47 protein-coding genes (1 of these 47 running past the window's edge) are annotated in these 57,671 nt (G+C 57.3%); 21 read left to right on the top strand and 26 right to left on the bottom strand.

The genetic code is table 11. From position 1 onward, the window contains the following. The 4 genes from ABD890_RS10625 to ABD890_RS10640 all read right to left on the bottom strand — a co-directional run. On the bottom strand, window positions 1-1,110 hold the 5' portion of the coding sequence (locus tag ABD890_RS10625) for an arylsulfatase (RefSeq protein WP_345088605.1). The gene continues 279 nt to the left of window position 1, outside the view; only the first 1,110 of its 1,389 coding nucleotides appear in the window; its start codon is at window positions 1,108-1,110; its stop codon lies off the left edge, out of view. A gap of 53 nt (window positions 1,111-1,163) precedes the next feature. Then, on the bottom strand, window positions 1,164-2,417 hold the full coding sequence (locus ABD890_RS10630; RefSeq protein WP_345088607.1) for a polysaccharide pyruvyl transferase family protein: 1,254 nt from the start codon (window positions 2,415-2,417) through the stop codon (window positions 1,164-1,166). Between the two features lie 48 nt (window positions 2,418-2,465). After that, window positions 2,466-3,464 (bottom strand): hypothetical protein, encoded by a 999-nt coding sequence (locus tag ABD890_RS10635; protein WP_345088609.1) that lies wholly within the window; start codon window positions 3,462-3,464, stop codon window positions 2,466-2,468. A gap of 140 nt (window positions 3,465-3,604) precedes the next feature. Next, on the bottom strand, window positions 3,605-4,057 hold the full coding sequence (locus ABD890_RS10640; protein WP_345088611.1) for a hypothetical protein: 453 nt from the start codon (window positions 4,055-4,057) through the stop codon (window positions 3,605-3,607). 252 nt (window positions 4,058-4,309) lie between these two features. On the opposite strand from ABD890_RS10640, the gene ABD890_RS10645 reads away from it, so the two are divergent. Both ABD890_RS10645 and ABD890_RS10650 read left to right on the top strand, forming a co-directional pair. Beyond that, window positions 4,310-5,113, top strand: coding sequence for a DUF3050 domain-containing protein (locus tag ABD890_RS10645; protein ID WP_345088612.1), 804 nt, complete (start codon window positions 4,310-4,312; stop codon window positions 5,111-5,113). 292 nt (window positions 5,114-5,405) lie between these two features. Next, window positions 5,406-6,728, top strand: coding sequence for a replication-associated recombination protein A (locus ABD890_RS10650; protein WP_345088614.1), 1,323 nt, complete (start codon window positions 5,406-5,408; stop codon window positions 6,726-6,728). A 141-nt stretch (window positions 6,729-6,869) separates the two neighbouring features. On the opposite strand, the gene ABD890_RS10655 is transcribed toward ABD890_RS10650, so the two are convergent. Next, window positions 6,870-7,121, bottom strand: a complete 252-nt coding sequence (locus tag ABD890_RS10655) for a hypothetical protein (protein WP_345088616.1) — start codon at window positions 7,119-7,121, stop codon at window positions 6,870-6,872. Window positions 7,122-7,224: 103 nt separating this feature from the next. Here ABD890_RS10655 and ABD890_RS10660 point away from each other — a divergent pair, with 103 nt between their 5' ends. The 5 genes from ABD890_RS10660 to ABD890_RS10680 all read left to right on the top strand — a co-directional run bounded on the left by ABD890_RS10660 (window position 7,225) and on the right by ABD890_RS10680 (window position 11,076). Then, on the top strand, window positions 7,225-8,490 hold the full coding sequence (locus ABD890_RS10660; RefSeq protein WP_345088618.1) for a LysM peptidoglycan-binding domain-containing protein: 1,266 nt from the start codon (window positions 7,225-7,227) through the stop codon (window positions 8,488-8,490). Between the two features lie 145 nt (window positions 8,491-8,635). Further along, window positions 8,636-9,358 (top strand): leucine-rich repeat domain-containing protein, encoded by a 723-nt coding sequence (locus tag ABD890_RS10665; RefSeq protein ID WP_345088620.1) that lies wholly within the window; start codon window positions 8,636-8,638, stop codon window positions 9,356-9,358. A gap of 31 nt (window positions 9,359-9,389) precedes the next feature. After that, a complete protein-coding gene (locus ABD890_RS10670; RefSeq protein WP_345088622.1) occupies window positions 9,390-10,259 on the top strand; it encodes a hypothetical protein in 870 nt (289 codons plus the stop codon). Between the two features lie 174 nt (window positions 10,260-10,433). Next, a complete protein-coding gene (locus ABD890_RS10675; protein ID WP_345088624.1) occupies window positions 10,434-10,814 on the top strand; it encodes a hypothetical protein in 381 nt (126 codons plus the stop codon). 43 nt (window positions 10,815-10,857) lie between these two features. Beyond that, window positions 10,858-11,076: a hypothetical protein gene (locus tag ABD890_RS10680; RefSeq protein ID WP_345088626.1), complete on the top strand. Its 219-nt coding sequence runs from the start codon at window positions 10,858-10,860 to the stop codon at window positions 11,074-11,076. 66 nt (window positions 11,077-11,142) lie between these two features. Here the strand turns inward: ABD890_RS10680 and ABD890_RS10685 are convergent, their stop codons facing one another. The 8 genes from ABD890_RS10685 to pdxA form a co-directional block, all read right to left on the bottom strand. Continuing rightward, a complete protein-coding gene (locus ABD890_RS10685) occupies window positions 11,143-11,958 on the bottom strand; it encodes an ABC transporter ATP-binding protein (RefSeq protein WP_345088628.1) in 816 nt (271 codons plus the stop codon). Beyond that, window positions 11,951-13,660, bottom strand: coding sequence for an ABC transporter permease (locus ABD890_RS10690; protein WP_345088630.1), 1,710 nt, complete (start codon window positions 13,658-13,660; stop codon window positions 11,951-11,953). The genes ABD890_RS10685 and ABD890_RS10690 overlap by 8 nt, the downstream gene beginning before the upstream one ends. 175 nt (window positions 13,661-13,835) lie before the next feature. Beyond that, window positions 13,836-15,365 carry a lysine--tRNA ligase gene (lysS, locus tag ABD890_RS10695; protein ID WP_345090885.1) on the bottom strand — a complete coding sequence of 510 codons (1,530 nt, stop codon included), beginning with the start codon at window positions 15,363-15,365 and terminating at the stop codon, window positions 13,836-13,838. 685 nt (window positions 15,366-16,050) lie between these two features. Continuing rightward, window positions 16,051-16,542: a hypothetical protein gene (locus ABD890_RS10700; RefSeq protein WP_345088632.1), complete on the bottom strand. Its 492-nt coding sequence runs from the start codon at window positions 16,540-16,542 to the stop codon at window positions 16,051-16,053. 729 nt (window positions 16,543-17,271) lie between these two features. Then, the gene (locus ABD890_RS10705; protein ID WP_345088634.1) at window positions 17,272-17,658 is read right to left on the bottom strand and encodes a DUF4870 domain-containing protein; all 387 of its coding nucleotides are present in this window, start codon (window positions 17,656-17,658) and stop codon (window positions 17,272-17,274) included. A 47-nt stretch (window positions 17,659-17,705) separates the two neighbouring features. Next, entirely contained in the window at window positions 17,706-18,248 is a 543-nt protein-coding gene (locus ABD890_RS10710; RefSeq protein ID WP_345088636.1) for a hypothetical protein, read from the bottom strand. Window positions 18,249-18,377: 129 nt separating this feature from the next. Further along, window positions 18,378-19,592: a PQQ-dependent sugar dehydrogenase gene (locus ABD890_RS10715; protein WP_345088638.1), complete on the bottom strand. Its 1,215-nt coding sequence runs from the start codon at window positions 19,590-19,592 to the stop codon at window positions 18,378-18,380. A gap of 60 nt (window positions 19,593-19,652) precedes the next feature. Continuing rightward, complete coding sequence (pdxA, locus tag ABD890_RS10720) at window positions 19,653-20,687, bottom strand: 4-hydroxythreonine-4-phosphate dehydrogenase PdxA (protein WP_345088640.1); 1,035 nt, start codon at window positions 20,685-20,687, stop codon at window positions 19,653-19,655. Between the two features lie 149 nt (window positions 20,688-20,836). Between pdxA and ABD890_RS10725 the strand changes: the two genes are divergently transcribed. Continuing rightward, the gene (locus tag ABD890_RS10725; protein WP_345088642.1) at window positions 20,837-21,631 is read left to right on the top strand and encodes a PhzF family phenazine biosynthesis protein; all 795 of its coding nucleotides are present in this window, start codon (window positions 20,837-20,839) and stop codon (window positions 21,629-21,631) included. Here the strand turns inward: ABD890_RS10725 and ABD890_RS10730 are convergent. After that, window positions 21,628-21,873: a hypothetical protein gene (locus ABD890_RS10730; protein WP_345088644.1), complete on the bottom strand. Its 246-nt coding sequence runs from the start codon at window positions 21,871-21,873 to the stop codon at window positions 21,628-21,630. The genes ABD890_RS10725 and ABD890_RS10730 overlap by 4 nt on opposite strands. A 235-nt stretch (window positions 21,874-22,108) precedes the next feature. Here ABD890_RS10730 and ABD890_RS10735 point away from each other — a divergent pair, with 235 nt between their 5' ends. After that, the gene (locus ABD890_RS10735; protein WP_345088645.1) at window positions 22,109-22,852 is read left to right on the top strand and encodes a leucine-rich repeat domain-containing protein; all 744 of its coding nucleotides are present in this window, start codon (window positions 22,109-22,111) and stop codon (window positions 22,850-22,852) included. A 95-nt stretch (window positions 22,853-22,947) separates the two neighbouring features. Further along, on the top strand, window positions 22,948-23,505 hold the full coding sequence (gene pyrE, locus ABD890_RS10740; protein ID WP_345088646.1) for an orotate phosphoribosyltransferase: 558 nt from the start codon (window positions 22,948-22,950) through the stop codon (window positions 23,503-23,505). Here pyrE and ABD890_RS10745 read toward each other — a convergent pair. Further along, window positions 23,486-24,976 carry an AEC family transporter gene (locus tag ABD890_RS10745; protein WP_345088647.1) on the bottom strand — a complete coding sequence of 497 codons (1,491 nt, stop codon included), beginning with the start codon at window positions 24,974-24,976 and terminating at the stop codon, window positions 23,486-23,488. The two genes, pyrE and ABD890_RS10745, sit on opposite strands and share 20 nt — an antisense overlap. 73 nt (window positions 24,977-25,049) lie before the next feature. Between ABD890_RS10745 and ABD890_RS10750 the strand changes: the two genes are divergently transcribed. Further along, window positions 25,050-25,511 carry a CbiX/SirB N-terminal domain-containing protein gene (locus tag ABD890_RS10750; RefSeq protein WP_345088648.1) on the top strand — a complete coding sequence of 154 codons (462 nt, stop codon included), beginning with the start codon at window positions 25,050-25,052 and terminating at the stop codon, window positions 25,509-25,511. Here the strand turns inward: ABD890_RS10750 and ABD890_RS10755 are convergent. Further along, window positions 25,508-25,873, bottom strand: a complete 366-nt coding sequence (locus tag ABD890_RS10755; RefSeq protein ID WP_345088650.1) for a cupin domain-containing protein — start codon at window positions 25,871-25,873, stop codon at window positions 25,508-25,510. The genes ABD890_RS10750 and ABD890_RS10755 overlap by 4 nt on opposite strands. Before the next feature lie 147 nt (window positions 25,874-26,020). On the opposite strand from ABD890_RS10755, the gene cysK reads away from it, so the two are divergent. Beyond that, window positions 26,021-26,962: a cysteine synthase A gene (gene cysK / locus ABD890_RS10760; protein ID WP_345088651.1), complete on the top strand. Its 942-nt coding sequence runs from the start codon at window positions 26,021-26,023 to the stop codon at window positions 26,960-26,962. An 87-nt stretch (window positions 26,963-27,049) separates the two neighbouring features. On the opposite strand, the gene ABD890_RS10765 is transcribed toward cysK, so the two are convergent. The 5 genes from ABD890_RS10765 to ABD890_RS10785 all read right to left on the bottom strand — a co-directional run bounded on the left by ABD890_RS10765 (window position 27,050) and on the right by ABD890_RS10785 (window position 38,233). After that, window positions 27,050-29,836 (bottom strand): c-type cytochrome domain-containing protein, encoded by a 2,787-nt coding sequence (locus ABD890_RS10765; RefSeq protein WP_345088653.1) that lies wholly within the window; start codon window positions 29,834-29,836, stop codon window positions 27,050-27,052. 175 nt (window positions 29,837-30,011) lie between these two features. Beyond that, window positions 30,012-32,405, bottom strand: coding sequence for a DUF1549 and DUF1553 domain-containing protein (locus ABD890_RS10770; RefSeq protein ID WP_345090888.1), 2,394 nt, complete (start codon window positions 32,403-32,405; stop codon window positions 30,012-30,014). A 121-nt stretch (window positions 32,406-32,526) separates the two neighbouring features. Next, entirely contained in the window at window positions 32,527-34,950 is a 2,424-nt protein-coding gene (locus tag ABD890_RS10775) for a serine protease (protein ID WP_345088655.1), read from the bottom strand. 202 nt (window positions 34,951-35,152) lie between these two features. Beyond that, window positions 35,153-36,457, bottom strand: coding sequence for a DUF1501 domain-containing protein (locus ABD890_RS10780; protein ID WP_345088657.1), 1,305 nt, complete (start codon window positions 36,455-36,457; stop codon window positions 35,153-35,155). A 480-nt stretch (window positions 36,458-36,937) separates the two neighbouring features. Continuing rightward, window positions 36,938-38,233: an outer membrane protein assembly factor BamB family protein gene (locus tag ABD890_RS10785; RefSeq protein ID WP_345088659.1), complete on the bottom strand. Its 1,296-nt coding sequence runs from the start codon at window positions 38,231-38,233 to the stop codon at window positions 36,938-36,940. 166 nt (window positions 38,234-38,399) lie between these two features. Here ABD890_RS10785 and ABD890_RS10790 point away from each other — a divergent pair, with 166 nt between their 5' ends. The 3 genes from ABD890_RS10790 to ABD890_RS10800 all read left to right on the top strand — a co-directional run bounded on the left by ABD890_RS10790 (window position 38,400) and on the right by ABD890_RS10800 (window position 41,109). Then, the gene (locus tag ABD890_RS10790) at window positions 38,400-40,160 is read left to right on the top strand and encodes a tetratricopeptide repeat protein (RefSeq protein ID WP_345088661.1); all 1,761 of its coding nucleotides are present in this window, start codon (window positions 38,400-38,402) and stop codon (window positions 40,158-40,160) included. 128 nt (window positions 40,161-40,288) lie between these two features. Next, window positions 40,289-40,648: a 4a-hydroxytetrahydrobiopterin dehydratase gene (locus tag ABD890_RS10795; RefSeq protein WP_345088662.1), complete on the top strand. Its 360-nt coding sequence runs from the start codon at window positions 40,289-40,291 to the stop codon at window positions 40,646-40,648. A 107-nt stretch (window positions 40,649-40,755) separates the two neighbouring features. Beyond that, on the top strand, window positions 40,756-41,109 hold the full coding sequence (locus ABD890_RS10800) for a hypothetical protein (RefSeq protein ID WP_345088663.1): 354 nt from the start codon (window positions 40,756-40,758) through the stop codon (window positions 41,107-41,109). Here the strand turns inward: ABD890_RS10800 and ABD890_RS10805 are convergent. Further along, a complete protein-coding gene (locus tag ABD890_RS10805) occupies window positions 41,106-41,648 on the bottom strand; it encodes a phosphatidylglycerophosphatase and protein-tyrosine phosphatase 1 family protein (protein ID WP_345088665.1) in 543 nt (180 codons plus the stop codon). The two genes, ABD890_RS10800 and ABD890_RS10805, sit on opposite strands and share 4 nt — an antisense overlap. Before the next feature lie 209 nt (window positions 41,649-41,857). Here ABD890_RS10805 and ABD890_RS10810 point away from each other — a divergent pair, with 209 nt between their 5' ends. From ABD890_RS10810 to ABD890_RS10830, 5 genes are all read left to right on the top strand, one after another. Beyond that, window positions 41,858-43,390 (top strand): ThuA domain-containing protein, encoded by a 1,533-nt coding sequence (locus ABD890_RS10810; protein WP_345088667.1) that lies wholly within the window; start codon window positions 41,858-41,860, stop codon window positions 43,388-43,390. 153 nt (window positions 43,391-43,543) lie between these two features. Further along, entirely contained in the window at window positions 43,544-44,401 is an 858-nt protein-coding gene (locus tag ABD890_RS10815; RefSeq protein WP_345088669.1) for a ThuA domain-containing protein, read from the top strand. Window positions 44,402-44,629: 228 nt separating this feature from the next. After that, entirely contained in the window at window positions 44,630-45,595 is a 966-nt protein-coding gene (locus tag ABD890_RS10820) for a DUF1559 family PulG-like putative transporter (protein ID WP_345088670.1), read from the top strand. Between the two features lie 19 nt (window positions 45,596-45,614). Continuing rightward, window positions 45,615-46,004, top strand: coding sequence for a hypothetical protein (locus ABD890_RS10825; protein ID WP_345088671.1), 390 nt, complete (start codon window positions 45,615-45,617; stop codon window positions 46,002-46,004). A gap of 114 nt (window positions 46,005-46,118) precedes the next feature. Next, entirely contained in the window at window positions 46,119-47,567 is a 1,449-nt protein-coding gene (locus ABD890_RS10830; protein WP_345088673.1) for a tetratricopeptide repeat protein, read from the top strand. 18 nt (window positions 47,568-47,585) lie between these two features. Here ABD890_RS10830 and ABD890_RS10835 read toward each other — a convergent pair whose 3' ends face one another. Next, the gene (locus ABD890_RS10835; protein WP_345088675.1) at window positions 47,586-48,554 is read right to left on the bottom strand and encodes an SPASM domain-containing protein; all 969 of its coding nucleotides are present in this window, start codon (window positions 48,552-48,554) and stop codon (window positions 47,586-47,588) included. Window positions 48,555-48,902: 348 nt separating this feature from the next. On the opposite strand from ABD890_RS10835, the gene ABD890_RS10840 reads away from it, so the two are divergent. Further along, complete coding sequence (locus tag ABD890_RS10840; protein WP_345088677.1) at window positions 48,903-49,244, top strand: DUF4339 domain-containing protein; 342 nt, start codon at window positions 48,903-48,905, stop codon at window positions 49,242-49,244. Window positions 49,245-49,258: 14 nt separating this feature from the next. Here the strand turns inward: ABD890_RS10840 and ABD890_RS10845 are convergent, their stop codons facing one another. The 3 genes from ABD890_RS10845 to ABD890_RS10855 all read right to left on the bottom strand — a co-directional run bounded on the left by ABD890_RS10845 (window position 49,259) and on the right by ABD890_RS10855 (window position 57,585). Further along, window positions 49,259-50,710: a DUF1501 domain-containing protein gene (locus tag ABD890_RS10845; protein WP_345088679.1), complete on the bottom strand. Its 1,452-nt coding sequence runs from the start codon at window positions 50,708-50,710 to the stop codon at window positions 49,259-49,261. Window positions 50,711-50,768: 58 nt separating this feature from the next. Beyond that, window positions 50,769-53,630, bottom strand: a complete 2,862-nt coding sequence (locus ABD890_RS10850; protein ID WP_345088681.1) for a DUF1553 domain-containing protein — start codon at window positions 53,628-53,630, stop codon at window positions 50,769-50,771. 160 nt (window positions 53,631-53,790) lie between these two features. After that, on the bottom strand, window positions 53,791-57,585 hold the full coding sequence (locus tag ABD890_RS10855) for a S8 family serine peptidase (RefSeq protein WP_345088683.1): 3,795 nt from the start codon (window positions 57,583-57,585) through the stop codon (window positions 53,791-53,793). Between the last annotated feature and the right edge of the window lie 86 nt (window positions 57,586-57,671).

Raw genomic sequence — 57,671 nt, forward strand, 5'->3', positions numbered from 1 at the left:
CAGCGTGGGCACCATGCTGATGCCATCGAGACCTGCGGGAACCTCGACGCCGGCCAGTTCGCACAACGTGGGCAACACGTCCCAGTGGGCGCTGATCATGTCGCTCTCGGTGCCGGCTTTCACGTGGCCTGGCCAACGCACCATGAACGGAGCGCGGATGCCGCCATCGGTCAGATCACGCTTGTGACCGCGGAAGGGTCCGTTGCTGTTGAAGAACACCGGATCGTGGCCACCCTCTTGATGCGCGCCGTTGTCGCTCGAGAAGAGAATGATCGTATTGTCGTCCAGCCCCAGTTCCTTCACCAGATGCATCACGCGGCCGACATCGTCATCCATCTTGGTGCACATGCCCGCGAACGCCGCGATTGGGTTCTTAACCGGTGGGCCAGCGTACTTGCCGACCTTGTCTTCAAACTCCGAGAACTTCTCGCGGAAGGGCTTCACGTACTCTTCCGGCACATGCATGGCCGCGTGCGGAATAGTGATCGGCAAGTAGCAGAAGAACGGCTTGTCTTTGTTGTCGCGGATGAACTGCAACGCATGGTCCATGATCAGATCGTGCGAGTAGGTCTTACCGTCGAGTTCAATCTTCTTCTGGTTGTCGTACATCCAGGTCGGGTAATAGGTGTGGGCGTTACGCTGGCAGTTGTAGCCATAGAACACGTCGAAGCCTTGATGATTCGGATCCCCTTCCGAGCCTGGATACCCCAGGCCCCACTTACCGAAAGCCCCGGTCGCGTAACCAGCCGTCTTCAGCAGTTCCGGCAAGGTCACCGTGTCGCCTGGCAAGGGCTCTTGCCCGACCGGCTTCACCTCGGCATTGCCACGCACCGGGGTGTGCCCTGTGTGCAGTCCGGTCATCAGCACGCTTCGCGTCGGAGCACACACGGTACTGCCCGAATAGTGCTGAGTGAACTTCATCCCTTCGGCGGCCAGACGATCGAGGTTAGGGGTCTCGAACTTTTCCTGACCGTAGCACCCCAGGTCGCCGATCCCCAGATCGTCCGCCAGGATGTAGATGATGTTGGGCTTTTTGGTCTCGGCCTGGGAAGTGCTGACGAAGCAGCACCCGAGGATCGCGAGCAACGTGAATGATAGAACTCGGTTCATGATCGGTTTCGTGGAGGAAAGGACTGGTTAGTTGAACGTTCGATCGGTGGCAACTAGACGCCGACGCACTGTCGAACCATTTTCATCGTTTTCTGTTGGCGGTCAGCCACCACGGCTTGTGCCTTGGCGACCCTGGCTTGGGCTTGTTCTGGCTTCTGCACCATCTCGAGCACCGTGGCAGGATAGTTGGCAACCTGCTTCGGCTGATCGATATCGAACAACCAATCGCCCAGGCCGATATCCTTCCACATGAATCCCTTCGAGGTCTGCTCTTCAAAGCGACCGACGATCGCCGGCACGCCGTTGCCAATACACATGATAGGGGAATGCATCTCGAGCCCGAAGAAGCCTGCCGAGCGGATGTACGTGCTCAGGGCCTGGTCGGTCAGCCAGAACTTCTCGCGCCAGACAACCTTCTGCTTGATGTCGTCCGGCAACTTGTCGTAAATATTGTCTTTGCCGACCTGCATCTGGGTCATGTCTTCCGGGCAGAGCAACACCTTGTAGTCGGTTTCGGTCACAATTTTGGCGATCGCTTCTCGCAGCGGGGCATGATCGTGATCTTTCATTGCCTCGTTTCGTTCGTGCCGCTTCTCGTCGAGCGTCCGCCCTTTCTTCACCAGCCAATAAGGCGTGTAGCGAAGTCGCGGGATGCAGCAGACGAACTTGCCTTCCTCCAAACCGCTTTCTTTCAGGTACGCTTCCGCCGCAGCGTCGTCACGCAGATCGCATGCGAACGCGCCATCGGGACCGAACTCCATGACGGGGCTCTTGATGCCATCCTTCTTCCCCTTGGCCAGCGAGACCGTATCGCGGAAGTAGACAAACTTGGCCTGGCTCATCAGGTCGATCGTTTCCGCATCGGAACCACCGTAAGTGATGCCGTAGATGCCAAACGGTTTGCCAGTGGCGGCGACGTACTGACCGACATCGCGGCGAGCCACGAACGACGGGCCAGAGCCATGCAGCAGAAACTCGCTGGCATCGATCGCTTCCTGCAGATCGGCATTGGAAGCCCTTCCACTCTTGCCGATCGAACCTTTCACCACCTTCAAGTTCGGGAACCGCTTTTGTTCCATGTGGTGGACTTCGTCCGAGAAATCGCCGGAAGCCCACAGCGTGACGTCTGCCTCAGGCACATGCTTCTCCAGCAGTGCCATCACGCCCGGTGTGTGGGCGATGTCGCCGATGTTCACGACCTGCCACGAGGACCGAAGGATGATTCGAGGCCGCTTGGCCGGGGCGGCATAAACGTTGGTGGCGATCGCCGCGGCCATCGATGCTTGCAGGAAAGTACGTCGTTTCATGGGGGCAAAACCTGAAGGGGCAAGTGGGTGAGAAAGTGCGTCAAGCAACTACGGCTGCGACTTTTTGTTCAAGGCATCGACATTCGCCGAAGCGTGTAGCTGGGCGATTTCTTCGTCGGTGAGTGCTCGATCAAAGACCGCCAATCCACCGAACTTCCCTTTGGTGGCCTCTCGCAGAAACGAACCGACCGCATAGCGTGCCCCCACGGTAAAGTCGGCCCCGCCATCTGGCTTTGTTTCGGAATGCTTGGCAGGGTCGTAAGCAAAGATACCTCGGCCGTGATAGTAAGGATTCATCCCGCGATCCTTACCTTCGGGACCTTCCTGGGTGAAGTAGCGATCGTCGCGACGATCCTTCTTCGCGTCGAGCTTACGCTCTTCAAAGGTTCCGTTGATGTATGCCTTGATGTACTCGCCATCGTAAGTGAACGCGAGCGTGCACCACTCTTCTTCCGGGACTGGCTGCTTGGTAGCGGCATAGTCAGCACACCACGGGAAGGCGGAGCCATCCGCGCGACGCGTGACGCCACCTTCGCTGCTGATGTGCGGGACCAACTGATTCGGTCCGCCGTAGGTTGGCATGTTCATCAGCATCGCATACTGACGCGTGCCGCTATCGTCGTCGCGTCCCTTTCCTTCGCTCCACATCCCAGCGATCGTTCGGCTTTGGCGAAGATCGATAATCCGCACGACGGCGAACATGCTGACATGAGCTTTCGGACCGCTGATGTTCAGCTTACCGGTCTTCGCGTAGTCGAGCTCCAGATACTGCTTGCCGTTGAGCTGCAGGCTATGCCCGGAGTAAGGTCCTTCGTCAGCACGGGGGATCGGGCCGTTCACTTCCTGGAGCGGATAGGTTCCTTCCGGAGCGATCGACTTCCGCGCTTCGCCTGCCTCTTCGCCGAAGGTCCAGAACGCGACGAGGTTGGGAGTCTTCAAGACGACCGATGGATCGCCGGTCGGTTCGTCCGCCAGCAGCGTTGTAGTCGGAGCAGCGAGCAGCATCACGCCCAGCAGCAGCGCTGGGGTCAGAATGGTTCGGAACATGGGGCAGGTTCTCGGACAGGTTGGTCAGGGGAAGTCGAAATCGACGAGAACGGCCGCCAAATGGGGCGCGGCCGCAGTCCCGATATTAATCGATCTCAATCCACCATGGAACCTTTGCGAGGCGGTCTGCCGGAAGTCCCCTACGGCGAAGCGGCTGGGGCAGCGTCGACGCCGGCCAGCATTTCGTCGAGCGAGAGCTGCATGAAGTCGGCTCCCGTTGCCGTCATCGGCATGTCCATCGGGCAGCACGAATCGGCCGGGCAAGTTCCTTCGCCCAAGCTGCAACTCGCCCCGGTCGAGACCGGCACGGTGCGATTGGTCCGCGGCCCCTTGCCACAGCAGCGATGATTGGTCGACGTGGCGGCAAAGAACGACTGCTGGACGTTCTCTGGCAGATAACGCGAAACCGCAACGGCGGTCTCAGGCGAGACGACCGTGATGATCAAGGCGAGCATTACGAGCCCGGCGATGCCATAAGCAGACTTCATCATCCAATTTGTGGCAGAGCGATGTTGGCAGCCTGTCGAGGCGTTGTCGGCCAAATTGTCAGGCTTTTCCGCAGAGGAACTCGGGAAATCATTCGAACTTTGCATCTTTCACTCCTGTCAAAGCGACGGGAAATACTTTCAATTATGATGTGTAATAACACCATTTTGTGAAGTCCCTCCACGCTACTTCTGTATGCCAGAACACGCAAGTGAGATCTTCCCTAAGGAAACCCTACGGGTAGCCAGCCCCCCCAGGCGAGCCTTCGCATCTGCATTTGCGCCCGGTAGCATTTTTGATAGCCTCGAGCTCAACACGGACCTGGTAATTTCAGGCCCGTTCAACCCCCACGACCCAAAATGCAAAGTCCCATGATTGTCATGCCTCCTTCCGCGCAAGAGCGTCTGGATCGGATTGAACAGGTACTGCAGCCCCAACGCCAGGCGCTGCTGGAACACGATGTCTATCAGAAGATTCGCGACGCAGCCTCGTTGCGGACTTTCATGCAATATCATGTCTTCGCCGTCTGGGACTTCATGTCCCTGCTAAAGGCTCTGCAGCAGAAGCTGACCTGCGTCGCGGTTCCTTGGCTTCCGACCGAGAACAATCTGGGGCGCCGCCTGGTGAACGAGATCGTCCTCGGCGAAGAGAGCGACGAGGATGGCGAAGGGGGTTTCTGCAGTCACTACGAACTGTACCAGGCCTCGATGCGTCAAATGGGAGCCGATGGCTACCTGATCGATCGTTTCATCTCGCGCCTGGGCCAAGGTCGCGACGTGACGGCCGCGTTGTACGAATCGGATCTGCCCCGGTCGATCGTGCAGTTCGTGACCAACACGTTCGATTTGATCGCCAGCGATAACCTGTGTGCGATCGCCTCCGGCTTTACCTACGGTCGCGAAGACCTGCTGCCAGGCGTCTTTCAGAAGATCGTCGAACAGGTCAATTCCGAACTGTCGGGCTCGGCCTCGAAGTTTGTCTTTTATCTGGAACGCCATATCGAGCTCGATGGCGATCATCACGGCCCGATGGCCCATCGTCTGCTTTCGCATCTTTGTGGCGACGACGACGACAAATGGCAAGCCGCTGAAGACGCCGCTCTGCGCAGCCTGGAAGCCCGGCAATTGCTATGGAACGGGATGCTAGAAGCTTTGGCGTATTAATCGCCCAAGGCATCGCCGAGACGGACAAGAAATAAAAAAACCCGGCGTACGTTTGTTAAGCATCAACGTACGTCGGGCTCACACCACGGGGGTTGCTTAACGCTCCGTGTGGTGTCCTTGTCCGAACGCAGATGATTGGAGCAACCATCCAGAAGGGCCCATTCGCCCGGACAATTGAACTATAGGATGGTTTCCGGAGGAGTGCAAACTTTTTCTTGCCAGGTTTTGTTGGGGCCGATTTGCGTACAATGAAGCAATATTGCTTCAATCTCCATAAGTCCCCTGCACTTCGATGTCTCTGTTTGAACAAGCGGAAGCGAAGAACTTCGACAAAGCCAAGCCGCTGGCGGCCCGGATGCGGCCACGCAACCTGGGCGAGTTCGTCGGCCAGAAGCACTTCCTGGCGGAAGGCAAGCTCCTGTGGCGGCTGATCAAATCGAACCGGCTGACCTCGGTGCTGTTCTATGGTCCGCCCGGCTGCGGCAAGACCACGCTGGCCCAACTGTTGGCTTCCGAAACGAAGTCTCGCTTTCGTCAGCTCAACGCGGTGACCTCTGGCGTGAAAGAACTTCGCGAAGTCTTGCAGGAAGCGCAAAGCGAAGTCGCCACCGGCGGCCGCAAGACGTTGCTCTTCGTCGACGAGATCCATCGTTTCAACAAGTCGCAGCAAGATGCCCTGCTGCCCGATGTCGAGAACGGGATCGTGATCCTGGTGGGTGCGACCACCAGCAATCCTTTCTTCGCGGTGAACAGCGCGCTGGTTAGCCGCAGCCAGATCTTTCAATTTGAACCACTCACGCCGGAAGAGATCCACGACGTCCTGAAGAACGCGCTCGGCGATCCTTACCGGGGCCTCGGCAAGTTCGACGTCAAGCTCGACGAGGACGCCGCGCAGTTTCTGGGAGAGGTTTGCGATGGCGACGCCCGCCGGGCCTTGAACGCGCTGGAGATCGGCGTCCTGTCGACCGAAGCGAGTCCGATCCATTTCACGCGGCAACTGGCCGAAGAGTCGATCCAGAAGAAAGCGGTCCAGTACGATCGCGATGGCGACACCCATTACGACACCGCCAGCGCGTTGATCAAAAGCATTCGCGGTAGCGATGTCGACGCGGCCATCTATTGGCTGGCCAAGATGCTGGAAGGTGGCGAAGACATTCGCTTCATCACGCGGCGACTGATTATCTCGGCCAGCGAAGACATCGGCAACGCCGACCCGCACGCGTTGACGATCGCTGTCTCAGCGATGCAAGCCTGTGAGATGATTGGCCTGCCGGAGTGTCAGCTTACCCTTTCGCAAACGGTGGCGTACCTGGCGTGTGCTCCCAAGAGCAATGCCGCGACGCTCGCGATTGGCGAGGCCCGGGCCGACATTCGCGAGGGACGCGTCGAGCCGGTTCCGATGCACCTGCGCGACGCCCACTATGGCGGAGCGAAAGATCTTGGACACGGGGCTGGTTATCAATACGCCCACAACGCCCCCGATGGAATCGCGGCCCAAAGTTATCTGGGAATCGATCGCGAGTATTATCGCCCGGTTCCGCGCGGCTTCGAGGCGACGCTACAGAAACGCGTCGAGGTCTATCGCAAGCGATTGCGGGGGGAAGAGGAAGGCTAAAGCCCTTCCACAAAACGCTCTTTCTCAGGCCTCCCCCAAGATTGCCGGGAATCAGGCTACAGCTAGCAGCCTGGAAAAACCGGCCTTTGTTCAAATTGCACGTTTCGGTAGTATCGCAGAACGCTTGCCGAACCAGGCAAGCTACGGAGTTAGCATGACCATCGCCACAATCATGGCGATGATGCCCAACATGCCTAAAACGACCCATCCGAGCGACTTCCCTGCCCAGGGACTGGTGTCTCGAATGATCGCGTGCAGGCAGATCGGGCAGACGTCGGCGTCCTCGTAGACTTCCGCTCCGCACTCGGGGCACGTGATCGTGTAGTCCTGATCGTCATCTTCAGGCTCGTCATCGATCCAGTCTTCGTCGTCGTACTCGTCGCTGTCGTGCATGCATTTAAGATGGATTAAGAAACGTCAGAGCGCACCAGGGCATCATCACTTATCGGCAAAAGGATTTGCCGCGGATGAGCCGAATTCGTCAGGGAGGACGAAGGTGGAAACGATTAAAACCGCTTGCATGGTCATTGTACTCATGGCCATTGGCTACGGCGTCTATACCGTGTTGAACAAGCCGGAAGAAGTTCCGCCCGAAGTGGCCGACGCTGCCGACAACATGGATCTGACTCTCCCCGACTTCTCGACGTTGCCGATGCCGACCGGCGCTCCTGCGGCTTCGCCTGGCACCTCGGTCGCGATGCCGGCCCCCGCCAGTGACGACAACGCCCCAGGCTTTGCCAGCGGCCGTCTGACCGCTCCTCAGCTGAACAACACCGGCGGCGGTGCTCCGTCGTTCACGCCAACCTTGTCACCCCAGCGTGAAACGGCTCAGCACGACGACCACGATCACGCTTCACATGGCAGTTCCGATGCGGCTCCCAAGTTCGCCGGTGCGTCCGACTTCCCTCCCATGGACAATCCGACCGCGACGAAGCCAGCCGGCACGATGCCCACGCCAGAATCGCACATCCCAGCTACCCCCGATGCTTCGCGCAACCAGTTGGCCTCGGTCTATAGCCATGGCGACATGGGAGCCATGCCCAGCGGGATGGGTGGCAACCCGAACTCGCCTCCTTCCGGACAGTTTCAAGCCGATTGGGACGAAGCCCAGCTATATTTGACGCAAGGCGACCTGGTCGAAGCGATGCGCCGTTTGACACCTTGGCGAAATAGCCTCGAACTGAATCCTTCGCAGAAAGAAAAGCTGAACCTGCTGCTGAGCCAGTTGGCGGGTACCGTCGTCTACTCGACGCAGCACACCCTGGAAGAACCGTACACGGTCGGCAGCAGTGAAACGCTCGAAAGCATTGCCCAGCAGTTCCAGATCCCTTCGATCTTGCTGCAGCGAATCAATGGCATCGACAACCCGAACGCCCTGACGCCTGGCAAGAAGATCAAAGTCATGCGGGGTCCGTTCGCCGCCAAGGTCGATCTGACCCACAACGAACTGATCCTGGAAGTTGATGGCTGCTACGCAGGCCGCTTCCCGATCACCATCGAGAATGGCGCGATCATTCCTGCCGGCGAGCATGAAGTGCTGCGAAAGGAAACCAATCCGCAGTTCTACGACGACTCGACCCAACGAATCCTGACCTCGGACGATCCCGAAAATCCTTACGGCGGCTTTGCCGTGCATCTGGATGGCGGCGTCGTGCTGCATGGCTCTGGCGGTGCTGGCGGTTCGATCAGCATGAGCCAGCGTGATGCCGAAGACATTTACGGTATCTTGTCGGTCGGCTCGAAGGTGACCGTCCGCCGATAATTTGACAACGTCACGCCGGAGCGATAGCCTGCCTTGAGAGGACTTTCTTCCTTGTCCCCCTCAAGACTAAAGGCAACCATTGTCGCAGCCTGACGCATCTTCTGAACCTCGCCCCCAAACTGCGCGGCGAGGCCCTTTCCGCCGTGTGCTGATCACCACACTGATTGTGGTGATCGTCTTGCTGACGGCAGCAGGTCTGACGCTTCGTCACTGGATGGCGGAAGGCAATCTGCATATGCAAGCCGCCCAGCAAATGCGCGAGATGGGTGCCCGTGTGCAGATGAAGCTGATTCAGGATGTCTCGCTCACGTCCAAAGGAGCTTACTCGGAAGGTTCACGAATCGGCCGCGACTATGTCCGCGTCGAAGGGGGACCGACCTGGATGGCTGCCTGGGACATCGAACCGGCCTTCCAGCGAGTCGACTTGGTCTTCTATCATGAACGATCGCTGGAGAAGCTCGAAGCATTTCTTGAGTTGTTCGGCCAGCTTGGCCAGGTCGACATCCTCAGCATCGTCAGCCCTGAAGTCACCAACGATCATGTCGAGCGATTGCTGCAACAGGTCCGTCTCAAGACGTTATTGCTGCAAGGCGAGCAGATCGGTGGCGAGCCGATGCCGTTCCTAAAGAGCAGCCAGTTGGAAGACCTGGCCTTCGCCCATACTTCGCTCCGCGACGAAGGGCTCGATGACTTGCCGGAGTCGCTAACGCAACTCACCCTCACCGGAAATCACCTTACCGAAGGGGGCCTGAAAAAGCTGATCCGGCTGAAGAAATTGAAGCAACTGGAAATCGATCAGGCCGGAATCTCTCGCCAGACACTCAAAGAACTGCAAAAGGAGATGCCTTGGTGCTGGGTGGTTACCTGATCCAACGCACCGCAGTGGCTCAAAGCAACCGATGTCCGAAACCTCTCCCACGAACGATTCTCCTGCGAAGGCAACCTGGCGATTGCCGCTGCGTATTTCGTTGCGGCTGTTGATCGTCGTGTTCACGCTGCTGTGTGGCCTGCTGGCTTGGGGCAGCTATCTGCATCGCGTCGGCCAGCTTCATAGCATGGCGAGCGATAAGCTGGTCGAAATCGGTGGCCGTCGATCGTATTCATATCGTCATGCCAGGATTCACCTGGGCTGGAATTACGAAGGGAACTTTTCCTCGCAATCGATCAGTCCGTCGAACTATAACCGTTTCACATCCCGGGCAACGAACCTGGAGATCTATCAGTTGAAGGAGCGCAGCGATCCCCGCTGGATGACCCAACTCGGCATCGCCCCGATCTTTCAGCGCGTCCGAAGCGTCAAGATTACGACGCCGCTGAAACCAGAAGAATATGATGAAGTGGTGGCAGCCGTGGCACTGCTTGACCAACTCGATTCGCTAGAACTAGACACCTATAGGGAAGGCCCGCGTTTCACCCAGGCCCAGTTGGCCAAGGCACTAGGTACGACGCGCATCGGCCACCTGGTTGCTCCGCGCAGTCACTTGACGGCCGGTCCTTTCCCAGAGCTTCGCCGTACGGGGCTCGTGGAACTTGACCTATCGCATACCTGGTTTTCTGATGCGGCGATCGCCGATCTGCCGATTTCGCTGCAACGTCTAGCCCTTGAACGAACGGCAGTCACCGACGCCGGGCTAGATTCATTCCGCCGGCTAAGAAATTTGCGAAGCCTCGACTTGGAACGAACTCCGACCAGTCAACTAGCTGTCGACCGACTGCGGGCCGAGATGCCCTGGTGCAAAATCTATTGGTCACCGCTCGTCGATCGCTGACGGTCTGTTTTCCACAAAATTGGCGACAACAGGCCTTCACCTTTCTAGAATCAGACCAGAGCCTGCTTTTCTTTCCAGTCGCTTAACCACTCTTTTCTACCGTAAGGCCTGAACCCTCAGGCAACGACCTGGTCCTATTCTTCAAATCTCATCCTATCCCCAGGAGACCAGAAGATGACGATGGCACTCTGTTTCAATTGTGGTGAAATCAAGTTCGGGGCGATCTGCCCCTGCCCCCAGTGCGAAACAGCATCGACCGGTGACATGTCGCTCGACATTGCCTTCAGCGATCATCACCTCGATATCGACACCCTGCGGCAATTCGGCGAAGTGGTTCGTACGATTGCGGAAACCGGAGCGGAGCCGCCACAGCGGTTCTGGGCGTTCATCCATTACGTCTCTCAGAATCATCCACAGATCCTGCGGGTCGAATTGAATCCCGATGCAGAACGCGAGATCGAGTACCTGCTCAGCGGGCTCGATCTGCCGGAGGTGACCGTCGTCGACCGGACGCTGTTGCCGGCGCAGGATGATGAAGCGGACGAGCGGGACTGATACAATTTCGGTGCCCACTCCATCCCTCCGCGAGCACCGGAACATGTCCGATCCCACTCAACTGCTTGGCTTCGCCGCGATTTGCTTCGGTACGATCACCTTCGTGCTGCGGCTGACGACCCCTTCGGTCTTTCGCAAGCTGAAGGCGATGCAGCAGGTCTACGGACCGGTCGGTGGTTACGTGGTCCATACGATGTCGTACTCGATCATTCCGATCGCCATCGGCATCGCGATGATCATTGGCGGATCGGTCATGCGATAAGAGTTCGCAGACGAAAGAGAACGCCCCTCTCCGATTTGATGGAGAGGGGATTTTGTCGGCAATATGTTAGACGTGCTCGACGCATCCTTCGACCAGCCGCACGATCGAATCGGCTTCGTCGGCGATGCTTTGGTCGTGCGTGACCATCACGATGGTCAGCCCCTGCTCTTCGTTCAGCTTGCGAAGAATGTTCAGCACTTCTCGGCCGGTCTGGCGATCGAGATTGCCGGTCGGTTCGTCCGCCAGCAGAACCTTCGGATTGCTGATCAATGCCCGGGCAATCGCCGTGCGCTGCATCTCGCCACCGGAAAGCTCACGCGGCTTGTGATTCAAACGATGCCCCAGACCGACCAGTTCCAGCAATTGCCGGGCTCGGTCTTTGAGCTGTTTGCGGTTGGCCCAATACTTGAACAAACCGTGGGAAATCATTGCCGGCGTCAGGACGTTCTCGAGCATCGTCAGTTCTGGCAGCAAGTGATAGAACTGAAAGATCAGCCCGAACTGGCCATTCCGCAGACGATCGCGTTGGCGGGTCGGCAGGTTGTCGGTCCGTTGATCCTCGAAATAGATCTCGCCCTGATCAGGGACATCCAGCGTTCCGAGCAGATGCAACAGCGTGCTCTTGCCGCTACCGCTCTGACCGATAATCGAGGTGATGCGTCCTTCGTTGGCTACGAAGTCGACCCCTCGCAGCACCGGAATGATGTGCTGACCTTTGCGGTAGCTTTTGTACAGTCCAGTGGTTTTCAGGATGGGACGATCCACTTCAATCGGCGTATCGAAACGATCGGTGTTGATGTGAGGGGCTGGCCGCTTGGCTTGAGGCGTCACGGCAGGAACTGGCGTGGTGGTCAGGTAACTGTCGCTCATCGTGTTACTCATATCGAAGGGCCTCCACCGGGTGAAGTCGCGCGGCACGAATCGCCGGCAGAACACTTGCCATCACGGCGATTAACATCGCCCCAGTTACCACCATGACGATTGCCATCGGTTCCACAATCGTCGGTATTTCCTGGAAGTAATAGATTGTCGGATCGAAGACTTCCTGACCAGTTATGATCTCGATCAAGCGGGCAACGTGGTTAATGTTCCACACAAACAACAGCCCCAGGATACAACCGACGCCAGAGCCAACGATCCCCAGCGAAAGGCCATAACCGACAAAGATGCTCATGATCCCGCCGCCGCTGGCCCCCAGCGATTTGAGGATCCCGATGTCCTTGGTCTTCTCGACGACGATCATGTAGAAGGTCGCCAGAATGCCGAAGCCTGCCACGCCGATGATCAGGAACAACAAGATGTTCAGGATCGTCTTTTCCATTTGCACGGCAGCCAATAGCGGTCCCTGCATGTCTTTCCACGACTGAATCCGGAACGGATAAACTTCGGCCGGAAACTCTGACCGGAGGCGATTGGTGAACTCTTGCAGGTTGGCCCCTGGCTTCAAGCGAATCTGAATAGTCGAGATCGCCGAGCCAAGTTCTGGGTGGGTCATGTAGCGCAGCGACTGCAGTTTGCTAAGCGGTACGAACGCGAAGCCGGCGTCGTATTCGTTCATCTTGCTTTCATAGAAGTCGACCACGGTGAACGTTTCACTGATGGCCTTGGGTGGGCTTTCGGCCGAGGGAAAAGTCAAGCGAACGTCGTCGCCAGGAACCGCCAGGAAGATGTCTTTTACGTTACCATCGGCATCGCGTTGGCGAATGCTGGCGACGGCCATTCCCAGAATGATCCCCGGGGCCTGGTGCTTCATCGGATCGAAGGTGTTGCTCTCTGGCTGCTTGTATCGCTGGGCGAAAGGATCGCCACCGGCGGCCGCCAAAGCATTGACGGCTTGGGTTGCCTTCTTCGCCATGCGATCCGCCAGATCGGCAGGCGGAGGCCCTGGCAACGGTGGGGCGCTCGGGTCGTCGGCAAACTTCGGAGTTACCACGTCGACATCGGCAGCGCCGTTCTCGCCCAGCGGACTTGGCATCGCGGCGAACTCGTTCGGATTCGTGCGCCGGGCTTCCGGCATGCGACCGGTTTGATGCAGCGTTTCAAAACGTCGCATCTCGTCTTCCAGCTCGCGCTGATATTTGATTTTGTCGCGGCGATACTCCCAGCCTGATTCGACCAGCTTCGAGTCGTCGGGGCCGTCGTAGCCGTTCTCTTTCAGGTTGAAGTCAACCTGCTGACGATTGGCCGGGTGCTTCAGATATTTCGAGAAGTCGCTGACCTTGTTGTAGGTTTCGTCGTCGATCCCAATGACGGTGACCTGGCGAGGATACCACTGATCGCGAACTCGCAGGTTCAACATCGCGGGGACGTGGACGGTGACGGTCATGTCTTCGATGTCGTCGCCCGCCACTGCTTTGACGGCATCCATGTGCTTCTGCCATTGGTAGAAGCCATCGAGACTGTGGCTTTCCATGACCACGTCCGACAGAATGCCGTGCAGGCGAATGTGCATCTCGTGCGAGAAGCCAGACATCACGGCGTTCACGACCACCATGGTCGCCACGCCCAGCGTCACACTGATAATCGACGCCAGCGCGATGTAGCGCGTGCGGAGATAACGCAGACAGAGCATCAACTTGTACATTGCCAATCCTTCGGCAAACGCGGCACCGCAGGACTGCCCCCGGGGGAGAGGGTGGCCGTACGAATGGGTCGAGGTGCGTGACTGCCTGCCGGTCGATCCAGCAGGCAGAAGCTTGCAATGGGTGAAAGCGAACGCTTCCAAGTCTGCCGAACCAGGTCAGCAGAGGCACCTCGAACTAGGCTTCATGCCGCAACAGCGGGAACAAAATGATTTCGCGAATCGTCGCGCTGTTAGTTAGTAACATGACAAGCCGGTCGATGCCAATACCAAGTCCGCCAGCTGGCGGCATTCCGTTGCGTAAAGCACGCACGAAATCGTTGTCCATCTTGGCCATCGAGTCCTCTTCCGACATCCCTTCCAACTGCGTGCGGAACAGCTGTTCCTGCAGATCGGGATCGTTCAGCTCGGTATAGGCGTTGGCCAGTTCCATCCCTTGGATGAACAGCTCGAAACGTTCGGCAATTTCCGGCTCGCCCGTCTTTCGCTTGGTCAGCGGGCAGATGCTAGCAGGATAGTCGATCACGAAGATCGGGCCGACCAGCTTGTCTTCGACCGTCTCTTCGAAGATCTCGTTTCGCAGCACGTCGGGATGCTTGCCATCGGTTTCAAGACCCAGCTTCTTGGCACAAGCGATCACTTCCGCTTCGTTGGCCGGATCGATACCGGCATGTTCTGCTAGCAGATCGCGATAGCAGCGACGCTGGAATGGCGGCGTGAAGTCGATTTCTTTGTCGCCGAACGGAACCTTGTAGCCCGAGCCGATCGCATCGAGGGCGTTGACGATGATCTTCTGCGTCAGGTCCATCATCGTCTCGTAGTTACCAAAGGCCTGGTAACATTCGAGCATGGTGAACTCTGGATTGTGACGTGGGCTGATTCCTTCGTTGCGATAAACGCGTCCCAGCTCGAAGACCCGTTCCATGCCACCAACCAGCAGACGCTTCAGGTGCAGCTCGAGGGCGATACGCATCACCAGCGGCATGCCGAGCGCGTTGTGGAAGGTTTCAAATGGGCGAGCGGCAGCACCACCAGCGATGGTGTGCAGCGTCGGGCCTTCGATCTCGAAGTAGCCTTCTTCAACCAGCGTATCGCGAACCGAACGCACGATCTGCGTCCGCTGAACGAAACGTTCCAGTACGCCGTCGCCATAGGCCAGGTCGAGGTACCGCATCCGCTGACGCAGTTCGGGATCGGTCAGACCCTTGTGCTTTTCCGGCGGAGCTTCCAGCGTCTTGGTCAGGAAGTGCAGCTCTTCGACGAAGATCGTCAGTTCGCCGGTCTTGGTCTTCTTCAGTTCGCCATCGACACCGATGATGTCCCCCAGATCGAGACACTGAGCGATCTCCCAGTTGCGTTCGCCGACTTGCGCCTGGCCGAGGAACAACTGGATGGTGCCGGTACGATCGACCAGGTTGATGAAGATCAGCTTGCCGGTCGGACGCATCAGCACGATACGACCTGCGACGCGAACCTTGGGACCGCTGTAGGTAGTTTGCTCGCGACCATTTTCGTTGCTGGTCGTCTCGGTGATTTCCCCTTCCAGGGCACGCACCTCGGAGACGGGCTGCTGATTGTCGAAGCGCTGACCCCACGGATCGATGCCCATCGCGACCAGCTTGTCCATCTTCTGACGACGGGCCGCTTCGATGGCATGCACGGCGGCGTTCTCGTCTTCGATCCACGGACGATCATCTGCCGACAGCATCTTGGTCAGGTTATCGGCCAGCACATCGGCAAAGGTATCGTTCTCGCCAAAGAGGCAAAGCTTGTTCGGCTTCAAACCTTCTGGCAATCGAAGCAGATCGTGGACTTCGCCAGCGACTTCTTCGCGCTGATCGCCGCCATCGTTACGCTGCGATAGAACGAACCAGATCGCCTGGTGGAACTTGTTGTTCTGAGCACTTTCCAGCACCAGATCGAGCTGCTTCTGAGCTTTCTCTTCGGTGTAAGGATTGAGCGATGTCTCGTCGTCGGTGCACAAACCGATGGTCAAAGCGAGCGTGTCCTTCGACTTCACCAACAGCTCTTCGGCTGGAATGGCGCCAGGGTGTCCCTTGTCGTCGGTATCGAAGCAATGATCGATGATCTCGAAGGTGACGCCAAACTCAGGCTTGGCGGTCTTCTTGTTGAACTCTTTGAAGAACTTGCGGACGTCGCGACACTGGCTGACGGTGTCATTCGACCAGAGTAGAAAGACTTGGTACTTGGACGGTCGATTGGTTGGCTTGGCGGACATGGCCCCTTCCAAAGTTCGTGTCGCTGAAGTCGCGTAACGACGCTTGGGGCCGATTTGCCTGCCCACAGCGGGCATAAATAGCGTAACCCCAGTTACCGCAAGATTTTACTGGGGTTACCACGTGGGTCAATCGGTAGTTGCAGCCGGCGAGGGGCTACTTGGTGATCGCAGCACCTGGCTGTGGCTTGTACTGATAGGCTTGCAGCACGCCCATGTGCAGGCAAAGGTGCTCGCAAACCAGAGCTCGCTTCGAGGCGTCGTGACGGACGATCTCGAGGACTGGTGGCGAGGTGTGCTCCATAAAACCAACGTTCAACAGCTTCTCGTCCCGGTCCGCGTTCCACGAAGAAGTAACGTGGTAGTTCTCGTCGGTCACCACAACACGGCAAGTGTTCTTGTCGTCGCTCGAGGCCGACTCGAAGACGAACAGACGGTGGACCATGCCCCCTTCGTCTTCAAACTTGTTTTCCGAGACCAGCTTGTCGCGGTGCAGCAGATTGAGCGTCGGGAACGACTCAATCGCCAGGAATGTCATGTAGTTGGCTTTGCGGTACAGAGACTCGCCAAAGGCGACTCCCAGAACCCCAACCATAATGATCACGGTCAAACTCGACTTCAAAAACTGAGCAGTAGACATGTTGCCCATCTGCGTTCTCCTCTGGTTCCGGTAGGTAGGTTTTTTTGAAGGTGGGAGTGGGTTCGAGCCAGGGTTGTTCAGGCCGTTGGCTCTGCCTCGTCTCGATGGAAATCAAATCTTCTCTAAACAGTGATTCGCATCGGTCTGTGACTGATATTCCACCATTACGCAATTTTGTGCAATGGTTTTTCGAAGAACACTTTTTAGCCATCTTGCTTACGCAAAAATGGGCTCCTTCAAGCGCCTAGTGGGGCCCCGTCGACGCCTTATCAGTCCGATGCACTCGAAAAATTAATTGGCAGGATTTTTCCCTTGAGGCCTTTGGGGGGTTACGGCCTTCCGCAGCATGACAGGTGGGCAATTCATGCTGGCAAGAGAGTAAAAAAGGCGACTCGGGCCGGCAGGGGCAAACGTCGGGGGAAACGGGCCAACCAGAGTCGCCATAGGATCTCACTAACCTACAGACCATTCTCAGGGCCAAGGTCAGTTACTTAGCTATCTACATTTTCGCTTGCCCGAGAGCCGATGCGATGTGGCAAGCCGAGAATGCGGCAAGCGCAGCGAGCAAACTTGCTGCTCCCAACAGCCATGCTGCCGCATGAGATTATGGCGGCAGTGCCAGAAGTGTCTGCGTAGACAGGGGTTACGATACCGACAACCCTCTTGAGAAGTACATCGAACCCCAAGCACAATTGGAATACGTCTTCCCGAAGCGATCGAAGCCTCGGACCGAGACACTTATCGCAAGATGGGGATCGCCACAGGGATGTTGTAGTAATCCCCTTCATATGCCTTCATGCAGGCCAGCACCGTGAACACGATCTGCAGCACGAAGGTCGCCAGGAAGGTAAGAATCCCGATGTAAACACAAAACAGCACGCCTGACCCGATGTAGAAGATCGAAAGCGTGATCTGGAAGTTGATTGCCTGCTTGCCGTGGAAATCGATGAACGACGACTTCTCCTTCATCAACAGCCACAGCACAACCGGTCCCACAATCCACGTAAAGAAGCCAAGGATGTGGCACAACAATGCGATGTTGCGATCGTCCTGGCTTGGCTCTTCCATGCTGCTGGTGAAATCGCCATGGGGAGGCTCTTGAGAAAATGAAGATTGCGTCGACATGTTAATTTCCTATCGGCAAATGAGGGTCTCGATTCCGGCACACTCTATCACGTTGCGAGAGCCGTTTCATCTATTGGCGAGTGCGTTTTCCGATATCGCACCACCATCGAACGAATCATCAGCACCACGCCTCCGACGAATCCGCCGGCATAGCTCGCCCCATGGATCCACAAGTCAGCTAGAAACGCGACATGCTTCTCCGGCGGAACGCGCTCGGCCATTGCTCCCAACAACGTGACCGATCCGTTGGATGCTAACACGTAACCAACAACACCGGCCACGGCTGCCAGTCCGCCGGTCACGGCCATCAGCACGAGCATCGGTTTGATCAAGTCGCGAACCGAGAGCTTCACCAACGAACCGACGCGACAAATGAACGCCAACGGAATCCCCAGCATCACGCCAACCCACCAGGTCGCCAGTACGCCCCACACCAAACCCAACACGGTCGGATTCGTGGTGCCTCCGAGCACCGGGATATGTCCGATGGTGAAGTACTCGACACAGATCCGCGCGGTGACCTGATCGTGGAGAATGCCATAGGTCACGCAAGCCACGACCGACAGCAGAATGATCCCTAACGCTTGCATCGTGCAAACTTTCTTAAGCCAACAAAAAAGGCCGACGCTCGAAGACGCAGCTAACAAGCTGTTCGTCGAACGTCGGCCAATATCGGAAATCGCCGAACGAGTTTCTACTCCATTCGGTCGAATTCTTAACTATTCCGCCGGGGCGAACTCGTAAATCGCCCCATATTCCCCGAAGATTGCGCTCATCAGCACTTCACCATCTTCCGTTTCACCAAAGCAAACCACTGGCGGGTTGGATGGTTCTTCGATTCGATAGTTCTTGCCAACCTTCTTGGTGTCGTAGTCGTATTCCAGAGCCCACACCTTGCCGGTCACGTAATCGGCATAGAGGAACTTGCCCTGCAGCTGCGGCACCTTCTTGCCACGATAAACGTAGCCGCTGGTGATCGACTTACCGACGTTGTGGTGATACTCGAAGATCGGATCGATGTACTTGGCACCCGACTTGGCGAACTCTTCCGAGAAAGGATGCAGACCTTCGCGAACGTTCCAGCCGTAGTTACCACCCTTGGTGATGATGTCGATTTCTTCCCACAGGTTCTGACCGACGTCACCAACCCAGCAGGCACCTGTTTCGCGATCGAAGGTCAGTCGCCAGACGTTCCGCAAGCCGTAAGCGTAGATCTCTGGCTTGGCGCCTTCGGTGTTGACGAAAGGATTGTCGGCAGGGATGCCGTAGTTCTGACCGTTCTCTTTCTTGTCGACGTCGATACGCAGGATCGAACCCAACCAGGTCGAGAGGTTCTGACCGTTGCCAAATGGATCGTTGGCCTTGCCACCGTCACCCAGTCCCACGTACAAGTAACCATCGGGACCGAACTCGATGCTACCGCCGTTGTGATTCCAGAAAGGCTGTTCGATCGTCAGCAAGACTTCTTCGGAGTTCGGATCACCCTTGGTCGGATCGTCCTTCATGGTCTTGAATCGCGAGACGTGCGAGACGAGACCTTTCTTGATCGTGTAATACAGGAAGAACTCGCCGTTCTCTTTGAAGTTCGGATGGAAGGCGAGGCCCAGGAAGCCTTCTTCGTTCTGGCGTGGGTTGAAGCGAACCGAGTCTTCGATATCGAGGAACACTTCTGGTTCTTCCACTTCGGGATCGTTCGGCACGGCCAGGATCACGCCTTGCTGTTCGGCGAAGAAGATCCGATTCGAGCCATCGCCAGCATGGGTGATGGTGACCGGGCGACGGATACGTAGATTGGTGAAGGTCTTCTTCAGCTTGACCGGCAACACAGGATCGTTCGGGATCGGTGGCCCTTCTTCTGGCTTCTGAGCCGCAACCGGCAGAACCAGTAAGGCGATCATCGGGAGGGCGAACAACATACGAAGCAGGCGATTCATAGGGGAGATGCTCTCTCTGGGGAGGTAATCGAAATACGGGTTGGCTGCCGCAAAGTTTTCCTATTCTAGCTTGGCGGCAGGGGCGGTTCCATGCTCCGATTCGTCGGAAGCCAGATCGCGGGCGAGTCGTACGGCGTGGATCATGCTCGACACCTTGGCCTTACCCTGCCAGGCAATATCGAAGGCGGTACCGTGATCGACCGAGGTCCGCACCAGCGACAGGCCGAGGGTCGTATTCACCGCCACGTCGAACGCCAAGGCTTTCAAAGGGATATGTCCCTGGTCGTGGTACATGCAAACTACGCAGTCGTACAGCGGACGACGTTCCGCCAGAAACGCGGTGTCGGGGGGGACTGGGCCATCGATCGAAACGCCACGCTGACGAGCCGCCGCAATGGCAGGCTCGATGATGCGTTCTTCTTCGCGATTGCCAAACAAACCATGTTCCCCCGCATGCGGATTTAGCCCGCAAACCAAGAGGCGTGGCTCGCGCTGGCGAATCTTCCGCATGGCGGCCACGGTCAGATCGATGACTTCGCCGATCCGTTCGATCGTCAACAGCTCGGGCACATCGCGATAGCCGACGTGGGTGGTCACAAAGCTGCAAGTCAGTTCCTGGCTGGTCAGCATCATGCAGCCCGGCTGATTGCCGCAGCGTTCGATGAAGATCTCGGTATGGCCAGGATAAAAATGCTTCGCAGCGTGCAGGGCTTCTTTGTTGATTGGCCCGGTCGTGATGCCATCCGCCTTGCCGGCCAAAGCAAAATCGATCGCCATCATGATGTACTGGTAACAGGCCTCGCCCCCTTCGGCGGTGACCTTGCCCGGCTCGAAGCGGGCCGCATCGATCATCCCGAAATCGACCACCGTCGCCTGATCGATCGCCTGAAGATCGAGATCATCCTGGAACGGAACGACATGGATCGCCGGTGGCAGCTGACACGTTTCGGCCACACGCTGCAGGATCGCCGCGTCGCCAAAGACCACCGGCACGCAACCGGCATAGTGGGTAGGATCGGACAGCAATCGCAGACAGACCTCGGGCCCGACCCCGCCGGGGTCTCCCATGGTTACGATGATTCGCGGAAGCGACACGCCTTCAACTCTCTTCTTGGGTGGCGATTGAAATGGATCCGTTCTATTGTAACTTCCAGCGACCTTCCGCCGAGGTGGGCGAACCTCGGCCCCAGTTCGCCGTGTCCGACAGGCCTCGCTACCGTCTCTCTCGTAAGGTTACCACTGCCATGACTCACTTGCTGTACCAGGTCGACTCGTTCACCCAGGTTCCCTTCTCCGGCAATCCGGCCGCGGTCTGTTGGCTCGATCAGCCCGAAGACGACCATTGGATGCAGCAAGTCGCAGCGGAAATGAATCTTTCAGAGACCGCATTCGTCTATCCTGAACAAGACTCGCTACGGCTACGCTGGTTCACGCCAGCAGTCGAAGTCGAGCTGTGCGGTCACGCAACGTTAGCAACAGCTCACATGCTATGGCAAACCAAACGTATGCCTGACGGCAAGCCGATTGAGTTTGAAAGCCTCAGCGGAACGCTCACCGCCACGCCGGTCGGTCAGGCGATCGAGCTCGACTTCCCCATCGCCCCGGCACACGAAACAGTCCCGGTGGATGGATTGCTGGAAAGCCTCGGGCTGGGTGAGGTTCTGTTTTGCGGGAAGAATCAATACGACTGGCTGATTGAAATTGCCTCGCCACAAGCAATTCGCCAGCTCCAACCAAACTTCTCGTTGCTGCGGCCCTTAGATGCTCGCGGGGTGATGGTGACCGCCCAGAGTTACGACACGAAATACGATTTCATCTCCCGCTTCTTCGCGCCGGCGGCTGGAATCGATGAAGACCCGGTGACCGGATCGGCTCACTGCGTGCTCGGAGCGTATTGGAGCCAGAAGCTAGGCAAGTCGAAGCTCGCGGCCTATCAAGCATCGGCGCGTGGCGGCGAGTTGGAAGTCGAGATTCGAAACGACCGTGCCCTCCTGAGAGGGCACGCGGTTACGGTGGCTAAGTTGGAATTGCTGGTCTAGTCTGGCTTGTTCACCAGACCGACCTTCGCCAGCAGCGTGTGCAGGCTATGATCGATGACCGAAGGCTGGGCATCGAGACACGAGAATCTGCCTTGGTTCTGCGTGAGAATTGGATAACCAATCACCCCTGCGAGTAGCAAGATCCCTGCCCCTTCCAGGACAACCGCACGCAGCAGACTCACTCCCTGACCAGTGAGAGTCTTGCGTTTGCTGCGACCGGTGTGCCGTTTCTTCGTTGCCATGATTCCTCCGTGTGCTATCGATTCGGTGTTGCCAGGGCCGAAGTTGCTCTCCGTCTTGAACCTCGCCTGGGAACGAACTTTGTTACGGCCCGACCCGGAGCTCAGTTCGCGATTTCTTCGTAATTTGTCGGGGTAGACTGATAGCACAACCCCTGTCGATTGAACCGTGGCAGATAGGGGGTAATTGATGTTATTCTGAAGCGTCGCCGAAAACTCCTCTTCTGACAGCCCTGGCATGCCACTCCCTGAATCGCCTTCCGAACCGAAACGCCCAGAGCGCGAGCCTTGGCGTATCGAGCTTTTGATTGTCTTCCTGGCAATCCTGATGCCGGCCACCGTGATCGTGGCGGGAGGGTTGATCTTGAATTGGGCCGTTCGCCCAACGGTGCCGGTGGTGCATGACGAGCAGAACCCGCTGGTTCGCAAGTTTCGGCATGTCGGCTTCGAGATCGGGCGCGATCACGAGGACAACATCCAGGTCATCACCACGCCGAATCCTTTGCTGGTGACCGATCGCGACCTGGCCTTGGTGACGGGGCTGCCGGAACTGCGGGTGCTTGACTTGCGGGGAACTCAGATCACCGACGCGGCGCTGGAACACCTGAAAGACCTGCCGCAGATTCAAGAGCTTTACGTTGGAGGCTCGGTGGTGACCGATACCGAGCCGACATTGTTTCACGCGCGGTTCACCGACCACGCGGTCGATCCGCTGGTGAAGCTGACGACGCTGAAGGTATTGAGCCTGGCCAAGACCGACATCGGCGACCCGGCGGTCGCCCAGTTGCCGGCCCTGCCCCAGCTGGAAGTTCTGTTTCTGCTGGGGACCAAGGTCACCGACGACTGCGTCGAATCGCTGGCCCAGATGAAGTCGCTGAGAGAGCTTTACCTGCAAGAGACCGCCGTGACGCCGGCCGCCCTCGAGAAACTTCGGGCCGAACTCCCAGATACGAAGATCTTGCCGCTGGACGAATCGATGTAGTGGGCGGCCCCATTTGCCCCCCTGCGCGGCCCATGGCCGATGCGGTACGATGGCATTTCTACGGCAAAATGTCCCTGCGATCGAGGAAATTCCTAATGCAATACAGCAAAGAACGGCTGATTGAAATTGTTCGAGACAAAGGTCTGAAGTTCGGCGACTTCACCCTCGCTTCCGGCAAGAAGGCAAGTTATTACCTCGATTGCCGCAAGGTGACCCTCTCTAGTGAAGGTGCTTTGCAGGTCGGCCTTGGCATTCTGGAAATGCTAGGCGACAACCTTCCCGACGCGGTCGGTGGGATGGCAATCGGTGCCGATCCGATTTCGGCTTCGGTCATCACCATGGCTGCCGTTCAAGGCAAGTCGCTGGCCGGGTTCATCGTTCGGAAAGAAGCCAAAGCCCATGGCACCGGCCAGGATGTCGAAGGCCCAGTGGTCGCTGGCAACGAATGCGTAATCGTGGAAGACGTGGTCACCACCGGTGGCAGCTCGCTGAAAGCGATCGAGAAAGTCGAAGCGGCCGGGCTGAAGGTGCTGGGCGTGATCGCGATTGTCGATCGTCTGGAAGGTGGCAAAGAAGCCTTTGCCGCAGCAGGATACGAACTGCGCACCCTGCTGACGATCGAAGACTTCGGAATCACTCCTCCACAGCGATAAAGATATCGACGCGGTTTGGGCTGGCTTCGTCATAGATCTCGAAGTCAGCCTCGAACGATCGACTGTAGGTCGAGTCTTCTTCAAAGTGGCGCCAGATCTTCTGCCACGTTTCGAGTACGACCTGGGGCATCTCCCCTTCTCCGACGAAGTGCAGATAATTGCCCCGATGAATGCGGACCTTGTCCAAAGCTTCGGGCACATCGGCATCGGCGCCGATCTGCTTGCCCAGCAAGATCGTGAACTCGCCAGACTGGTCCGACTCGTAGTCGCCATAAACGGCGATCCGTTGGCCAGGCGAAACAGGGTCGACGATTAACGAATCGATCTGATCTTGATCGTACTTGTCGTACAGCAGTGGAATCTGCGCCGTCTCGGGATTCATTTCACTGCGGTTATTGGTCCGAACCGAAATCCCGACGATTTTCATCGCTTCGACCGGCTCTAGCTGCGGTGCCACGATTATCTCCTCCGGAGTTTGCTGAAGCACTGTGGTCTCGAGTCCGAGCCACGCAATGCCCGTTGAGATCCAGATAGGAATTGTAACAAATCCGACCACCGTCGAGGCAATCACCACGCGTAAAGCGGTCCGGGCATCCCCTCCGTAATGCTTCGTCAGCACCACCGGAAACACAGCCGCTGGCATCGCTGCTTGGATGGCTGCCACTTGCTTCAGTTCCAGCGAAATCGGCAGGTAGATCGCTGCCAGCAAGAACAAGAATGGCAAGAAAGCCAATCGCAGCATGACGGCTGAAATATAGGTCGGCCAGGCACTGCTGGCATCGGCTTCGACTTTCGCGTGAAAGATCTGATCGTAGAACGTCGCCCCGATCAAAAGCATCATCAGCGGAATCGCTCCGGTCGACAAGATGCTGGTGATCTGGGTGATGAACGTCGGCACCATATCGGCCCATCCCATTTCGTTGATCAATAACGAAATCACGATGGTCACGCTGGGCGGGTTCAGGACATTTTTCCACCAACCCTTCGTCAGCCCACCACTGGCGAGACTGACACCGATCGTCCAGATGCCCAGCTCGACGCCGACATTGTGCAGAAACAGCACACCCAGGGCCCGCTCTCCGAAGATCTCTTGAATCAGCGGAATCGGAATGAACCCATAGTTAAAGATGCCGATACAGACGGCAAACGAGTGGATCTTGTCCGGCGTATCGAAACCGAGCCGCGCACCGCTACCTCGGGCATAGAAGTACGCCACAAAGCATCCCAAGGCGACCGCGAGAAAACCCCACACCGGAGGCAAGTAGACATTGGCCGCCGTCTCGAAGGCGGGATTGCCGACCACCTTCACAAAAATGAAACATGGCATCAAGATACGAATACCAAGTTTCAGCAGACCTGCGTCCGCTTCACGCGAGAGCCACTGCAGCGAACGAGCAACGCCGCCAATTCCCATCACGGTGAAAACTGCGGCCGTTATGCTTACAATCGTAATGACTTGCGTAAGATTCATCGCCCCAACTTAGTCGTTAGCTTCCTAGCGAACAATTAGGCCCTGCTACTCTTCTTCGGGAAGTGTTCCTCGGATGCAGCAAACCACATCAGGCTCGGACAAACTAGGCATCATCATCGTCGATCATGGTTCGCGGCGGGCCGAAAGTAACGAACTCCTGCTGCAGGTGGCCGAGCTATTCCGTCGATCGAGCGGCTATGCGATTGTAGAGCCTGCCCATATGGAGCTGGCCGAGCCTTCGATTGCTGCGGCCTTCCAGAAATGCGTTGAGCAAGGAGCCGAGACGATCGTCGTCCATCCGTACTTTCTCTCGCCCGGTCGGCACTGGCACGAAGACATCCCGCGTCTCGCCCAAGAGGCCGCCCAGAACTATCCTGGGCTGAAGCACCTGGTGACCGCTCCGCTGGGGCTGCATCCGCTGATGGCGGAAGTCATGCAGCAGCGAATCGCCACCTGCCTGGCCCATTGCGAGCAAGACGCTCCGCGATGCGATGTCTGCACCCCGGAAAGCAGTTGCCAGTTTCGCCAGGCTTAGGATTCGACCAGCACGGTGTCTTCGTGTTCGTACGCCGGAGCGCAGCAGCAAAGCAAGCGGAGCGTATCGGTCCCGGTATTGGTGATTTGATGGACCTGCCCTGGCGGGATCGCGACGGCATCGCCGACCTTCACATCGCGGAATTCGTCCCCGATCTGCATCCGCCCTTCACCGTGCGTAATGTAATAGATCTCTTCCGTTTTCGGATGATAGTGAGCCGTGGTGCTCGCTCCGACCGGCAACCGAGCCTCAGCCAGGCTTTGCTTCTGGATGCACGAATTGCGATGAGCCAGCAGCTCGCGGATCTCGGATCCATCTTTGGTGGTAAACGGCGGTGCCTCACTCAAATTAACGACGTCCATAGTCCCCTTGGTCCTGTCGGTTGTGTTCTGGCAGAGCAGCGACAGCTATGCGAGAATCTTCATTGACACATTTGCGTGCCTATTGCTAACTTGCGAAAATTTTCACCTAAGCTTCGCACTTTCACGGACATCACGAAGGAACCGATCATGCCCCGTATGAAGACCTTTAACGACGCGTGCCACGCAATCGGCGATACCCCGATGATACATATCAATCGGATGATCCCCCAGGGTGGAGGCGAGGTTTTCGCGAAGTGCGAGTGGTTCAATCCGGTCAATAGCGTGAAGGACCGCATCGGTTATGCCATGATCGCCGACGGAGAGAAGCGGGGCGTGGTGACCAAAGACACGCACATCATCGAACCCACTTCGGGCAACACCGGCATCGCGTTGGCGTTCGTCTGTGCGGCGAAGGGTTATAAGCTGACCCTGACCATGCCAGAATCAATGTCGCTGGAACGTCGTGCTCTGCTGCGTGCGATGGGTGCCAATCTCGTTCTGACCCCAGCCGCGGAAGGTATGAAGGGCGCCATCAACACGGCTGCCCAGATGGTTGAGAAGGAAGAGAACGGCTGGATGCCTGGTCAGTTCGATAACCCAGCCAACCCAGCAATTCACGAAGCCACCACCGGCCCAGAAATCTGGGAAGACATGGAAGGCAAAGTCGATGTCCTGATCTCTGGTGTCGGGACCGGCGGTACGATCACCGGTTGCACTCGCTTCTTAAAGTCGAAGAACCCGAACTTCAAAGCGATTGCCGTAGAACCGAAGAACTCGCCCGTGATCAGTGGTGGCCAGCCTGGCAAGCATCGCATCCAAGGGATCGGTGCTGGCTTCATCCCGGGCAACCTCGACACGTCGCTGATCGACGAAGTCATTCAGGTCGATGACGAAGACGCCTTTGAATATGGCCGCTTGCTGGCCAAGGAAGAAGGCCTGGTCGCTGGTATCAGCAGTGGTGCCGCCATTTGGGCCGCGAAGCAAGTTGCCGCTCGTCCTGAAATGAAGGGCAAGCGAATCGCGGTGATTCTGTGCAGCCTGGGCGAACGCTATCTGTCGACGCCTCTGTTCGGTGGTCTGGAAGGCTAGTCCTTACCGCCCATCAAGAAACAAAAAAGGGACGACCTGCAGTGCGGGTCGTCCCTTTCTTTTTGGCGATAGTTTGCCAATGCCCTTTTATTGGTAAACGTTCTGCAGCATTTCCTGCTGGCGTTTGAGATCTTGCAGCTTGGCCTGGGCGGTGGCCATCTCTTCCGACCCTGCTTCCACCTTCTGCTTCGAGTCACGCAGCTTGGCGTAAACGGCCGACTTCTCTTCCATGGTCTTATCGAGCTGAGCTTGCAGCTTTGCGATTTCCGCCAGCTTGGCTTCCATCTGCTGTTCCAGTTCGGCCATCTGAGCCGCGGCTTCTGCCATGGCCTGTTCCTTGGTTTGAATGCCGGTCAGCATGGCGGCCTGTTCTGCTTGAAGCTTGGCGGGGAAGGCTGCGAAATCGGCTTTCTCTTTCTTCAAAGCTTCCAGGTCCTGCTTGGCGGCAGCGGCACGTTCGGCTGCAGCTTTCGCGGCAGCGGCCTTGTCGTTCATGTCCTTCTCGACGTTCGGCTTGCCTTCTTCCAGCTTCTTGAGTTGCTCGGCATGCTTGTTGATTTCATCGCCGTACTTCTTGGCCAGGTTCTGCTGACTGCCCATCTCCTTGGATGCGTCATTCTTCGCTTTCTTGGCCGCTTCGATTTCACCCTTCGCCGAGGCAAGCTGGGTGTCGGCGGTTTGCTTGTTCTGCTTCGCGGAAGCGATGCTCTTTTCAGCGGCGGCCTTCTCTTCGTTGGCCTTGCCTGCTTCGGCTTGCAGCTTCTTGGCCTCGGCGTCGGCAGCAGCGATCGCTGCGGCATCTTTCTTCAGCTCGGCATCTTTACCACCAACCGCATCGGTCGACTTCTTCACTTCGGAGGCCAGCTTGTCGACTTCGGCTTGAGCGGCCGTCTTTTCCTGCGTCAGCGAATCGATTTCCTTCTGCTTCGATTCTTTCTGATCGTCGGGCGTCGATTCCTTTTGCTTGGTGGCTTCGGCGATCTTGGCATCCAGGTCAGCCACTTTCTTCTGGGCTGCTTCGTGAGCCTGCTGTTGAGCGGCAAGCTGCTTCTTCAGATCTTCCAACTGCTTCTGATGCTCGGCCTGAGTACCCTTGGCACCGTTGAGTGCGTTCGTCTTGTCCTGAACCTTCTTGCCGTAGTCGGCGATCTTGGCGTTGGCCTGGTTCAAGGATTGTTCCGCCTTCGCGATTTCACCGGCCCACTTCTTGGCGTCGGCATCTTTCGCTGCGGCTTCTTGTTCTTTCTGCTTTTGGGTCGCCTCCGATTGAGCAATCGCCTTCTTCAGCTCTTCCACTTTGGCGTTGGCGGCATCCATGGCGGTCTTCGCGTCGGCGCTGGCCTTCTTGGTGTTCTCAATCGCGGCCAGATGGTTGTCCCAGGCCTGCTTCGCAGCAGCCGCGGCACCACCTTGATCGGCAGCCGCTTTATCGAGCGTGCCAATTTCGGACTGGAGACTGGCGATCATCTGGTCGTAGGTTGGCGTGACAGCCTTCAGCTTGCCCAGCTCTTGCATGCCTTCGAGCTGATAGACGCGGATCTCACCGGTCCAGTCGCCAACCACAATTTTGGTGCTGTCGTGATTGAAACAAGCACGCAGGGTCAAGTCGGCGAAGCCAGCGGTCTTGGCGAGTTCTTTGCCGTCGCCAGCCCAAACCTTGGCCACCTTATCGCGACCCGCCGTGACCATGCGGCCATCATGCGTGTAACTGACCCACTCGGCGCCGCCGCCATGGGCGTTAAACGACTTGATATTCTTCCCTTCGACCATTTCCCACAGCTTGACGGTCACGTCGGTGCTGGCCGATGCCAAGACGTTCGAATCAGGCTGCCAGCTCACCGAGTTGATCGCTTCTTTGTGTCCCTGCAGGTTCAAATACTCGCGAGCCGTATCGGCTTCCCAGACGAACAAGCCATTCGAGCGATCGCCCGAAGCGAGCAGCACGCCATCCGGACTGTAAGCGATAGTGGTCACCCAGTCGGTATGCTTCTTCACTTCGTGCAGCAGCGAACCATCGTCGGTCGAATAAATTCGGAGCAAACGCTGCGGACCACCAAGGGCCACCCGCGAAAGATCCGGGCTGACATCAGCCGCCAGCACGACATCGTATTCATCACCCACCGTCACCAGCGGCTTGCCGGTGCGGACGTTGAACAACGTCACGCTTCCCGAATAACCACCTCGGCCACCACCAGCCATCAGCACTTCGCCGTTGCGGCTAAAGCGGAGGATGTAAGGGACCCCTTGTGGATAAGGAATCACGCCGAGTAACTTCAACGTGTCGGTGTTGTAGAGAGCGATTTGCTTTTGACCGGCAATCGCCACCAGCGGAGCCCACGGGCTGTGTGCCATGGCGGTGATCGCACCGGTGCTTTGCAGTTCCATGACCGGAGCTTTCCACAGACCTTCTGGCATCGCCGCTGGCCCTTCTGGCTTGCCGGTGGTCACAGGGCCGCTCATCGCCAGGCCGCTCTTCTTCTTGGCCTTCACTTTCGAGCCGCTGTTTTCCAGGGCTCCCAGCTCGATCCACTTCTTGATGATGTCTTGCTTTTCCTGGGCGATCAGATCTTGGCCCGGGGGCATCTTCGGAGTTTCGGCACCACTGATCAGCGCGAACAACCGCGAGCTCTCGACATCCTGGGCGATGACCACTTCACCACCGGCACCACCTTCCAAGGTGGCGCCGAAGTTCTCGAGGTTCAAGCCACCTTTGGCGTCGTTCTGGTTGTGACAGGTGAAGCAATGTTCGCGGAAGATGGCCCGGACGTGATCGTCGTAGGTGATCTTCTCGACATCGCCGGCCGGTTTGGCGTCGTCAGCGACGGCGACCGTAGTCAAACCGAACAGAACCAGAAATGAGAGGGTATAGCGCATCGCTCAATCTCTGTGCGAAAAAAGGCAGGCAAACAAAGGTGGGTCGCAAGGCAGCATGGCGGAAACCGCCGCGGGCCTGGGATGTCTGCCCGAGGGATGCGTCGTTGGACACACACTCGGGCGTTCATCAATCCTAGGCCACTTCTACCGATCAGGCCGAAATTAGTGGGCCTGGTTAGTGGTTAAACATGAACTCACGCGAGTTCAGGACCGCCCAGAAGACGTCCTCGAATCCTCGCTGCTTGTTCTCTTCTTCCTTCATCACCGCTACCAGCTTTTCCTTTTCTTCACTGGTTGGCTTACGGCTCAGGCAGCGGACGAAGATCTTGTCGATGATCTGATCTTCGGTCAAACCTTCCTTCACCCAGCCTTCGACCAGCTTGCCGCGGGCGATCTTGTCTTGCGTGGCCGAGCCATTAAGCATGTGCAAGGCCTGGGACAAGGTAGGCGAAGTCGAAGCTTCACAGCTGCAAACCGTTTCACGTTGGCTACGGCCGAACGTTGTCAGGAAGTAGCTCGAAGTCTTGCCGTCGGCAATCTGCACCGCTCGGGAACCGAGAGGCAAACCACCGAACTTCTCATCATGATTGGTCGCCAGGCTGATGCAATCCAAAAGCTGTTCGGCTGGAATGCGACGAACCTGAGCGTAGGCAAAGTTCTTGGTGTCGGTCTTGTTGCTGTCGTTCGGCACCGTGGTTCGCTGATAGGCCTGCGAAGCACAGATGTCTCGGACGAGCTTCTTAAAGTCGTAGTTGTACTCAATCAGCTTGTCGCCCAGCTTCTGGTAGAGCTCGGGGTTGCTGGCAGGATTACTCACCCGGACGTCGTCGACAGGATCGACGATCCCCACGCCAAAGAAGCTGGCCCAAACCCGGTTGGCAACACTCGTGGCGAAGTATGGGTTCTCAGGTGCGGTCAGCCACTCGGCCAACACTTCTCGGCGATCGCGATTTTCCAGGTTCGGCTCGACACCACCGAGGAACTTCGGAGGCATCACGCGGTTGTCGACCAGGTGACGGACGTCGCCGCCGCGGCGATCGTAGACGATTCGTTCGCGGTAGTCTTCGGTGTTCTTACGTCCGATCTGGGCGAAGAAGGCAGCGAAGCCGTAGTAGTCGTCCATCGTCCAGCGATCGAACGGATGGTTATGACACTGGGCACACTGCGTTCGCAGACCCATGAAGACCTGGGCCACATTTTCGGCCGTCTTCAGCGTATCGCGTTCGATTTCGTAGTAGTTGGTCGCTGGGTTGCTGAAGGTACCGCCGGAAGCGGATAGCAGTTCGCGAACCATTTGATCGAGCGGAACGTCGTTCGAGATCTGATCGGTCAACCAACTGTTGTAGAGGAATGCCGACTTCTCGCTGACGTTGTTGGTGCTCTTGATCATGAGCAGTTCAGCCCAACGCATCGCCCAGATTTCTGAGAACTCTTTGCGTTCCAGCAGACGATCAACCAACTTGGCTCGCTTGTCACCTGAGGTGTCGGCCATGAAGGTGGTGTACTCTTCTTCGGTTGGCAGCAGGCCGGTGATATCGACCGTCGCACGACGCAGGAACTCTTCGTCGGTGCACATTTCACTTGGCACGATACGCAGCTTGTGCAGCTTGGCACCGACCAACTCGTCGATGTAATTACCGGCGACTTGAGGCTTCTCGTACTGCAAGTCTTTCGGCAGCACGATTACCTGGCTCCCGACGGTATGCGTGTCGAAACGAGCCATCACGAATGCTTCGCCACGCTTCGAGGCAGTGCAAAGACCATTCTGGTCGATCGGGGCCGAGTTATCGTTGTTCGATTGGAAGACCGTCAGGTCGGTCACATCGCGGGTCGTGCCGTCGGCGTAGAACGCTTTGACGATAAACGCCTGCTGAGCCCCTTCTCCTTCGAGAACGGCTTTGGGTGGATAGATCTCGATCTTGTTACAACGTGGCACTTCGCCTTGGTCTGGCTGAGCACCCGTTTCCAACCAACGCAGCAGCGTGGCGTAGTAGTCGGAGTCCTTTTCAAACAACTTACCACCGGTGTGCGGCACGCTGCCGATTGCCTTCTCGATCAGGAGGCTCGATTCAGGATCGGCCAGATTCACGCGGCGAGTGGCCTGCTCGCGTGTCACGCGGAAGTAGTCGCCAGCTGGATCGAAACCGAACAGCGACAAGCGGAAGCCATCTTTACCGCGAGCGGCACCATGGCAGCTACCGGTATTACAGCCCGCTCGCATGAAGACCGACATGACATCCAAGTGGAAGCTGACGGGTCGTTCTTCAGTGGCCTTTTCTACCTTCACAGGCACCTCGACTTTGTGCCCGGCGTATTCCACCTTGAGCATCGTTTCGCCGTCGGCGACTGGCAAAAGCAGATTGCCTTCACGCTTGACCTTGCCTTCTTCGGCCAAGGCAACGGTGGCCTGGGCGGTGACATCGAGCGTGACGTCATCGTCGCGGGTAGCGACCACGACGTAGTGCTGCGAGTCACGCTTTGTGAGCAATTCGATCGAGGAAGGATAGACATCAATCTTGCGGATTGCGGTCTCGGCCTGGGCGGTCGATGCCACCAGGCAAAGCAGCATTCCGCTAATCGTCCAACGAGCGATTCCGTTACGTGTCACGGGTGGCTCTCCTTCGGCTTTCGCCGTGTATCCTGAGGGGGGATGAAATCTAAGTGTGGCGGGAAAGGCAGCAGAGAAACAATTACTCGCCCTGCTCTTTGGCCAGACGCAACTGTTCCAAGCGAGTCAATGGGCGTTCTGGTTTTGGCTTGGGAGCCTCGGCCTTCTTGCCTTCATCTTTCGGCTTGGCGGTTGCAACTTTCGGTGGCAGCGGCTTGTCGACGCGAAGTTCGATGTTGCCGTTGGTCTGAATGATTGGCTCTTCGTTTTCGGTGACGGTGATACGTGCCACGATCGAGGCATGCTTTCCGTCTTTGGCTTCCTTGGCAACCTTCACATCGAAGACCGCTTCCGTCGCGTCTTTGTTCACCGTGATCGGTTCGGCGGTAACACCAGCTGGCAGGCCCAGCAGTTGGACGGTCGCATCGCCAGGGAATTCACGCTTCGGGGTCAAGCCGACGATGATCTTGGTTTCCTGACCCTGTTCGCAGGCAGCCTTATTGAAGGCCATATCAACAACACGATCGGCAACTTCCAGGTCGGCAAATGGGGTCGACACTTCGACGTTGCCTGCCTTGTGCGGGGCACTTCCCAGCACGCAGATCTTGTGCGTCCCGATCTGAGCACCACCATTGGCGGTCACCGGAATTGTGGCTTCGGTCTGCCCCTTTTCAATCTTGATCGAACGGGAAGCACCGATCCCTGGTGGATCGTTCAGAAGTCGCAGTCGGATCTCGCTATCGAAACCTTCGTCACGGGTGGCGACCACTTTCAACTGCATGCTACCGTCGCGAACAACGGGCACTTTTGGCTGGACGATTTCCAGTTTGTAAGGCACCTTCTCGGTCACCGCGACCGCCATGTGCTGGGCATCGTGGCCCCACATGTCCCGGGCATTCTGACCGCGAACGAGCATGGATCGCTGGCGGACGTGACCTTCCAGCTTCAGCTCCTCTTTGGTTGGCTTGGCGACGACATCAACCAGCTTGCCAGCCAACTTGGCATCGGGCTTGGCCTTCAGCATGACTGGTAACAAGTTAGTGTTTTCCGCCATTGGGAAGGTGATCACTTCGACCCCTTCGGGGATGTCATCGAAGCTGAACGCGAGTTCGCTACCGAAGTTTTCGCGACGGGCCGAAACCAGGATCGCCATGTAGTTGTCTTGAGGAACGCTGATCGTACGAGCCACGTACTGCTGAACTTCAGGAATCTCGACGGTCAACTTTGGAGTCTTCTGGGTGACTTCGATACGGTAGACGCTCAAAGGACCACCGGTACCGAGGTGATCGCGAACGCGGATGACCAGTTCTTCGTCTTCCGGAGCCTTCACGGTCAGGTAGCTGTCGATGTTGCCGTTCGAGTCGTCGTTACCTTGCAGACGCTGACCGTTGCTCATGCGATAGACGTCGACGACTGGGTCTAAGTACGAACGAAGCATTTCGCGAGCGTAGACTCGGACTTCGTAGTCTTGCCCCTTCTTGGCCATGAACTTGAAGAAGTCTTCGTCCCCCTTTTCACCGATCACACCGCTGGCGATGCCAGGGCCTTCCATCGGCGTGGCCTCTTTGCGTTCGTTGTTCGGCTCGGCTTCGACCGCGGTCGGCAAGCTCGAAACAAACAAACGATTGGGGGATGGGGCGATTCCGTACTGGTCTTCAGGGTAGTAGAGGAACTCACCTTCTTCTGCCGGCAGCTTCACCTTGGCGGTTTGCGTTCCGGATGGATCGCCCAGCCAGGTGACTTCGATTTCTTCGCCAGGCTTACCGCCCGTAGGAAAGATACCGAGCGGACGTGGGAAGTTGCCGATGCTTAAGCGATAAGCGCAGTTACCGTTGCCGCCGTAGCTGCTTTCGCGAACCTGGATGATGTACTTGCCATCCTCTGGTGCGAGCATCGAGCAGATACAGTCTTGGTAAACGAGGGGTTCGTCGTCGCTCTTGGCAAGTTCAAAACGCTGCTCGTTGAGGATGGCGACGTAAGGATCGAAGAACGTACGACCGAGACGCAGACCGGTCAGTTCGGCGGTGATGCGTTCACCCTTCTTCGCTTCCACGACAAAGTAATCGACGTCTTCGTTCTGGACGATTCCGTTGACGGTGCTGTTCATAGCGACCGCCTGGGGTTCTTTGAAGTCGTTATTGGGTTCTTTCTCTTCCACCTCAGGCATCGCCCCGACGTAGAACAAACAGACGTCGCTGAGACCGGAAGCGGTTCGCAGGCGGCAAGCGTGCTGGCCGAGGCGGCACTCCGGCTTGATCGCGAGGGTGACCTTCGCGGTCTTATCGTTCTCGACGGTCATCGATTTCATCTCGATGCCCGATTCGTAGAACAACAAATCCTGGGCGTCGGCGATGCGATCGCCGCGCAAGACGACTTCGAGTTCGGTTCCGCGCTGGAAGCCTGGGGGGTCAAACCGCTGCAGGTTAGGGTCGGCCCCGAAGGAGACCTTTGCTGCAAACAGCGAGACGACCAAGAGAGCCAAACCGAGGGCCTGGAAGCGTTTCATGAGGGTACCGCGTCCATTGGAAGGGGGTCGAAATGAATGGGTGGGAATTCGGAGCCAACCGCTGGCAGGTCGGGTGCTCACGAATGGAGGTGGGATGACGGGATCGGCCTGAATGGACTTCAGGCCGACGATGTTTTCATTGTAACTGGCGAGCTGCGAAGACGAAGCGATTTCCGTCTTCGCATCACCGCAATCAGGCAACTTAAGCCAGCAGTTCTTTGACGACCTTGCCGCCGTCGACGATTTCGATCGGACGATCGCCGGGGGCCATCAGTTCTTTGTCGGCCACGATACCCAACTGGTGGTACATGGTGGTCGCCAGGTCTTCTGGCCCGACTGGGTCGAGTTCTGGTTCGCTGGAAGTCGCGTTCGAGGCACCGTGGATGTAGCCCTTCTTCAGACCACCACCCGCCAGGGCAACACTGAACACCTTTGGCCAGTGATCGCGACCGGCGTCCTTGTTGATCTTTGGTGTACGACCGAATTCGGACGAAACCATAACGAGCGTTTCATCCAACAGGCCGTTGCGTTCCAGGTCGCGGATCAGCGTCGAGTAGGCCTGATCGAAGTCAGGAACTTGACGCTTGATGCTGTCGGTGATGCGGGCATGCATGTCCCAGCCACCGTAGGTCAGCGTGACCATGCGGACGCCGGACTGAACCAGACGACGAGCCATCAGCATGCGCTGACCAGCCTGGTTGCGACCATATTCGTCGCGGACCTTGGCGTCTTCGGCTTCGATGTTGAATGCTTCGCGAGCATCTGGCGACGAGATCAGGTTGTAAGCTCGTTCGTAGAAGGTATCCATGGCGGCTACCGAGTCCGATTCGTTCTTCTGAGCGAAGTACGAGTTCACCGCTTCCAAAGCGGAACGACGACGGTAGAAACGCGATTCGTCGACACCACCTGGCAGGCTCAAGTCACGAACCTTAAAGCCACCGCTGGCAGGATCCGAACCGAGCGAGAACGGAGCGAACGACGAGCTGAGGTAACCGGTACCGGCGTATTCGTTCGGAACGTTCGGGATGCAGACGTAAGGAGGCAGGTTCTTGCGAGGACCATATTCGTGGCTGACCACGGCGCCGAAGCTTGGGAACTTCAACGCGGGGCTTGGGCGATAGCCGGTGAACATGTTGTGCGTGCCACGTTCGTGGGCCGCTTCACCATGGCTCATCGAGCGGATGATGCAAAGCTTGTCTGCGATCTGAGCGGTCTTCGGCAAAGCTTCGCTGAAGTATTCGCCGGTGTTGGTTTTGACCGTCTTCATTTCGCCGCGGTATTCGATCGGCGAGTAAGGCTTAGGATCCCACAGCTCTTGCTGGGCTGCACCACCAGGCAGGTAGATGTGAATGACGCTCTTGGCTTTGGCTTCGATGAAGTCGTAGTTCTTGATCTCAGCCTGGGCTTCTTGAAGACGGAACATGTCGGACATGCTCAGTCCCAAACCGGCAGCGGCGCCAACGGTCAGGAAATTGCGTCGACTCAGCGGGTTCCCCTTGCACTTCATAACGTCCATCTCCAACAGATTGTTTTGGGTGTGTTCGGCTTATTGGGAATGACTCGATTCGTGGGAAAGTTTCAACGAAATCGAGGAAAATGGAAGGATCCGCGTCCGACCCCCGGGATATGGGAAGCGCAAGGGATGTTGACGCGAACTAGGAACAACAACGATCGCCCTCAAAATGGGCAATCTTCAAAAGGCAGGCAAATACAGGCAGGTAGGGGCAGGAAATTCAACCTTCTTTGGGCTGGAAGGGGTCTACCCCATTAATCGGTCAATATAACGGCGGCCCTTAGGCGTGTCAAAAGAATTATAGTCGTCAAAGACGTTTTTGCCCGATCGTCCATTTCAGGACTAACACATTGCCCAACAAGGACTTAGACCGCTTCGATGTCACGAGTCATCAAGCAAATCAGGCAAAAACTAAGTGATGCCTGCAGGCTAGCAGCCGCAAACACCTCGCCTGGCCACCATCAACCCCGCGAATCAAGCTCCCGGCGAGGGAGGCACCAGGCAGTAAAGATGGGTCGAAGTCCGCCAAAACAGCCGACCATCCGAGAAAACAGGGCTCGCGAAGCCAGTCCCCTCAAGCCGGAACTGCGCAATTTCTGTGAATTCCGGGTCAGCATGGAACACATGCATGACACCTGATTCGTCCGGGGCCAACATCTGATCGCCATAGATCGTCAGCGAGGCGCTGAAATTGCCGCCGATTCGCTTCCGCGCGAGACGCTCCCCCGTCGCCAGGTCATAACAAATCCCGATCCCATCATCGTTGATCGCATACAACTTCCCGTCATACACCACCGGCGAAGGGACATAGATACGTTCGCGGGCCTCCCATTGGATGTGGCTATCGGTGACGTCTCCTTCACCATCCCCTTGGATCGCCTGGGAACCGTTTTGCGGATAGCCTCCGGTCGAAATCACCAGGTCGCCTGCAACCGCCGGCGTGTTGGCCGTCGTCCGAGCCGTTCCGCGCGTCGACCAAATGAGCTCGCCCGTTTCAGGATCGTAGCTGCTGGTGGTCCCGGTTCCGCCGACAATAATCTGCGGTTTTCCCGCGATTTCCGCGAGAATTGGCGTTCCGTAGCTTGGTTCGTTGGCTCTCGAAACTCGCCAGACAATGTCCCCCGTATCCCGTCGCAGCGCGGCCAGAAAGCCAGGTCCGTCCGAGTCGCCAAGCACAATCACGAGCGATCCGTAGACAATCGGCGAACTGCCGTAACCATGCTGACTGCGAAATGGGCCAGCTTCTTTCTGCCAGACGACCTGCCCTTTCAGGTCGACCGCCGTGACATACAAAGAGTCCTTCACGATAAAGGCGGTGAAGACATATTTGCCGTCGCTGGCCGGGGTGGTCGAGGCCTGCGAATTCTTCTGATGAATCCGCATAAAACCGCCTTGATGGATATTGGTGGTCCACAGCACCTTACCACTGCTCGCCTCGTAGCAGATCAGCGACTTCGATTCGAGCTTCTCATCGGCCGTGGTGATCAGCACTTTATCGCCAATCACGATCGGCGTGCTGTGGCCTAGGCCCTGGATCTTTGCCCCCCATAAGACATTCGGCTGACTGGTCCAGTCGAACTGGACTGTTTCGCCGTGGGCGACGCCATCGCGCTGTTCGCCGCGCCACCAGGGCCAGCTATGGGGAGGGAGGGAAATCGGCTCCGCATCCGAGGTTTGCGATCCTTCCGGCGCACGGATCTCCTCAACCGGATCCTGCCGGCAACCTGGCAGCAGTGCAACTGCCAATATCCAGATCCAACCATAGCGCATCTTGCTTTTCTCCTGTCGAATCATTTTCGACATGATGTTATCGCAAACTACCGGACCGAAATAAATTCCCTGGATTCTCGTCGTGGCAAGGTCTGCCTAATTGCTTAGAATAACATTCTACGCGAATCCGCTAACACAATGTTCTCACGGAGTTAGATAAAACACCATGGTTGGGCGATTCCTCCTTCTTACGGTAGCCGTTCTTTGGACCGGCCTTTTCACCCTCCCGCTGGCGGCCGAAGACTATGCCGGCCAAGCCGATCTCGACAAGGCAGTCGATCTGAAGCTGGATGCCGAAAACATGGCCGACCTTGGCAAGGTTGCTGACCTTTGCGAAGCCGCTTTGAACAAAGGCCTGCACGAAGAAGACCAGGTCTTCGCCAAGCAGCTACTCACCTCGGTCCGTTACCAACGTGCGGAAACGATGGCCAAGGGCATCCTGGAAGAAGCTCAGCAGCGTAAAGACTGGAAGCAGCTTCGCGACAACGCCGTGGCGGAAGTCGACAAAGGTTTAGAGTTCGACGACTCGGTCGGCATGCTCTACCTGCTGAAGGCTCGCCTGTTGATCATGCCAGACGGCGACAAGGAAGAAGCCGAGAAGAGCATTAACAAAGCGGTCGAACTGCTGAAGGGAACCGGCGAGCAACACTCGAAGGCGTTGGTCGTTTCGTTGATCTTCGCCAAAGGCCCGGAAGCTCAGATCGATGTGCTAAGCAAAGCGATCGAAGCCAACCCGAATAATGCCGATGCCTATCGCCTCCGTGGTTTGATGTACCTGGAACAAGGCAAATTTGAAAACGCCTTGGCCGACCTGAAGATCGTGACCGAACAGCTTGCCCCTGGCGACCTGACTTCGCTGCAAGCCTATGCTCGTGCGTTCGCTCAACTGGGTGAGTTTGACGAAGCGATCAAGGCGGTCAATCAGATCGTCAAAGCCAATCCGAACTCCCCCATCGGTTACCTGCTGCGAGCCCAATTCAAGACGATGGCTGGCAATCTGGATGCAGCGATCACCGACCTCGATCAGGTTTTGGTTCTCGATTCCCGCTCGGTCCCTGCCCTACTGATGCGAGCCAGCTTGTATGTCGAACGCGAAGACTACAAGGCCGCCCTGCAAGATGTCGAACGTGCCTTGGCAGTCGACACCGGCAACATGCAGGCCTTGCTGATGCGAGCCACGTTGTACGCCCAGGAAGGCAAGTACTCCGAAGCGATCCGCGACCTGGAAGCCCTGCAAATGCGGAGCGACAAGAACGAAACGATCGCCCTGCAACTGGCGGCCTTGTACCAGGCCGACAAGCGTCCTCGCAAATCGGTCGAAATCTACAACGCCGTGCTGAAGGAACAGCCCGACAACGCACTTGCCCTGCGTGGCAAGGGTGACGCCCTCCTCTCGTACGGCAAGCATGCCGAAGCAGTCGCTGCTTACGAAGAAGCCCTGAAGATTCAGGACGACGAAGAAGGCGGCATCCTGAATAACCTGGCCTGGGTCCTTTCGACCTCAACGCAAGACAACGTCCGCAATGGCGACAAAGCCTTGAAGTACGCAGTCCAAGCCTGCGAAGCGACCGATTACGCCGAAGCCCACATCCTTTCGACCTTGGCCGCGGCTCACGCCGAGAAGGGCAACTTCGAGGATGCTCGTAAGTGGTCGAAGAAGGCTGTCGAAGCTGCCGGTGGCGACGAAGCTGCCGCCGAGATTCGCGACCACCTGAAGAAGGAACTGGAAGCGTACGAAAAGAACGAAGCCTGGCGGGAACTGCAAAGCACCAAGGAAGGTGGCCCCACCGAAACAATCGCAGGGCCAGCTTCCGAAGTCGCCGACCAGGTGAAGAAAGAAGCCGAAGCGAAGCCAGCCGCCGATGAAAAGAAAGCGGAAGAGCCCGAGATGAAAGACCCAGCCCCAGACATGGCTCCGGTTTCGTAAATCTCGCCTGCGACGGTTTGCCTCGGCTCGCGTCATTCGCAAGAATGACACCTGAAGAGGCCACACGCGAATAACACTGCCCCGGCCTGACATCGCCGGGGCTTTTTTTTGAAAGGATCTTAGCCGCGATGGAAATTCAAACGAGCGAGCAACTGACCCAAAAGAAATGCAAGCCGTGCGAAGGGGGCGTCGATCCATGCACCCTGGAAGAGTCCAACAATCAGCTTCTCAACCTGCAAGGCTGGTACCTCACGCACGACGGACAGCGGATTCGCAAAGACTGGGTCGTGAAGAACTTTATGGCCGGCATGAAGTTCTTCAACCAGGTCGCGGAAGTCGCCGAGTCAGATGGGCATCACCCAGATCTGCACATTGCCGGCTATCGCAATGTTTCGATCGAACTGTGGACGCACGCGATCGGTGGACTGAGCGAGAATGACTTTATTTTGGCGGCTAAGATCGATCAGCTTCCGATCGACATGAAGTAGCCGGGGCGACTTGCCTATTTGCCCAGGCAAGTGAGTTGCCAACTGCCCAGCATGACCTAGGTTTTCAGTGGCCCCTGCGCACTGATCTTAGGTCTGAAGGCAATCTCATGACTGGGCACACCGAATTACTCGACGCACCTCAAACGCTGCCTGCGGTACGACCAGCACCGCAGTTGCCGGTAGAACATGCCATTGAGGGCAACTTGCCACCGCTCGTCCGAACGGTGGTGAGCAGCCATGCGATCATCTGGACCGTGATTCTGACCTTCGGTCCGCTGGGCTTGCCGCTGATCTGGCTGAGCCCCAAGTATCGTCTGTGGTCGAAACTGCTGACCACGTTCATCACGCTGGGGGTTACCATCGTGCTGCCGATCGCTTTGACGGTCTATTGCACGCAGTACCTGATTCACCCGGTGCTCAATGCCATGGAGAGTGCCAACGCATCGGGCGGGGCCCTTTAAGCCGTGGTCTCGCTCAGGGTGCGATAGTAAGACTGAACCACCGGACGGCGGTATAAGGTTGGCAACACCTGGCGACGTTTTTCCAGCAGATAGACCTGGGCCTGTTCTGGCGTCATCCCTTTGGCTTTCATCAACCAGCACAGCACGATGGTGGCACTTCGTGCCCGGCCTGCCTTGCAGTGGACATAGACATCTTTGCCCTCCGCCACATAGCGTTCGATAAATCGGACCCCTTCGTCGATGTCCTCGACACTCGGGGGCGTGAAATCGACCGTTGGCAAATAAAGCTGCTCGACGCCATGCTCGCGGTAGATATCGAGCGGGCCTTCATATTCGTGGCAGGTATTGATTACACCGGCGATCCCACTTTCCGCCAGGTCTTTCGCCATGGTGCGCGACGGAACCGCGCCGACAAAGACATGCGGATCGATCTCGTCGTACCATCGCCACCACTTCAGACGACGAATCATCGTCCAGTTGTAGACATACGACGGCCAGTAAATCAATTTCGCGTACAGGTTTTGAAAAAAACGCTTCATCTTGGCCAAAAAGGAACCGGTCTCGTTTCAGTCGCAGGTTTCGGCCATCGGAAGCGATCAATTGATTCCCATGGCCTTTCCCACCGATTATGATGGTTGGCGGTCTTCCATCCCACCCTGCCCAGTCCTTTCGGGCAGGCGGCCTACCGAAATGGGCGAACTTTTTGCCCTCCCACCCACAAAATACGCTCTTGAGGAGAATCTCGTCTATGTTGCGCCTGGTGTGTAGTTTTGGCCTGCTGCTGAGCATGGTCACGTTCGCAATCGCCGAAGAACCATCTTTGAACCAACCACCCAATGGTTTCAAAGCGTTGTTCAATGGCAAGGATCTCTCGGGCTGGAAAGGCCTGGTCGGCAACCCGAAGTCGCGTGCTGCGATGTCGCAGGAAGAGCTGGCTGCCGCGCAAGCCAAGGCCGACGAATCGATGCATGCGCATTGGAACATTGAAGATGGCGTGCTGGTGTTCGACGGCAAGGGGCAAAGCCTCTGCACTGCCAAGGACTACGCCGACTTCGAGATGTACGTCGACTTCAAAATCAAAGAAGCTGGTGACAGCGGTATCTACGTTCGTGGTGCTCCGCAGATTCAGATCTGGGATCCATCGAACAAAGGTCCAAACCCCAAGGGCGTTGGCTCGGGCGGTTTGTACAACAACCAGAAGAATCCTAGCGAACCGCTGGTTACCGCCGACAATCCGATTGGCGAATGGAACACCTTCTACATTCGCATGATCGGCGACCGCGTTACGGTCAAGCTGAACGGCAAGCTGGTGACCGACGACGTTGTGCTGGAAAACTACTGGGAACGCGACAAGCCGATCTATCGCAGTGGCCAGATCGAACTGCAGAACCACGGCAACACGCTTTACTTCCGCAACATCTACATTCGCGAACTGGTCACTCCAGATCAGTTGTCGAAGATCGAAGCCGCCCTGCCCGAGAAGCCACGCGTCGAACCGAAAGAAAAGCACAACGTGCTGGTCTTCACTCGTTACGACGGCTTCCGCCACAGCTCGATTCCGGTTGGTGCCATGGCTGTGAAGATGCTGGGTGAAAAGACCGGTGCTTTCGATGCCCACATCACCAACGACCTGACGCTGCTCGATCCTGAAACGCTGAAGGACTACGATGCGATCGTCATGGTCAACACGACGGGTTCTTGGATCAAGCCACGCGACGAAGACATCGCCAAGCTGGCCGCCGCCGGCAAGAAGATGAGCAAGGAAGAAGCGGAAGAGATGTTCCGCAAGAGCCTGCTCGATTTCGTCAGCAATGGCAAAGGCCTGGTCGGTTTCCATGCGGCCAGCGATGCCAACTATCACTGGGAAGACTTCGGCAAGCTGATCGGCGGTTACTTCCATGGTCACCCATGGCACGAAAAAGTCGGCATCAAGATCGACGACCGCGAACACCCGCTGATGAATGCTTTCGGGGGCGAGAACTTCACCATCGTCGACGAAATCTACCAGTTCCGCGATCCTTACTCGCGTGAAGCCTTGCACGTGCTGCTTTCGCTGGACGTCGAGAACACGAACATGGACAAAAAAGGCATCCATCGCAAAGACAACGACTTCGCCGTGTCGTGGGTCCGCAAATGGGGCGATGGTCGCGTGTTCTACAGTTCGCTGGGACATCGCGAAGAGATCTATTGGAACCCGCAGATGCTGCAGTTCTATCTCGATGGTATCCAGTTCGCTCTGGGTGACATCGACGGCGCTACCGCCCCCAGCGCCGCCAAGTAAGAAGATCCTTTAAGAGCCGCCACGGGCTACCTGAGTCCGCACGCTGCCCTGCCTTGGAGTTCGCATCCAAGGCAATGGACAAGCTGTGCCGACCCAGGTAACCCGTGGCTCTCTTTCCCCCTGCCCCCGATCCGATCACAAGGAATTCCCATCATGCCTCATCGTCTCATTCGTCCATTGCTGATACTGCTGTTTGTCGCCTGCCTGGCGGCTCCTTCGCTGGCAGAAGAAAAGGCCAAGCTGAAAGGACTGCTGATTACCGGCGGTTGCTGCCACGACTACCCCAACCAAATCAAGATCATCACCCAGGGACTGAGCCAACGCGTCAGCATCGACTGGGATGTCGCCCTGGCTGGCGAAGACCGCAACATCCAAGTGCCGGTCTATCAAAACCACGACTGGATCAAGCCGTACGACATTGTGGTGCATAACGAATGCTATGGCGGCGTGACCGATGTCGACTTCATCGAAGGCATCGTGGCGGCCCACACCGAGAACAAGATTCCGGCGATCTTCATTCACTGCTCGATGCACAGCTATCGCAACGCCAAGACCGACGAGTGGCGCAAGTTGATCGGCCAGCGTTCGACCAGTCACGAAGGCAAGCATCCGCTCGACGTCGTCACGCTTGAATCGGATCACCCGATCATGAAGGGCTTCCCACAAAACTGGAAGGTCGAACGAGGCGAGCTCTACAAGATCGAGAAGACCTGGGATTCCGCGACGCCGCTGGCCAAGGCCTATGGCGTCGACACCAAGAAGGATCACGTCGTGATCTGGACCAACGAGTACAAGGGCACCAAGACCTTCTCGACGACGCTGGGTCACTACAACGAAACGATGAACAACGACGACTGGCTCGGACTGGTTGCTCGCGGTGTGCTTTGGACGGTCGATGGCCTGAACGAAGATGGCACCCCCAAGGCTGGTTTCGAGGGCACCGGCAAGCAAGAGATCGATCTCAGCACGCCAAACCCAGACAAGGATAAGAAGCCAACGCCTGCCAAGTAATTGGCAGAAGCGTTTTGCTAATTTCCTCTGAAAACCTTGATGGCTACCGCCCTTCGGCGCGTAGCCATTTTTTTGGGGCTCGGCCGATCGGCATCCCCCTCTAGGGAAATACTCGCTCCGCTACATGCCACTTTCGGCTAGATCCGCATCACCTGGTCATTTATGATTATTTAGCGCGGATTTTTCTTTTCGCCCTACCTGTCGCCCTGAATTCCCCAAGGTGCCCCCATGCTTTCTTCTGTCCGCCGCCGCGGGTTTACGCTCGTGGAATTGCTTGTCGTGATCGCCATTATCGGCGTGTTGATCGCTTTGCTTCTGCCGGCCGTTCAGCAAGCGCGTGAAGCGGCTCGCCGGATGAGCTGCACGAACAACCTGAAGAACCTTGGGCTTGGTCTGCATAACTACCACGATACGTTTGGTAGCTTCCCCTCCGGTTACATCTCCAACCGTACGACTCCACCTGCTTCGAGCGGAACTTGCTGGAGTAACTCCGGCGATAACAATGCGTTCGCCCCGTGGACCGTGATGCTGCTTCCGTTCCTCGAACAGAGCGCATTGCACGATCAATTCAACTTCTCGCAGAAGTTCACGATGAATCCGGTCGATGGTGCCGGCAGCACTGCGAACCAGGCTGCCTGGCAGATTCCTTTGTCGATCTATCAATGTCCTTCCGACCCACGCGTTTCGGAACAGCCGAACCTGCTGTGCTACATGGGCGTGATGGGTGGCGGCGTGTTCAACTCGTCGTCGAATACCTACGACTTCCAATGCCGCGCCAGCAGCGATCCTCTGCGTGGTAACGATACCAACGGGATGCTCTACTTCCATTCCGCCGTGCAGTTCCGCGATGCGATCGATGGGACGACCAACGTGGTGATGGTGGGCGAAAGCCGTTACCAGACCCACAACCGAGCCGACGGCAAGAACTTCGGTTGGGCCAGCAGCGCCAACGTGAACAACCTGTGGGGCTTCCCTGCCACGCTGGCCAGCGCGATCGCTCCGATCAATTCGTTGACCGACGCCACTCACAGCACGCAAGCACGCTGCTTCGGTAGTTACCATCCGGGCGGCTGCGAAATGATGATGAGCGACGCGTCGGTGCAGTTCTTCGTCGAAACGATGGACACCCAAATGTATAGCCAACTGGCAATCCGCAACGACGGCTTGCCGATCAGCGGCTTCAACCGCAACTAATGGGGAAAGGATGTCCACGATGAAGAACCTTGCTGCCTTTTCGATCGGCCTGATCGGCTTGCTGTTGCTACTTGGCTGCAGCGCAGGTGACGGGATCGAGCGATTCCATCTCGCCGGAACGGTCACCTACCAAGGCCAACCGGTCCCGGCTGGTGAGATTCAGTTCACCCCGAACTCGCGTGCTGGCAACAGCGGCCCCGGCACGATCGTCAAAATCGAAGACGGACACTACGAGACGCAACCTGGCAAAGGGGTGTTGGGTGGTGCCTATGGCGTCCGGATCGTCGGCTACGACGGCAAAGCGAACTCCGAAAGCGACCTGGGCGTCAGCCTCTTCCTTCCTTACGGCGAAGCGGTCACGCTTCCCAAAGAAGACTCGACGCTCGACTTCAACATCCCAGGCAAATAACACCTGCGAGAACGCCAAAGCCTCACCAAGTCTTAATAATCGATTTCGATTCGCTGGCTACAATGGCCGCGTACCTTCGCAATCGAATCGACTTGAGTGAGGCTGACCGTTCGCATGGCTTGGAAGTTGCCGGGCATCTTGATCCTATTCGCTCTCGGGCAACCTCTCCCCGTGAAGGCAGCTCCACCGGCCATCGAATCTCGACAGGTCGTTCTGCACAAAACAGCTCTATGGGCGACTACGCCTCCGCATCACGCGACCGACCAGCCACTAATAACGCTGGCCCCTGGCGACGTTGTCGACCTGCATACGACGCATCGCGAACATACCCAGGTCCGAACCCGTCAACGCGTTGGCTGGCTTCCATCTTCATCGGTGACGCCTCTCGATACCAAAGCTGTCGAGCCTTTCTCGGCGGCGATCCAGGCCAACCCCAACACTGCCGAGCCTTACCTGCATCGGGCCAAGGTCCACAAGCGTCTGGGAAACTGGGCGTTGGCAGAAGCCGATCTCGATGCGGCACTCGAACGCAATCCGAAGCTGGCAGAAGCGTTGGCGGCGCGAGGCTATCTTCATTTCCGCCAAGGGAAACGAGCCGAAGCCAAACACGATTGGGATCAGGCCATCGCCAACGATCCGCAGCAAAAGCTGGCCTTAGCGTATCGCGGGCTGATCTACGCGAGCGAAGGAAAGTTTGAGCAAGCGATTGCCGATCAAACGGCCGCCATCGAAAACGACCCGACCGATCCACGTTTCCCTTACGTTCGTGGGCTCACCTGGCAGCGGCAGAATATGCCAGCCAAGGCGATCGCTGACTTCAGCCTGGCAATTCGATTGCAACCGAAGATGGTCCTGGCCTGGAAGCATCGGTCCCAGGCCCAGCGTGCACTTGGCAACATCGATCAGGCGAAGAGCGATCTGGAGAGAGCTATCGAAACGGACTCCCTCTTCGTGCATCCTCACGGGCCAGAACGCAAGCAGCTCGATACCGGTCGCGGCGTGTCGAGCATGATCGAGGCGCTAACCGCCGGCATCGAGTTCGATCCCGAAGATACGACGCTGATTCATAACCGTGGTTACCTTCACGTGCTGAATCAGAACTATCAAGATGCGATTCAAGACTTCGATACCGCGATCAAGCAGCAGCCGATGGCGACCACCTTTTTCCTGAGAGGTTGGAGCGAACGTCACCTGGGGCAACTCGAGGAAGCGATTGCCGACTATGGCCAAGCCATCGAGCGCGATCCTCGGCTGGCGGCGGCGTATCGCGATCGGGCCTTTCTTTTCAAGGTTCAGCGAAAGCCGGATCTGGCTTTGGCGGATTACACGATGGCGGTGCAGATCAATCCGCAAGACGCCGCCTCGTATTACGAGCGTGGGCTATTGCGGGAGGCGCTTTCGCGAAAGGAAGATGCCCTCAGCGACTTCAGCCAGGTGATCGCGATTCAGTCCGACCACGTCGATGCCTATCGACATCGCGCCCGCGTGCTGGTGGAGCTGAATCAGTTTCGCGAGGCTCATCGCGATCTACAGCGAGTGAAATCGCTGGAAGTGAAACCTTAGCCTTCCGCGACCTTCGTCCTACGACGCTTTGCGTGGGGCACGGAAGAAATCGCTGGAGCTGTTTCGCGAGGCACTCTGCTGCTCGGTCTGCTCGGCGATCTTTCGTAGTTGCTGCTGCGGATACTCATGGAACCGTTGCTCGCCGACCGAATCGTACACGCCAATCAGCGAAGGTCGCCGCAGCGTTGTTCCCAGGCCTGGGCATCCCTGGCATTGGCCATCGGTTCGATTGCGTCGCCACGACTCCATGGAGTTGCTTTCCCAAATCCCTCGCAGTGTATCTTCTTCCAGGCTACCGAAGTAAACGCGTTGTCGCTGGTCGCCACTACATGCCGTCATCTGGCCGCACGCGCTGAAGGTCATCACGCGATAAGGCTCTTCGCACAGCTTCATGCCATACTCGGCTTGCTGCTGCTCGAGATTGAACGCACTCGCTCCACCGGTTCGTTGCACGCGAAACGACATTCGCCAGGCCAGCCGGTCGAGCCGGTCCGACAGATCGATTGCCAGGTTACCTGGGGGGATCCGCACGGTCAGTTCGGCAGCCAATTGCCAGGTATGTTTGACGCGGGCATAGTACTCGATGGTATTCAGCCAACGTTCGATTTCTTCTTCGCGGTGCGTAGAGTCACTTTTCTGGAATGGAAGCAGCTCGTTACGGAGCGACTTCGGCAAGCTGAATTCGATCGAGGTGAACGCGCGGAAGACTTCTTCCACTTCTTGCCGCAGCATCCCTTCGCCGGTCGTGAAAAGGACTCGCTTGGGAAAGCCGGCCAAGGCAATCATCCGTCCGTGATCGACCAGGCAGGCGATCTCGCCCGGGTCGGAATCGATCCCACGCACGTGGACCGTACGCATGGAATCCACACGATGGACTTCCCCCAGGATCTCGGAAAGAACCTGAGTCGACATCGCGACGCGCCGTGTCCCGCTGGCATCGACCAGATGCAGTGCCAATACCCAAGGATCGTATTTCAGACGTGTCATTTCCTTACGCGACTTTCGTGAATCAGAAACCAGCTACCGGAATCGGTGGCTCCCACCCCATCGGCGAGCCTCCGCTACGTTCATCAGCGCACGGTGGTTGTTGGAAGAGAAAACCAATCGCGGCGCGATTGGCGGTCCGTGGGGCGGTAGCTGGCAATAATTCCCATTTTCCCGATCGGAAGCAATAGCAATCCCCCTACCCTGCCAGTAGGTGCTAGCTTGCCAGCATCCGTGAAGGGGTCGTGAAGATTCCACGAAGAGCCACTTCTTCTGCGAACGAACCTTCGCCCAAGTCGTACGAACGATGGAGCGTTAGAAGACGAGCGATCCTTTAAAGGTACTCTTCACATGAAGCCTGAAATGATCTACGAGAAGCTGGGGCAGATATTCCCTACGCTCAAGCCGTTTCTGGAATCAGGCAAAAAGAAGAAACGGAGCTCGGCCAAAGAAAAACGGCAGATTCCCGTTTGTGCTCCAGAAACGCCGAAGGATGCCAAGCCCGATCTGACGGAGTTCTATGTTAAGTTTCCGCCGAAGTATCAAGAGTCGGGACCGTATCGTTTGTCCGAACTGAAAACGCTGGCTCGCGACGGACTGATTACCGGCGAAACGCACATCCGGACCGAACGTTCGACCTGGATCTATGCCCGCAACATCAAAGGGCTGGTTGCCGAAAGCCCCGACGAATAACGCCCAGGGATCGCTTAGGCCAACACGTCGTGCACCACATGCCCATGCACGTCGGTTAGTCGGAAATCGCGACCGCTGTAGTGATAGGTGAGTCGCTCGTGATTCATCCCCAGGCAATGCAGAATGGTTGCTTGAAGATCGTGGATGTGCACCTTGTTCTCGGCAACCTTGAAACCAAGCTCGTCGCTCGCGCCATACGAATGCCCTGGCTTGATGCCGCCGCCTGCCATCCAAAGCGTGAAGACGTCGGGATAGTGATCGCGGCCGAGCACAGTGCTGCCAGCGGTGCGACCTTCACGGAATGGAGTTCGTCCGAACTCGCCACCCCAAACAACCAGCGTTTCGTCGAGTAGCCCGCGCTGCTTCAGATCTTTGATCAGCATCGAGACCGGCTGGTCCATCGAGCCACACTTCTCTTTCAAGCCATCCCCTAGACCAGTTCCCTTGCTGGTGCCGTGGAAGTCCCAGCCCCAGTCGAACAGTTGCACGAAACGAACGCCACGTTCGACGAGCCGACGTGCCAACAAGCAGTTGTTCGCCAGGCTCGAATCGCCCGGCTTCGCGCCATAGGCATCGAGGGTGGCCTGGGTTTCCTGGCTAAGGTCCATTGCCTCGGGGGCAGCCATCTGCATGCGGAAGGCGAGCTCGTACTGCGAGATCCGCGTTTCCGTTTCAGGGCTTCCGCTGCGGGCCAGTTCCATCGCGTTCAAGTCGTTCATGGCATCGAGCGTTCGTCGACGCATTTCTTTGCTCATGCCGGCAGGATTATTCAGATAGAGGACCGGGTCCCCTTTCGATCGGCACTGCACGCCTTGATAGACCGAAGGCAGAAAGCCACTACCCCAGTCGCTGTTGCCGCCAGCAGGGTTCGTTCCGCTGGAAACGAGCACCACGAAGCCGGGCAGGTTTTCGTTTTCGGAACCAAGGCCGTAGGTCACCCACGATCCCATCGAAGGCCGTCCCAATCGCGGCGATCCGGTGTAAAGCAACAGTTCGGCCGGAGCATGGTTGAACTGGTCGGTGTTCATCGAATGGATGAAGCAGACATCGTCGACAATGTCTTCCATATGAACCAATGCGTCCGACATCCATGTGCCGGACTTGCCCACCTTGCGAAACTTGTGGGGCGTTCCCATCAGCTTCGGCGTTCCTTTGGTGAACGCGAACTCTTTCCCTTCCAGAAATTCGGCCGGGCAATCCTGGTCGTTATGTTTGACTAGTTCCGGCTTGTAGTCGAACAAGTCGAGGTTCGGCGGAGAACCCGTCATGTGCAGATAGATGACCGACTTCGCTTTGGCGGGAAAGTGAGTCCGCGCCGGCAGGATCGAACCAGCCGTGCTCGCTTCTGAACCCAACGCCGAGCCACCTAAGAGCGACCCCAACGCCATGCCGCCGATTCCAGTCTGGCACTGCGACAGGAAGTAGCGGCGGGTGATGTTTTGCAGCGGGCGATGCATTGGATTCATCGTGGGATCTCTTCGTGAAAGCGATAGGATCGATCGAAAGGCAAGCGGAACGAAACGCCTAGCGGTTCAGCGTTTCGTCCAGGTTCAACAGCACATTCCCGAGGATGGTCCACGCGGCCATCTCTTCGACGACGGCCCCTTCTGGCAGAGGCCCCAGCGGCTGCGTGGCAATCTTCGCGGCCTCGTCAGGAATGGCGGCATACTGCTGCTGCACTTCTTCCAGCAGTTGATGCAAGCGAGCGATCTCTTGCTCGCTGGGATGGCGTCCCAGCACGCGGCGGAACGCATATTCAATCTTTTGATCGATGGTCATATCTGGCTGCTGCCAGGCAACACGACCGAGGGCCTGGGCGGCTTCGATGTAGACCGGATCGTTCAGCGTGACGAGTGCCTGCAAGGGTGTGTTGGTCGTGATCCGACGTACGGTGCAGACTTCGCGGCTTGGTGCGTCGAATGTTGCCATCGATGGATAAGGGGTCGTGCGTCGCCACATCGTATAAATGCCGCGCCGATAACGGTCTTCGCCGGTGCTGTCTTTCCAGTCGGTCGAACCGCCGAAGGCAGAGTTCAAACCAAGGTTCGGCCGAGGTGGATGAACCGGCGGGCCGAACATCTTATCGCTCAGCAAACCACTCACAGCCAATGCCTGGTCACGGACCATTTCCGCCGAGAGCCGAATGCGAGGGCCGCGCGAAACAAGCTGGTTCCGCGAGTCCTTGGCCAGCTTCTCAGGCGTTGCGGTCGCCGACTGACGGAAGGCCTGGCTCATAACAAGCTGCTTGACCAGCCACTTGGTGTCCCATTGATGCTCCATCAGTTCGACCGCCAGCGTATCGAGAAGCTGTGGATGGGTTGGCAGTTCGCCTTGCGATCCAAAATCTTCGCTGGTCTCGACGATACCGATCCCAAAGAGCTGTTCCCAATGGCGATTCACGACCACGCGGGCCGTCAGCGGATTGCTGGAATCGATCAGCCACTCGGCCATCGCCAGACGATCGACTTTCTTCTGCGGCGGCCGCGCATGGAAGCTGCCGAGCACCTGGGGTCCGACTTCGTCCCCTTCGGCCTGATAACTTCCGCGAAGCTGAATGAACGTTTTGCGATGCTTGTCGGCCGGCAGTTCCACCATCACCGGCGTGGTGGTCGGCTTGATTCCGTCGAGCTTCTTCTGCAAATTGGCGATCCGCGCCTTCTGCTTCTCAAGTTCCGGCGAGTTCCCCTTCAGATAAGTCGCCAGTTCGGTCCGGGCCTGAGGGTCCATGGCGTCGATGGTCTTCGGCGGAATGAACTCGGCGCTCGGATTGAATGGCGAATCGAGTCGACCTGCCCACACCGGATTGCGATTTTCGTCCAGGATAACGACCCGGCAGGTCTTCATCCGATTGAAGAGAGCCCCGTCGGTTCGATTCCAAACCACCACTTTGTCGATGGTGGTCGTGCCGCCCAGGTCGACTTCCCACCAAGGGTTTTTCTCTTGCTTTGTGTGGGTCGTGCTCTTAGCACCGGCGTAGTCGCCATTGGTGTTGCCATCGATCGCAAGGCCCGCAGGTCCGTCATAGTCGACACTGCTTTGGGTTGCCTTCCCCTTCATCGCCAGGTTCTCTTGGCCGCTGAAGACCTGGACCTCAGCGATGTGCAGAAACGCACTGTCGGCGACGTTTTCGACCCGGACAAAGCGGCCGATGTTGGGCTGATTGGTCTGAAGCGCGATCTCGGTCGAAGCTTCCAGCATCTGCTGCAGCTTGGCCTGGGCTTCTTCCAATTGCGATTTCAAACTGGCTTGCTGAGCTTGCTGCTGCGTGGTGAACCATTTGGACAGCGGTGCTTCGTCGCCGCGATCGGCGTCTTCGGTCTGGTTGAAGATCGCGAAGAACTCGAAGTATTCCTTCTGCGTGATCGGATCGTATTTGTGCGTATGGCACTGGGCACATTCCATCGTCAGCCCCATCCAGGCCTTAATGGTCGTGTTCACGCGATCGACGACGGCCGCATTGCGGAACTCTTCGTCGTTGGTGCCCCCTTCGGTATTGGTCATCGTGTTGCGATGAAAGGCCGTTGCGATGCGTTGGTCTTGGGTCGGCTCCGGCAGCAAGTCGCCCGCCAACTGCTCGATCGAGAACTGATCGAACGGCATGTTCTCGTTGATCGCACGGATCACCCAGTCGCGATAAGGCCAAATCGTGCGCGGGCTGTCTTTCTCATATCCCATCGAATCGGCGTATCGGGCAATATCAAGCCAGACGCGGCCCCAGCGTTCGCCATAAGCGGGATCGGCCAGCAGGCGATCAACCAGTTTTTCATAGGCGTCGGGCGAAGGATCGTTGATGAAGGCATCGGTCTCTTCGATCGACAGCGGCAAACCAGTCAGCGCGAACGAAGCACGACGAGCCAGCGTATATCGATCCGCCTCGTCGTTCGGGACGAGACCTTCTTGTTCCAGGCGATGCAGCACGAAGCGATCGAGTGGCGTCTTGGCCCAGTCGGTTTGCTTCACCTCTGGAGCTGCATGCTTGACCGGGGGAACGAAAGACCAGTGCGGCGCGTACTTCGCTCCTTGCTGAATCCACTTGGTCAGCAGGTCTTGCTCGCGAGGCGATAACTGCTTGCCGATCTCGGGCGGAGGCATCCGCATTGATTCGTCGTCGGTGCGAACGCGGGCCATCAATTCGCTCTCGTCCACATTGCCCGGAACGATGGCGATCATGCCGCTATCGAGTTCCTCGCGTGAGGCGTCCTCAAGATCGAGACGCAGGCCCCCTTCTCGCGATTCGGGGTCTGGGCCGTGGCAATGAAAGCACTTGCCCGAGAGGATGGGTCGAATGTCTCGGCCGAAATCAATTTCTGATTCCGCCGCAAAAGCGCTCGTTGCCGCAGCGATCCAGCAGCAACACGCCACACTAGCATGGAGAAGCGTCTTCATGAGACATACCGAAAGGTGGGAAAGGCGGGTTCGAATGGCGAGTGATCAGCCCGACTCGCATTATTTCTCAAATCGGGCGATTCCGCAACAATCAACTTTCCCGCGAGTCACCAAATTCCACTATTCAGCAACTCCCGACCGCTCGGATGCCAGCCCCCCTCTAGTTAGGGAGCATGCCGTCTCGCTTTCGCAGCTTGCGCCACTGCTCTTCGTTCTGTTCGGCGAAGTCCCAACCCAGTTCTCCGTAGATATCGGATCGCTTCTTGTAAAGCAGCAGGTCCGTCGGATCTTCGTCGATCATCTTGTTAAGCAACTTCAAGGCTTCACCATACTGCTCGTCACGACGCAGGCGACGTAAGTGCAGCAGTGCATACTTCTTATCGGTCGTATCGACCCAGCTTTCTAACTGCTCGAACGCCTTCTCGAAGAGCTCGGCCCGTTCCTTTTCATCCTTGGGCTCTTTCTTGATGTCCACGTTTTCCGGGTGCTCTGGATCGTCGGTTGGCAGATCCATGTAGGCCAGAGCCCGAGCCTTACGGAAAAGCGTATCGATGATGACGTCGCGTTGCTCGGTCATCTCCTTCATCTGCTCTTTCTCTTTGTCGGTTTCCGGATCGCGGCGTTCCGCAAAGTAGGTCCGCACCTTCGACTGATTGATCACCTTTAGCACCGCATCGGCGGCAGCGACCACTTCGGGCAAATGCTCTTTCCGGTCGTTGTCGTCCAGAATGATCAACTTGGCCTGCAGCAGTTGAATGTTCTTAGGCTTTTCCTTGTTCAGCTCTTTGAACAATTCGTTGAATTGCTTTTGCTGCTTCTTCGTCTTCAGCGTCTTCAAGTAAGCCAGCTTCGTCTCGAACAGCTTCTCTTCGAGCGTTGGCTCATCCTTCTTCGGCTGATCGTCCGCAGGTTCCGCTTTCGGACTTGGCGGCGGAGCAACCACGTATTCCAGCGGGAAACCGCCCGGTCGACGCGATGCGCCACCCAGCTTGCCGTCGGGATCGCCAAACTGAATTTCACCCAGCAGCAGATCACCTGGCGATGCCTGCTTCGGAAGACTCTTGGAATTCAGCGTCAGAAAGACTGGCACCAGTTCGCCCGGACGAACCCAGGCCGAGCGGAACCCGCCTTGCTGGCTGGCGGCGGCTTCGTGGCTGCTGAATGTTCGCACACCAGGACCACCACCCAGATCGAAGTCGAGCCAGATCGGCATGTCTTCCAGGTCTTTCACCCTGTCACGGTTTTCCTGACGGAAGAAGAAGGTCAGCTTGTACTTTCCTTTTTCGAGAGACGCCTCGCGTCCACCGGAACCCGTTTCGACCACCTGGTTATTCACATCGTAGATCGCATAGACACCACCGGAGTAGCGATCGTACCCATTCGCCCAGATGATTGGCTCTGGCGAAACAGTCGACTTCTCACTGAGGGTGAACTCGTACGTCAGCGTGATGCCGTAGTTCAAACGCTTATCCGGAAATTCGTCACGCTTTGGATCGAGCGGTTTCACTTCGCTCTTCACCGGCAGCAAGGTCTTGCGAAGCTTCTTGAACTTGGCACTCGGTTCGATCTGCATCGGAGCGAGGCTCGATTGCACATCGATGCGATGGATCGGGTTGGTTCCGTCCCAGGTCAAATCACCTGGCGCTGGCATCAGGCCGAAGAAGCTTGCTTCCAGTTCGACTTCGGTTTCGCCAAGGGCCGACCAGTACTGGGCCAGCGTCATTTCCAGCGTCTTCCCTTCCGCAACGGCGAAGCTCAGTTCGCGAACTTGCCCTGGTTCCAGCGGCAGGAACGACTTCTCTTCAATCGTCGGGAAAGGACGGTCTTCCAGTCGCTGCAGAGCGTGGAAGACGAACAGTTTCGTGTCTTCCAGCTTGTCCGACTTCACGCGAACATTGACCCAGGTGGCACCCATCGGAACTTGAATGAACGTGCGGTCGATTTGTCCGGTCGAGAGCTTGAGGGTCGTTTTGAATTCGGTTTGCGGCGTTTCGGTCACTGGCATCAGCACCGTGATCGGCACGCGGAAACGTGGCCCCAGGTCCTGACGATCGGCGAAATAGCCTTCCACTTCGGCGAAGTGCGCCCCAGGCTTCAGTTGTCGTGGATCGACTTCGATTTTGAAGTCGCGACCACCATGATTGACGTAGAAGTTCTGCGGAACCTTCACCCAGTCGGCGTCGCACTTCAGGATGAACTCGGCACGATAGTCGGCCCGAACGTCGAACTTGTCGTCTTCGTTGAAAACCGGATCGACGCTGACGGTAACCTCTTGCACGCGGTGAACCTCGTCACCTTCTCGCAGGTAAATGCCACGCTTGGTTCGCAACCCTGGCAGCGAGACTTCGTAGCGAACCGCAGGTTCGACGGCGTCGTGATATTCGACCAACCAATCGAAAGCGGCCCCGACTTGGATCAAGCCGCGACCATTCGCCCAGACCGTGCCACCTTCCAATTTGCGGGCCGTGTTCTTGATAGCCAGCTTCACCGATTCCGGCGTGTATTCAATTTTCTCTTGCTTCAAACCGCTGAGCACCAATGCCACGCCACCACATGCATTGGGGGACGACATCGAGGTACCGTTCATCAAGCTGCCTGGCGACAGCGACCAACGCGAAACAGGAGCCACCGCACCACCAGGGGCACTGATATCGACGCCCAAGTCGCCATCCATCGTGGGACCACGCGACGACCAGGTGAAAGGCATTTCGCCGAGGTCTTCTCGCAGCGAATAGGCAGCCGACATCAACTCTGGCGAGACGTAAGCGCCAACGCCAAGGATCGCCGAGGTTGTTCCGCCAGGACCACCCACGGTGCTGAGGGCAGGTCCGCTGTTACCAGCACTCGAAACGAAGATTACGCCGTAGCGATTGACGATTTCGGAGAAGAGTCGAGCGGTTCGACCGACGTTCCATTCGGGCGAAGGGCCGCCGTAGCTCATGTTGATCAGGTCGCAATTGTTTTCCAGCACGGCGATCAAACCACGATCTTCGCCGATACCAGTTGAGTTCGAACCGAGACGCGTATCGCCGATCTTCACCGAAACGATCTGAGCCCCCGGTGCGACACCGTTCAGCTCGGGCGAGTCAGGATAGTTGGCTGCGATGATGCCACCGACGTGCGTACCGTGCGTGCCGGCATCAACGACGATGCTCAGCACGTTGCCTTCTTCGTAGATGTTGATCGCATAGGTCACCAGGTCGACTTCGCCGAAGGTCGAGTACTGACGCTTGACCTTGTAGTTGGTCATCAGCTTTTCGTCACTCAGATCGCCATCTTCATCGGTATCGATGGCGGCCTGCCACATCTTGCCGTCGTTGAAGACGACGCAGTCGTAGATCGGACCAGGATCGCTCCAGCTCGAACCAAGCTTGGTCAGTTGTTCCAAACGCAGTTCCAGGTCTTTGCCTTCCTTCTTCTTGTCCCCTTTGGGTTTCGGATTTTCTTTTTCGAAGGCTTCGATCTCGCGGGTCAGCTTTTCGACTTCCGTGCGAACAGCGATGTCCCATGGCTTGCGATTTTCCGATTTGATGCGTGGAATGGCGGCTTGTGGAAAGAGCTCGTAGGCAGGCTTCATCCCGACGTGGAACTCGCCGCTCGGGCAATTCCATTTTTCAGGGATCGTCAGCTTACGCCCGGTCAGACCAGTGATGGTTCCTTCTTCAACTTTGCGAATGGTGCTGGTCTGCACGTCGCCGCTGCCGGTGGCGTCGATCATGTCGATGATCTTCGGCTTGCCATCCGAAGTCACTTGCAGGCCGGGAGCGGCTGGATCGCAACCGGTATCGAAGACCGCAACGACGACGCCCCGGCCATCAAACTTGCGATGTTCTTCCAGAAAACGAGTCGCCCCGATTTCCTTCTTGGGAAGCAGATCGGCCGCAGGGAATCCGACTTCCTGGGCAAACAGAGGCGCGCAGAACGTCACGAACAAAAGAGCAAGGGTATAACGCATCGTGGCTGGCAGTGGTTGAAGGAACGTTCGCAGGAGAGCTATCCGCTGCTCAAAACAGCGGTCGGCAAAGTCGCCGTAAACCCTCT

This window comes from Bremerella cremea (genome assembly GCF_039541315.1).
Classification (GTDB): Bacteria; Planctomycetota; Planctomycetia; order Pirellulales; family Pirellulaceae; genus Bremerella; species Bremerella cremea.

What these genes read in the sequence shown, in the direction of transcription:
- ABD890_RS10630 (WP_345088607.1), bottom strand. Translation starts at nt 2,417, where the DNA reads ATGAAACGACGTACTTTCCTGCAAGCATCGATGGCCGCGGCGATCGCC.
- ABD890_RS10635 (WP_345088609.1), bottom strand. Translation starts at nt 3,464, where the DNA reads ATGTTCCGAACCATTCTGACCCCAGCGCTGCTGCTGGGCGTGATGCTG.
- ABD890_RS10640 (WP_345088611.1), bottom strand. Translation starts at nt 4,057, where the DNA reads ATGCAAAGTTCGAATGATTTCCCGAGTTCCTCTGCGGAAAAGCCTGAC.
- ABD890_RS10645 (WP_345088612.1), top strand. Translation starts at nt 4,310, where the DNA reads ATGCAAAGTCCCATGATTGTCATGCCTCCTTCCGCGCAAGAGCGTCTG.
- ABD890_RS10650 (WP_345088614.1), top strand. Translation starts at nt 5,406, where the DNA reads ATGTCTCTGTTTGAACAAGCGGAAGCGAAGAACTTCGACAAAGCCAAG.
- ABD890_RS10655 (WP_345088616.1), bottom strand. Translation starts at nt 7,121, where the DNA reads ATGCACGACAGCGACGAGTACGACGACGAAGACTGGATCGATGACGAG.
- ABD890_RS10670 (WP_345088622.1), top strand. Translation starts at nt 9,390, where the DNA reads ATGTCCGAAACCTCTCCCACGAACGATTCTCCTGCGAAGGCAACCTGG.
- ABD890_RS10675 (WP_345088624.1), top strand. Translation starts at nt 10,434, where the DNA reads ATGACGATGGCACTCTGTTTCAATTGTGGTGAAATCAAGTTCGGGGCG.
- ABD890_RS10680 (WP_345088626.1), top strand. Translation starts at nt 10,858, where the DNA reads ATGTCCGATCCCACTCAACTGCTTGGCTTCGCCGCGATTTGCTTCGGT.
- ABD890_RS10685 (WP_345088628.1), bottom strand. Translation starts at nt 11,958, where the DNA reads ATGAGTAACACGATGAGCGACAGTTACCTGACCACCACGCCAGTTCCT.
- ABD890_RS10690 (WP_345088630.1), bottom strand. Translation starts at nt 13,660, where the DNA reads ATGTACAAGTTGATGCTCTGTCTGCGTTATCTCCGCACGCGCTACATC.
- lysS (WP_345090885.1), bottom strand. Translation starts at nt 15,365, where the DNA reads ATGCTGTCGGCAGATGATCGTCCGTGGATCGAAGACGAGAACGCCGCC.
- ABD890_RS10700 (WP_345088632.1), bottom strand. Translation starts at nt 16,542, where the DNA reads ATGGGCAACATGTCTACTGCTCAGTTTTTGAAGTCGAGTTTGACCGTG.
- ABD890_RS10705 (WP_345088634.1), bottom strand. Translation starts at nt 17,658, where the DNA reads ATGTCGACGCAATCTTCATTTTCTCAAGAGCCTCCCCATGGCGATTTC.
- ABD890_RS10710 (WP_345088636.1), bottom strand. Translation starts at nt 18,248, where the DNA reads ATGCAAGCGTTAGGGATCATTCTGCTGTCGGTCGTGGCTTGCGTGACC.
- ABD890_RS10715 (WP_345088638.1), bottom strand. Translation starts at nt 19,592, where the DNA reads ATGAATCGCCTGCTTCGTATGTTGTTCGCCCTCCCGATGATCGCCTTA.
- ABD890_RS10725 (WP_345088642.1), top strand. Translation starts at nt 20,837, where the DNA reads ATGACTCACTTGCTGTACCAGGTCGACTCGTTCACCCAGGTTCCCTTC.
- ABD890_RS10730 (WP_345088644.1), bottom strand. Translation starts at nt 21,873, where the DNA reads ATGGCAACGAAGAAACGGCACACCGGTCGCAGCAAACGCAAGACTCTC.
- ABD890_RS10735 (WP_345088645.1), top strand. Translation starts at nt 22,109, where the DNA reads ATGCCACTCCCTGAATCGCCTTCCGAACCGAAACGCCCAGAGCGCGAG.
- pyrE (WP_345088646.1), top strand. Translation starts at nt 22,948, where the DNA reads ATGCAATACAGCAAAGAACGGCTGATTGAAATTGTTCGAGACAAAGGT.
- ABD890_RS10745 (WP_345088647.1), bottom strand. Translation starts at nt 24,976, where the DNA reads ATGAATCTTACGCAAGTCATTACGATTGTAAGCATAACGGCCGCAGTT.
- ABD890_RS10750 (WP_345088648.1), top strand. Translation starts at nt 25,050, where the DNA reads ATGCAGCAAACCACATCAGGCTCGGACAAACTAGGCATCATCATCGTC.
- ABD890_RS10755 (WP_345088650.1), bottom strand. Translation starts at nt 25,873, where the DNA reads ATGGACGTCGTTAATTTGAGTGAGGCACCGCCGTTTACCACCAAAGAT.
- cysK (WP_345088651.1), top strand. Translation starts at nt 26,021, where the DNA reads ATGCCCCGTATGAAGACCTTTAACGACGCGTGCCACGCAATCGGCGAT.
- ABD890_RS10765 (WP_345088653.1), bottom strand. Translation starts at nt 29,836, where the DNA reads ATGCGCTATACCCTCTCATTTCTGGTTCTGTTCGGTTTGACTACGGTC.
- ABD890_RS10770 (WP_345090888.1), bottom strand. Translation starts at nt 32,405, where the DNA reads ATGCTGCTTTGCCTGGTGGCATCGACCGCCCAGGCCGAGACCGCAATC.
- ABD890_RS10775 (WP_345088655.1), bottom strand. Translation starts at nt 34,950, where the DNA reads ATGAAACGCTTCCAGGCCCTCGGTTTGGCTCTCTTGGTCGTCTCGCTG.
- ABD890_RS10780 (WP_345088657.1), bottom strand. Translation starts at nt 36,457, where the DNA reads ATGAAGTGCAAGGGGAACCCGCTGAGTCGACGCAATTTCCTGACCGTT.
- ABD890_RS10785 (WP_345088659.1), bottom strand. Translation starts at nt 38,233, where the DNA reads ATGCGCTATGGTTGGATCTGGATATTGGCAGTTGCACTGCTGCCAGGT.
- ABD890_RS10790 (WP_345088661.1), top strand. Translation starts at nt 38,400, where the DNA reads ATGGTTGGGCGATTCCTCCTTCTTACGGTAGCCGTTCTTTGGACCGGC.
- ABD890_RS10795 (WP_345088662.1), top strand. Translation starts at nt 40,289, where the DNA reads ATGGAAATTCAAACGAGCGAGCAACTGACCCAAAAGAAATGCAAGCCG.
- ABD890_RS10800 (WP_345088663.1), top strand. Translation starts at nt 40,756, where the DNA reads ATGACTGGGCACACCGAATTACTCGACGCACCTCAAACGCTGCCTGCG.
- ABD890_RS10805 (WP_345088665.1), bottom strand. Translation starts at nt 41,648, where the DNA reads ATGAAGCGTTTTTTTCAAAACCTGTACGCGAAATTGATTTACTGGCCG.
- ABD890_RS10810 (WP_345088667.1), top strand. Translation starts at nt 41,858, where the DNA reads ATGTTGCGCCTGGTGTGTAGTTTTGGCCTGCTGCTGAGCATGGTCACG.
- ABD890_RS10815 (WP_345088669.1), top strand. Translation starts at nt 43,544, where the DNA reads ATGCCTCATCGTCTCATTCGTCCATTGCTGATACTGCTGTTTGTCGCC.
- ABD890_RS10820 (WP_345088670.1), top strand. Translation starts at nt 44,630, where the DNA reads ATGCTTTCTTCTGTCCGCCGCCGCGGGTTTACGCTCGTGGAATTGCTT.
- ABD890_RS10825 (WP_345088671.1), top strand. Translation starts at nt 45,615, where the DNA reads ATGAAGAACCTTGCTGCCTTTTCGATCGGCCTGATCGGCTTGCTGTTG.
- ABD890_RS10830 (WP_345088673.1), top strand. Translation starts at nt 46,119, where the DNA reads ATGGCTTGGAAGTTGCCGGGCATCTTGATCCTATTCGCTCTCGGGCAA.
- ABD890_RS10835 (WP_345088675.1), bottom strand. Translation starts at nt 48,554, where the DNA reads ATGACACGTCTGAAATACGATCCTTGGGTATTGGCACTGCATCTGGTC.
- ABD890_RS10840 (WP_345088677.1), top strand. Translation starts at nt 48,903, where the DNA reads ATGAAGCCTGAAATGATCTACGAGAAGCTGGGGCAGATATTCCCTACG.
- ABD890_RS10845 (WP_345088679.1), bottom strand. Translation starts at nt 50,710, where the DNA reads ATGAATCCAATGCATCGCCCGCTGCAAAACATCACCCGCCGCTACTTC.
- ABD890_RS10850 (WP_345088681.1), bottom strand. Translation starts at nt 53,630, where the DNA reads ATGAAGACGCTTCTCCATGCTAGTGTGGCGTGTTGCTGCTGGATCGCT.
- ABD890_RS10855 (WP_345088683.1), bottom strand. Translation starts at nt 57,585, where the DNA reads ATGCGTTATACCCTTGCTCTTTTGTTCGTGACGTTCTGCGCGCCTCTG.